The organism is Plantibacter lichenum, assembly GCF_050587525.1.
Lineage (GTDB): Bacteria > Actinomycetota > Actinomycetes > Actinomycetales > Microbacteriaceae > Plantibacter.
The window spans coordinates 169,667-226,766 of the sequence record NZ_JBOBFT010000005.1 but is presented as its reverse complement, the minus strand read 5'-3'; the positions used below and the strand labels follow the sequence as shown (position 1 = coordinate 226,766).

Annotated in this window: 47 protein-coding genes and 1 riboswitch (1 of these 48 only partly in view); of the genes, 28 read left to right on the top strand and 19 right to left on the bottom strand. The window is 69.0% G+C overall.

Features of this window, described 5'->3' with window-relative positions:
- Positions 1-1,503, bottom strand: the 5' portion of a protein-coding gene (rox, locus tag ACQ3HB_RS09200; RefSeq protein ID WP_430919776.1) for a rifampin monooxygenase. 6 nt of this gene lie to the left of the window's left edge; only the first 1,503 of its 1,509 coding nucleotides appear in the window; it begins with the start codon at positions 1,501-1,503; the stop codon falls past the left edge of the window.
- Between the two features lie 130 nt (positions 1,504-1,633).
- Between rox and ACQ3HB_RS09195 the strand changes: the two genes are divergently transcribed.
- On the top strand, positions 1,634-2,239 hold the full coding sequence (locus ACQ3HB_RS09195) for an amidase domain-containing protein (protein WP_430919685.1): 606 nt from the start codon (positions 1,634-1,636) through the stop codon (positions 2,237-2,239).
- Between the two features lie 27 nt (positions 2,240-2,266).
- On the opposite strand, the gene ACQ3HB_RS09190 is transcribed toward ACQ3HB_RS09195, so the two are convergent.
- The 6 genes from ACQ3HB_RS09190 to ACQ3HB_RS09165 form a co-directional block, all read right to left on the bottom strand.
- A complete protein-coding gene (locus ACQ3HB_RS09190) occupies positions 2,267-3,865 on the bottom strand; it encodes a putative Ig domain-containing protein (protein ID WP_430919683.1) in 1,599 nt (532 codons plus the stop codon).
- Positions 3,866-4,241: 376 nt separating this feature from the next.
- A complete protein-coding gene (locus tag ACQ3HB_RS09185) occupies positions 4,242-4,586 on the bottom strand; it encodes a hypothetical protein (RefSeq protein ID WP_430919681.1) in 345 nt (114 codons plus the stop codon).
- Positions 4,576-4,983: a hypothetical protein gene (locus ACQ3HB_RS09180; RefSeq protein ID WP_430919680.1), complete on the bottom strand. Its 408-nt coding sequence runs from the start codon at positions 4,981-4,983 to the stop codon at positions 4,576-4,578. The genes ACQ3HB_RS09185 and ACQ3HB_RS09180 overlap by 11 nt, the downstream gene beginning before the upstream one ends.
- Before the next feature lie 69 nt (positions 4,984-5,052).
- The gene (locus tag ACQ3HB_RS09175) at positions 5,053-5,454 is read right to left on the bottom strand and encodes a hypothetical protein (RefSeq protein ID WP_430919678.1); all 402 of its coding nucleotides are present in this window, start codon (positions 5,452-5,454) and stop codon (positions 5,053-5,055) included.
- A 4-nt stretch (positions 5,455-5,458) separates the two neighbouring features.
- The gene (locus ACQ3HB_RS09170; RefSeq protein WP_430919676.1) at positions 5,459-6,079 is read right to left on the bottom strand and encodes a hypothetical protein; all 621 of its coding nucleotides are present in this window, start codon (positions 6,077-6,079) and stop codon (positions 5,459-5,461) included.
- 259 nt (positions 6,080-6,338) lie between these two features.
- Positions 6,339-8,501, bottom strand: coding sequence for an HtaA domain-containing protein (locus ACQ3HB_RS09165; RefSeq protein ID WP_430919675.1), 2,163 nt, complete (start codon positions 8,499-8,501; stop codon positions 6,339-6,341).
- Positions 8,502-8,900: 399 nt separating this feature from the next.
- Between ACQ3HB_RS09165 and ACQ3HB_RS09160 the strand changes: the two genes are divergently transcribed.
- Positions 8,901-10,025 (top strand): N(5)-(carboxyethyl)ornithine synthase, encoded by a 1,125-nt coding sequence (locus tag ACQ3HB_RS09160; RefSeq protein WP_430919775.1) that lies wholly within the window; start codon positions 8,901-8,903, stop codon positions 10,023-10,025.
- An 89-nt stretch (positions 10,026-10,114) separates the two neighbouring features.
- On the opposite strand, the gene ACQ3HB_RS09155 is transcribed toward ACQ3HB_RS09160, so the two are convergent.
- Positions 10,115-10,453 (bottom strand): carboxymuconolactone decarboxylase family protein, encoded by a 339-nt coding sequence (locus tag ACQ3HB_RS09155; RefSeq protein WP_430919673.1) that lies wholly within the window; start codon positions 10,451-10,453, stop codon positions 10,115-10,117.
- A gap of 184 nt (positions 10,454-10,637) precedes the next feature.
- Positions 10,638-11,237, bottom strand: coding sequence for a flavin reductase family protein (locus ACQ3HB_RS09150; protein WP_430919774.1), 600 nt, complete (start codon positions 11,235-11,237; stop codon positions 10,638-10,640).
- A 332-nt stretch (positions 11,238-11,569) separates the two neighbouring features.
- Here ACQ3HB_RS09150 and ACQ3HB_RS09145 point away from each other — a divergent pair, with 332 nt between their 5' ends.
- The gene (locus ACQ3HB_RS09145; RefSeq protein WP_430919671.1) at positions 11,570-12,400 is read left to right on the top strand and encodes a sulfurtransferase; all 831 of its coding nucleotides are present in this window, start codon (positions 11,570-11,572) and stop codon (positions 12,398-12,400) included.
- A 126-nt stretch (positions 12,401-12,526) separates the two neighbouring features.
- Here the strand turns inward: ACQ3HB_RS09145 and hrpA are convergent, their stop codons facing one another.
- A complete protein-coding gene (hrpA, locus tag ACQ3HB_RS09140; RefSeq protein WP_430919669.1) occupies positions 12,527-16,408 on the bottom strand; it encodes an ATP-dependent RNA helicase HrpA in 3,882 nt (1,293 codons plus the stop codon).
- A gap of 90 nt (positions 16,409-16,498) precedes the next feature.
- On the opposite strand from hrpA, the gene ACQ3HB_RS09135 reads away from it, so the two are divergent.
- The 12 genes from ACQ3HB_RS09135 to ACQ3HB_RS09080 all read left to right on the top strand — a co-directional run bounded on the left by ACQ3HB_RS09135 (position 16,499) and on the right by ACQ3HB_RS09080 (position 29,408).
- Entirely contained in the window at positions 16,499-17,254 is a 756-nt protein-coding gene (locus ACQ3HB_RS09135) for a hypothetical protein (protein ID WP_430919667.1), read from the top strand.
- Positions 17,254-17,553 (top strand): transcriptional regulator, encoded by a 300-nt coding sequence (locus ACQ3HB_RS09130; RefSeq protein ID WP_430919665.1) that lies wholly within the window; start codon positions 17,254-17,256, stop codon positions 17,551-17,553. The genes ACQ3HB_RS09135 and ACQ3HB_RS09130 overlap by 1 nt, the downstream gene beginning before the upstream one ends.
- The gene (locus ACQ3HB_RS09125) at positions 17,550-18,494 is read left to right on the top strand and encodes an ABC transporter ATP-binding protein (RefSeq protein WP_430919663.1); all 945 of its coding nucleotides are present in this window, start codon (positions 17,550-17,552) and stop codon (positions 18,492-18,494) included. The genes ACQ3HB_RS09130 and ACQ3HB_RS09125 overlap by 4 nt, the downstream gene beginning before the upstream one ends.
- Positions 18,491-19,306 carry an ABC transporter permease gene (locus ACQ3HB_RS09120; protein ID WP_430919661.1) on the top strand — a complete coding sequence of 272 codons (816 nt, stop codon included), beginning with the start codon at positions 18,491-18,493 and terminating at the stop codon, positions 19,304-19,306. The genes ACQ3HB_RS09125 and ACQ3HB_RS09120 overlap by 4 nt, the downstream gene beginning before the upstream one ends.
- A gap of 398 nt (positions 19,307-19,704) precedes the next feature.
- Positions 19,705-21,324, top strand: a complete 1,620-nt coding sequence (locus tag ACQ3HB_RS09115) for an aromatic amino acid ammonia-lyase (RefSeq protein ID WP_430919659.1) — start codon at positions 19,705-19,707, stop codon at positions 21,322-21,324.
- Between the two features lie 562 nt (positions 21,325-21,886).
- Positions 21,887-22,711, top strand: a complete 825-nt coding sequence (locus ACQ3HB_RS09110; RefSeq protein WP_430919657.1) for an ABC transporter ATP-binding protein — start codon at positions 21,887-21,889, stop codon at positions 22,709-22,711.
- A complete protein-coding gene (locus ACQ3HB_RS09105) occupies positions 22,708-23,385 on the top strand; it encodes an ABC transporter permease (RefSeq protein ID WP_430919655.1) in 678 nt (225 codons plus the stop codon). The genes ACQ3HB_RS09110 and ACQ3HB_RS09105 overlap by 4 nt, the downstream gene beginning before the upstream one ends.
- On the top strand, positions 23,382-24,188 hold the full coding sequence (locus ACQ3HB_RS09100; protein ID WP_430919653.1) for an ABC transporter permease: 807 nt from the start codon (positions 23,382-23,384) through the stop codon (positions 24,186-24,188). The genes ACQ3HB_RS09105 and ACQ3HB_RS09100 overlap by 4 nt, the downstream gene beginning before the upstream one ends.
- Positions 24,189-24,309: 121 nt before the next feature.
- Complete coding sequence (locus ACQ3HB_RS09095) at positions 24,310-25,245, top strand: ABC transporter substrate-binding protein (RefSeq protein ID WP_430919651.1); 936 nt, start codon at positions 24,310-24,312, stop codon at positions 25,243-25,245.
- Between the two features lie 411 nt (positions 25,246-25,656).
- Positions 25,657-26,493, top strand: coding sequence for an aldo/keto reductase (locus tag ACQ3HB_RS09090; RefSeq protein WP_430919649.1), 837 nt, complete (start codon positions 25,657-25,659; stop codon positions 26,491-26,493).
- Positions 26,494-26,610: 117 nt separating this feature from the next.
- A complete protein-coding gene (locus ACQ3HB_RS09085; RefSeq protein WP_430919647.1) occupies positions 26,611-27,399 on the top strand; it encodes a DUF1684 domain-containing protein in 789 nt (262 codons plus the stop codon).
- A gap of 29 nt (positions 27,400-27,428) precedes the next feature.
- Positions 27,429-29,408, top strand: coding sequence for a thioredoxin domain-containing protein (locus ACQ3HB_RS09080; RefSeq protein ID WP_430919645.1), 1,980 nt, complete (start codon positions 27,429-27,431; stop codon positions 29,406-29,408).
- 175 nt (positions 29,409-29,583) lie between these two features.
- Here ACQ3HB_RS09080 and ACQ3HB_RS09075 read toward each other — a convergent pair whose 3' ends face one another.
- Positions 29,584-30,492, bottom strand: coding sequence for a sulfurtransferase (locus tag ACQ3HB_RS09075; RefSeq protein WP_430919644.1), 909 nt, complete (start codon positions 30,490-30,492; stop codon positions 29,584-29,586).
- Between the two features lie 224 nt (positions 30,493-30,716).
- On the opposite strand from ACQ3HB_RS09075, the gene ACQ3HB_RS09070 reads away from it, so the two are divergent.
- Together ACQ3HB_RS09070 and ACQ3HB_RS09065 are read left to right on the top strand one after the other, a co-directional pair.
- On the top strand, positions 30,717-31,766 hold the full coding sequence (locus tag ACQ3HB_RS09070) for an ATP-binding cassette domain-containing protein (RefSeq protein ID WP_430919642.1): 1,050 nt from the start codon (positions 30,717-30,719) through the stop codon (positions 31,764-31,766).
- Positions 31,763-32,611, top strand: a complete 849-nt coding sequence (locus tag ACQ3HB_RS09065; RefSeq protein ID WP_430919640.1) for an ABC transporter permease — start codon at positions 31,763-31,765, stop codon at positions 32,609-32,611. The genes ACQ3HB_RS09070 and ACQ3HB_RS09065 overlap by 4 nt, the downstream gene beginning before the upstream one ends.
- 27 nt (positions 32,612-32,638) lie before the next feature.
- On the opposite strand, the gene ACQ3HB_RS09060 is transcribed toward ACQ3HB_RS09065, so the two are convergent.
- The 3 genes from ACQ3HB_RS09060 to ACQ3HB_RS09050 form a co-directional block, all read right to left on the bottom strand.
- Positions 32,639-36,157 (bottom strand): AfsR/SARP family transcriptional regulator, encoded by a 3,519-nt coding sequence (locus ACQ3HB_RS09060; protein ID WP_430919639.1) that lies wholly within the window; start codon positions 36,155-36,157, stop codon positions 32,639-32,641.
- Positions 36,158-36,257: 100 nt separating this feature from the next.
- Positions 36,258-36,776: a CoA-binding protein gene (locus tag ACQ3HB_RS09055; RefSeq protein ID WP_430919773.1), complete on the bottom strand. Its 519-nt coding sequence runs from the start codon at positions 36,774-36,776 to the stop codon at positions 36,258-36,260.
- A gap of 131 nt (positions 36,777-36,907) precedes the next feature.
- Positions 36,908-38,197: an O-acetylhomoserine aminocarboxypropyltransferase/cysteine synthase family protein gene (locus tag ACQ3HB_RS09050; protein WP_430919637.1), complete on the bottom strand. Its 1,290-nt coding sequence runs from the start codon at positions 38,195-38,197 to the stop codon at positions 36,908-36,910.
- 193 nt (positions 38,198-38,390) lie between these two features.
- Positions 38,391-38,454: riboswitch (guanidine-III (ykkC-III) riboswitch) on the top strand.
- 17 nt (positions 38,455-38,471) lie between these two features.
- Between ACQ3HB_RS09050 and ACQ3HB_RS09045 the strand changes: the two genes are divergently transcribed.
- Positions 38,472-38,792 carry a DMT family transporter gene (locus ACQ3HB_RS09045; RefSeq protein WP_430919636.1) on the top strand — a complete coding sequence of 107 codons (321 nt, stop codon included), beginning with the start codon at positions 38,472-38,474 and terminating at the stop codon, positions 38,790-38,792.
- 158 nt (positions 38,793-38,950) lie between these two features.
- Here the strand turns inward: ACQ3HB_RS09045 and ACQ3HB_RS09040 are convergent, their stop codons facing one another.
- A complete protein-coding gene (locus tag ACQ3HB_RS09040) occupies positions 38,951-40,030 on the bottom strand; it encodes a YeiH family protein (protein ID WP_430919635.1) in 1,080 nt (359 codons plus the stop codon).
- Between the two features lie 13 nt (positions 40,031-40,043).
- Complete coding sequence (locus ACQ3HB_RS09035) at positions 40,044-41,630, bottom strand: dolichyl-phosphate-mannose--protein mannosyltransferase (protein ID WP_430919634.1); 1,587 nt, start codon at positions 41,628-41,630, stop codon at positions 40,044-40,046.
- A gap of 133 nt (positions 41,631-41,763) precedes the next feature.
- Here ACQ3HB_RS09035 and rsmI point away from each other — a divergent pair, with 133 nt between their 5' ends.
- The 7 genes from rsmI to ACQ3HB_RS09000 all read left to right on the top strand — a co-directional run bounded on the left by rsmI (position 41,764) and on the right by ACQ3HB_RS09000 (position 49,244).
- The gene (rsmI, locus tag ACQ3HB_RS09030; RefSeq protein ID WP_430919633.1) at positions 41,764-42,642 is read left to right on the top strand and encodes a 16S rRNA (cytidine(1402)-2'-O)-methyltransferase; all 879 of its coding nucleotides are present in this window, start codon (positions 41,764-41,766) and stop codon (positions 42,640-42,642) included.
- Between the two features lie 115 nt (positions 42,643-42,757).
- Positions 42,758-44,338, top strand: a complete 1,581-nt coding sequence (metG, locus tag ACQ3HB_RS09025) for a methionine--tRNA ligase (protein ID WP_430919632.1) — start codon at positions 42,758-42,760, stop codon at positions 44,336-44,338.
- 117 nt (positions 44,339-44,455) lie between these two features.
- Positions 44,456-45,388 (top strand): TatD family hydrolase, encoded by a 933-nt coding sequence (locus ACQ3HB_RS09020; protein ID WP_430919631.1) that lies wholly within the window; start codon positions 44,456-44,458, stop codon positions 45,386-45,388.
- 215 nt (positions 45,389-45,603) lie between these two features.
- Positions 45,604-46,449 carry a 16S rRNA (adenine(1518)-N(6)/adenine(1519)-N(6))-dimethyltransferase RsmA gene (gene rsmA / locus ACQ3HB_RS09015; RefSeq protein ID WP_430919630.1) on the top strand — a complete coding sequence of 282 codons (846 nt, stop codon included), beginning with the start codon at positions 45,604-45,606 and terminating at the stop codon, positions 46,447-46,449.
- Between the two features lie 93 nt (positions 46,450-46,542).
- On the top strand, positions 46,543-47,610 hold the full coding sequence (gene mgrA / locus ACQ3HB_RS09010) for an L-glyceraldehyde 3-phosphate reductase (protein ID WP_430919629.1): 1,068 nt from the start codon (positions 46,543-46,545) through the stop codon (positions 47,608-47,610).
- Between the two features lie 104 nt (positions 47,611-47,714).
- On the top strand, positions 47,715-48,266 hold the full coding sequence (locus ACQ3HB_RS09005; protein WP_430919628.1) for a hypothetical protein: 552 nt from the start codon (positions 47,715-47,717) through the stop codon (positions 48,264-48,266).
- Positions 48,267-48,308: 42 nt separating this feature from the next.
- Complete coding sequence (locus ACQ3HB_RS09000; protein WP_430919627.1) at positions 48,309-49,244, top strand: 4-(cytidine 5'-diphospho)-2-C-methyl-D-erythritol kinase; 936 nt, start codon at positions 48,309-48,311, stop codon at positions 49,242-49,244.
- A 150-nt stretch (positions 49,245-49,394) separates the two neighbouring features.
- On the opposite strand, the gene ACQ3HB_RS08995 is transcribed toward ACQ3HB_RS09000, so the two are convergent.
- The 3 genes from ACQ3HB_RS08995 to ACQ3HB_RS08985 are packed head-to-tail and all read right to left on the bottom strand — an operon-like array spanning position 49,395 to position 53,762.
- Positions 49,395-50,189 carry a ferritin family protein gene (locus ACQ3HB_RS08995; RefSeq protein WP_430919626.1) on the bottom strand — a complete coding sequence of 265 codons (795 nt, stop codon included), beginning with the start codon at positions 50,187-50,189 and terminating at the stop codon, positions 49,395-49,397.
- Positions 50,179-52,659 carry an SDR family oxidoreductase gene (locus ACQ3HB_RS08990; RefSeq protein WP_430919624.1) on the bottom strand — a complete coding sequence of 827 codons (2,481 nt, stop codon included), beginning with the start codon at positions 52,657-52,659 and terminating at the stop codon, positions 50,179-50,181. Before ACQ3HB_RS08990 ends, ACQ3HB_RS08995 begins: the two co-directional genes overlap by 11 nt.
- Positions 52,656-53,762: a hypothetical protein gene (locus ACQ3HB_RS08985; protein WP_430919623.1), complete on the bottom strand. Its 1,107-nt coding sequence runs from the start codon at positions 53,760-53,762 to the stop codon at positions 52,656-52,658. Before ACQ3HB_RS08985 ends, ACQ3HB_RS08990 begins: the two co-directional genes overlap by 4 nt.
- A 75-nt stretch (positions 53,763-53,837) precedes the next feature.
- On the opposite strand from ACQ3HB_RS08985, the gene ACQ3HB_RS08980 reads away from it, so the two are divergent.
- The 3 genes from ACQ3HB_RS08980 to ACQ3HB_RS08970 are packed head-to-tail and all read left to right on the top strand — an operon-like array spanning position 53,838 to position 57,063.
- The gene (locus ACQ3HB_RS08980; protein WP_430919622.1) at positions 53,838-54,641 is read left to right on the top strand and encodes an SDR family NAD(P)-dependent oxidoreductase; all 804 of its coding nucleotides are present in this window, start codon (positions 53,838-53,840) and stop codon (positions 54,639-54,641) included.
- The gene (locus ACQ3HB_RS08975) at positions 54,638-55,402 is read left to right on the top strand and encodes a lysophospholipid acyltransferase family protein (protein ID WP_430919621.1); all 765 of its coding nucleotides are present in this window, start codon (positions 54,638-54,640) and stop codon (positions 55,400-55,402) included. Before ACQ3HB_RS08980 ends, ACQ3HB_RS08975 begins: the two co-directional genes overlap by 4 nt.
- A complete protein-coding gene (locus tag ACQ3HB_RS08970; RefSeq protein ID WP_430919620.1) occupies positions 55,399-57,063 on the top strand; it encodes an FAD-binding oxidoreductase in 1,665 nt (554 codons plus the stop codon). Before ACQ3HB_RS08975 ends, ACQ3HB_RS08970 begins: the two co-directional genes overlap by 4 nt.
- Positions 57,064-57,100 lie beyond the last annotated feature (37 nt).

Genomic DNA, 57,100 nt, shown 5'->3' with positions numbered 1-57,100 from the left:
TTCTGCCGGGCGGTTCTCCTGCTGTCGTGTGGGGTCGACCTTCTGCGGACCGAGTGCAGGGCCGAACCACCTCCGCACCTGGCGGACCAGATCTGCCTGGTCGTCTCCGAGCCACGCGACGTGGCCGTCCGGGCGCAGCAGCACGGCCGGCGCGCCGATGTCATCGCTGAGGTCGCCGACGTCACTCGCGACATCGATCCGATCCTCCCAGCCGGCGACGGAGAGCGTGCCCGAGCGATCGAGGAGGAGTCCGCGACCGTGGTGGAGCAGCTCGTACAGCCTGCCGCGCGGGAGCGGGACGTCGCGCAGGCGTCGGCCGAGGAGTTCCGGAGCCTCACCGAGCCCGCCGCCCTTCCCGACGTCGTATCGGATGCCGATCGAGCTGATCCGTTCGGCGAGGAGCCGACTGACGTCCTCGAACGCCATGAGCTCGGCGAGGAGACGGCGGACGGCCTGCGGACCGGGTTCGGGGGAGAGCAGCACGCTCTGCGCTCGGGTGATGGTCAGGACGTCCTCGGCGACGGGGCGCCGCTCAGTCTCGTACGTGTCGAGGAGACCGTCCTGCGCCCACCCGTCCACCGCGGCGGCGAGCTTCCAGCCGAGGTTGAACGCGTCCTGGATCCCCAGGTTGAGGCCCTGCCCGCCGAGCGGCGGGTGGACGTGCGCGGCATCGCCTGCCAGGAAGACACGATCGACGCGATACCGCTCGGCGAGGCGCGTCGCATCGCTGAACCGCGACAGCCACTTCGCGGCGTGCGCACCGAAATCCGTGCCGGCGTAGGCGAGGAGCTGGGTCCGGAACTCGTCGATGGTCGGCTGAACCGAGCGGTCCTCCGTCACGCTCGCGGCCGGGACGACCGCGCGATACAGGCCGTCACCCGCCGGACCGATGCCGAAGCCTCGATGCGTCTGCCGCACGCGATCCGACACCGCCGCCACCTCCTCGGCGGGCATCGTGACGGCGACCTCGCCGAGCAGCCACTCCGTCTGGGCGGCCTCGCCGGGGAAACCGACGCCGAGCAACTTGCGGACCAGGCTGCGGCCGCCGTCGCAACCGACGAGCCATCGGGACCGCACCCGCGTGCCATCGGCGAGATCGACGTCGACTCCGTCCTCGTCCTGCATGAATCCCGTCACCTCGGCGCCGCGACGGATCTCTGCACCGAGTTCCTCGGCACGCTCGGTCAGGAGGCGGTCGGTGGTCGGCTGGGGGATGCCGAGGATGTAGGCGTGCGCGGAATCCAGGTGCACGGGCGCGGACGTCTCGATCCCGGCGAATCGGCCGACGCCGCCCGGATACCGCGTGCCGAGGGCGAGGAAGCGGTCGAGGACGCCGCGCTGATCCAGGATCTCGATGCTCCGCGGATGCAGCCCGAGGGAACGGACGGCCGTGCTCGGTTCCATGTCGCGTTCCAGGACGAGCACATCGACGCCGTGCAGTCGCAGCTCGCTCGCGAGCATCATCCCTGTCGGTCCTCCGCCGCACACGATCACGTCGAACATGTCCATGTTGACCCCAATCCGCGATTTCCGCCGCAGCCGGTCGTACTCTACTCCTCGCGGCGCCGGCGCCGGCGCCCTGCCCGCGCCGTCCGCATCGTTCGCCCAGGAGGGATCGCCTAGCGTTGATCGGATGACTTCCACCCGACGATTCCACCGAGCCCGCCTCGCCGCGGCGGCTGCGTTGCTTGCGGCCACGACGGTGATCGGGCTCGCGGGCTGTTCGCCCGAGCAACTCGAGCAGCGCTCGGACGACCCGTCGGTGCAGGCCCAGCTCGACTACGTGCACGCTCATTGGGACGACTACAACGACGAGGAGTACGGCAAGCTCCCCGACTCCGACTGCGTGAACTTCGCCAGTCAGTCCCTCATCGCCAGGGGGTGGCAGATGGACGACGACTGGTGGTTCGACCTCGACGAGGATGGCGATGCGGAGTACGGCGACCCGTGGGTGAGCTCGACGCTCTTCGGACGGTACCTCGACGAGCATCCGGCGCGCGCGACCGAAGTCGCGGCGAGTGATCTGACGACGCTCGAGCTGGGCGACATCGTGCAGTTCGACTGGGACGACTCCGGCGACCAGGACCACACGGGGATCGTCACGCGCATCCTCGGCGACGGCGCCGACCGTCAGGTGTACTTCGCAGGGCACACGCTCGACACGCACTTCCGCTCCGTCGATCACGCGATCACGAAGACCTACCCGGGCGCGCGGGTGACCTACTGGCACGTGGCCTGACGGTCGACCGTCAGGCCACGTGACCGTCTACTCGCCGGCGGTCCCGATGGTGCCCGCCTGATCGGTCGCGCCGGACGAAGCGGGGATGCGCCGAGCACGTGACCGGCGGATCGAAGCGAACACGACGGCCGCCGCACCGAGGAGCAGGACTGCGGTTGCGCCCAGGAAGATCGGCAAGCCGTCGACCCCCGTCGCCGAGAGCGATCCGTTGACAGCCTTCGCCGGCACGGTACCCGCGTCGCTCGGTGTTCCAGGGGTGATCGGTGCTGGGCCGGGGGTGGGGTGCGGATCGGGGACGACCGGTGCAGCGTTCACCGTCACGTCGTAGTTCACCTCTGCTGCGTGACCCGCATTCGCGACCGTGATCGTCACGGGACCGGCCGACTCCTCCGTCGGTGTGCCGGAGACCACGCCCGTGGTGGCGTCCAGCGCGAGTCCGGACGGGAGCGCGCCTCCCGTGACGGTGAACGTGACCGGGTGGAAGCTCTCGGCGGTGATCGCATGCGAGTAGGGCACATCGACGGTGCCAGAGGGAGGTGCGGCCGAGATGACCTTCGGCTGGTGGTAGCGCGTCACCACGGTGAGCGCCGTGCTGTACAGCTTCGTCGTGAACAACCGTTGCGTCGACGGGTCGATGGCCGTCTCGTACGGGCTCGCATCCAGCTCGACGCGGTCGACGGGCTCGAGGGTTGTGGCGTCGAGCACGATGAGCTCGTCCTTCGCGACACTGCGGTGCGGTGCGTAGAGCAGACCGTGCTCTTCGTCTACCGTCAGCATGGCGGGCCGGGTGTCGGAGAAGGCGGCGAGTTCTGCTCCCGACATCGGGTCGATCGCGATGATCCGCTTGTTCTGGTAGGAACCGATGTAGAGCGTGCCGGTGCTGGAGTCCATCGCGAGAGAACCCGGTTGATCGACGGCGATGGTGTCGATGATCGCGTCGGTCGAACCATCGATGACCGTGACGCGGTTCGTGGCGAGGTCGGCGACGTAGACGCGACGACGGGACTCGTCGACGGCGAGATCGGACCCGGCGAGACCGGTCGTCGGCTCTGCGCTCACGGGGATGTCGGCGAGCACGGCGTAGCTCGCGGTGTCGAGCACCGTCACGGAGACGGTGACGATCGAGCCGGAGTTCGTGGAGTGGTGGACGTAGGCGCGCCCGGCAGTGGAATCGACCTCGACGTCCTGCGGCGACCACCCGACCGGGATCGATCGCACTACCGTGTTGGTGGCACCGTCGATGACCTCGATCCGGTCGCCGTAGCTCGATGCGACCCAGATGAAGCCTGTCGTCTCATCCACGTCGAGCGCGACGGGATGCCGTGCCACGGGGACGTTCGCGACGGTGGCCAGCGAGGTCGTATCGATGGCGGTGACGGTGTCCGCCTCGGAATTCGCGACATACACGAGCCCGTTCGTCGGGTGCACCTCGACCCCGAGGGTCGACTTCCCGGACTCGGCGGTGCCGGTCTGCAGATGGCGCGGGGCGTTTGAGGCGGTGGTGGAGCCAGCGGCTGCCGGCCCGATGGCCAGTGCGGTGCAGAGGCTCATGACGGCGGCGGCGCTGAATGCTCCGGGTCTGCACGCTACGGGTGTGAAGACGGCGGCTCTGAGGGGGAGGGGCATACCAAACTTTCTCGTGATCATCGCATCGGCGTGTGCCGACGAATGGCGACGCGGGTGCCGCAGGACGACGTGGTTTCGTCTGCGCTAGGGACGCATGACGGGTCGATGCCTGCGGAACACCGGGGCCATATATGCCAATATCCCATGTTCGTCATGATTAAACAACACGTGAAGGGATGCGGCGCCGGGCGACGGATCACGCGGGGAGATGATCCGTCGTCCGGCGGCCGCCGGTCGGGTGAGGTGGCCGTGGATGACGACACGGGCACCGGCCGACCGTCCAGACGTCACGTCGGGCGCTGCATCGAGTGCTCGACGTGACGTGGTCGGGTGAGCGTGGTGGTTGGAGCGGCTGGGGTCCGGGAAGGGTCGGGGGTCACGAGGCGCCTCTCCGGTGGGGGCCGCCGTCGCACGGCCGAGTCCGGTGCTCGAGGTGGCGCAGCGCTATCGACAGGCAGATGAAGCCGACCGCGAGCGGCAGGCCGAAGATCGTCCAGGCGTTGCTGACGATGCTCAGCACCTCGAGTCCGACGTCGACGTCGACGATCGGCCGCAGCACGGTCAGGACCTGCCGGTCGAACAGTTGGTTCCCCGTGCCGACGACGGCGAGGATGATGCCCCAGACGAGGAGGCGGCGGGGGAGGACGCCGATGGTCGGCCTCCGCACGGGGTCATCTCCGATCCAGGGAGCGTCGTCGCGCCAGGGGGTGTCATCGAGCATCGTCATCCTCCATTGATCGGTTGGTCCGGGCGCTGTTCGGTTGGTTCGGGGCGCTGGGTGACCGTTCTGCGGCGACGAGGCGATCGGCGCACGCCTGCTTGATCTCCGGACCGAACGCGGAGAGGCGGGTGTCGAGGGTCGACGGGCCCGAGCCTGCTTCCGGGTTCGCGGCCGGGTCTGGTCCCGGAGTCGAATCCGAGTCGGCGACGAGGCGTCCGGCAATGCTGTCGACCAGCAGGGCGATGCCCGGGAGCGCCGCTTCTGCGTCATCGAGTGCCCCGCGCGACCCGGTCGGATCCGCAACCGACCGCCTGATGAGCTGACCCACGATCGTGGAGCACGCGCCGACACGTTCCTGCGCCGGAGCGAGCGGGTGCGGCCGGAGTCGGGGAGTCATCGTCGGCTCTGTGTTGACGCCGAGCCGCTCGGCGAGCGTGACCAGGCGCGCCGGCGCGCCGACGGCGAACTAGTTCGCCCCGACGATCACCTGGTTCGTGGGGGAGAAGGTCGGGAGCCACTCGGCGAGCACCTGGTCGACCGACGATGCCCGCTCGTACGCACGGAGGAGCAGGGCATCGTCCTCGGCGAAGAAGCAGTCGATCCCGCGCATCGCATCGAAGAAATCGAGGTCGTCGAGCAGGACCTCCGATCGGGCGCAGTCGAGCGCATCGTCGAGGCGGGCGACGTCGTCGAGATCGAGACGGGATGAAGGAGTGCTCCTGTCTGAGTCGTCGCCGCGCACGCCGGACGCGGCCGGTGGTTCGGGGCCCGTCCCGCCGCAGCCCGCGAGCGCGCTCGCCACGGGACCCATCACGATCGCCATGGCGAGTGCGGCGCGGAGGTGCAACGGCAACGGGAGGGCTGGCATCGGCTCACTGCCACCTGACCCCGGTCACGACGGCGTCCCACGTGAGCCCGCGCACCTTCGCGACCGTAGAGACCTTGCCGATCGTGACCTCCCCGCCGCCCTCCTTGCCGCACCCCAGCGGCACCCATTGCGGGGTCCAGGAGCCACCGATCAGCTTGTAGCCCCGACCGTGCACACACGAGCTGCCGCGGGTGCCGTCGACGTACCACTGGTACCCGTGCCAGGCGTCGTCGGTCGTTCCGACCAGCGAGCACCCGTCGACGGACTCGTGCCATTCGCCACCGAAGACCAGGCCCAAGCGGTACCAGTCGCATCCGTGCATGGCGGCGTCCTGAGCGATCGTCGTCGTGGGGCCGCCGATCCACGTGTTCCCCGCATCGCCCGTGTCGTCGAGGACGATCGCGGGGCCGGTGGGTGGTGCGACTGGGTCGATCTGGAACTCGGACAGGTCGATGGTCCACGGGGCCGAGGCGTCGGGCGCAGTGGCGTCGGGCGCAGCGGTGTCGGCCTGGAGTGTGGAGTCCGCGGCGAACGCGGTGTCGTCCGCGTACACGTTGCCGGTGAGGCCGGCGACCAGGCCGAGCGATGCAGCGCCGACAGCGAGATGGTGGATCCGCTTGCGCATGATGTCCCTCTTCTCTGTGCCCGCTGCGTGTGGTCCCGGTGTATCAGGGGCCGCCCGGACGATCTCCGGATGGCTCCGAGGGTACGCGGCTATGCCGTGAACATCAATGCTTCTGAACCACAGAATGCCAGAACTTCAGTCCGGCGCTCCTTCCTGAGTGCGCAGGTGCTCGAACGAACAACGGAGAACAGCCCCGCAGGAGGACCGATCCGGGAGGTGGTCCTGCTGCGAGGCTGTTCTCCTCGTTCGGTGTGCGTTACTACTCGCCGGCCGTCGCTGTCGGTGCCGCCGGTGTCGCCGTCGCCGTCCGAGCGGTCGCACGACGCCGGAGGAGGAACAGGCCGCCGAGCAGCAGGAGCGCGAGGCCCGCGACCCCGCCCGTCAGGGATGCGCCGGTGCTGACGAGGGCAGACGCGGGATCGGCGCTCGTCCCGGCGCCGTTGGCTGTGCCGTTGCTGTTGCCGCTGCCGTTGGAGGTGCCCGGAGTCCCGGGAGTACCCGGAGTCCCGGGCGTGCCCGGCGTCGTGCCGGGGTCGGTCGGCGACGTCGGGTCGGTCGGACCGGTCGGAGCGGTGGCGCGGGTGAACGTCAGCGAGACCGGGTTCGGATGCTTGTTCTTGTCGAGCGAGGCGCCCGTCGTGTACCACCAGCCGCGGATCTGCGGGTCGAGGTAGGTGAGGAAGGATGCCGGGTAGGAGCTCGCGGAGACCTCGCCGTCCTCATCGGTGAACGGCCTGCCCTCGAACTCGGGCTGCGCGGTGACCGAGACGTTTTCGCCGCTCACCTGGATCGCGCCGGCCGCGAAGGTCGCGACATCGACTCGCGTGAATCCGTTGCTCACATCGGTTTCGGAGACCTCCCACGCCACGTCGAAGCTGAGCGTTCCCGAGCCATCGGCCGCAGCCGTCAGGAGCGGATTGCCGAATGTCATCTTCACCTGCGGGGCCAGGACGGGGTAGGGGCGGAGTCGGAAGCCGTCGTTCCAGGTGAGCTGCGTCTCGCCCGTGGATGGAGACGACCAACCGGTGCCGCCCGTGAACGTGTAGCGGTCCTCATCGCCCTTCGTGACGGCGCCGTAGAGGTCTCCCGTCCATGCGCGGGCGTAGTCGGAGACCGACCAGGAGAGGGACTGCGCGGTCGTCGCGATCGCGTCGGCCGGCGCCGGGGCGAGCGTCGCTCCTGCGGGTCCTGGCCACACCTCGGACGTCGGCGGCTGCGGGTCAACCGTTCCCTGGCCGGGGGAGTACGGCAGCTCCGTGACGGCATCGGCGGATCCCGTGCGATCGATCACGCTCACGCGAGCGGTGTAGGGGTGGCTGATGAACACGCGATCGCCAGCGGCGTTCGCGGCGAGGCCCCAGATGTCGGCGTCTCCCGCACCGGTCCCGTTGGTCACGCCGAGCGCGGTGAAGTCGATGGTCTGCGCGACGGACCACGTCGCAGGGCTCACGACGCTGAGGGTGTTCGAGAATCCGTTGGACGCGTAGACCTCGTGCGTCGACGGGTTCACCGCGAGCTCGCGGGTCGTGTCGCCGAGGTCGATCGGCGCACCGCGGAAGCGCGCTGTCGTCGTGTCGATCGTGACGAGCTTCGTGTCCTCCCAGTCGTCGACGAACGAGGGGTCGACGCCGACGTAGAGATGACCGAGCTGCTCATCGATCGCGAGGGACTTCGGTCCGCCGCCGATCGGTTCGCCGTTCACCTGGAAGGTCGCGATCGGCGTCGAGACCGTGTTCATCCAGGTCTTCGTGACGGAACTGAACGCCGTGATGACGCCAGAGCGACCTTCGGAGATCCAGAGCAGGCGGTTCGCCGCGTCGTAGACCATGTCGGTGATGCGCGGGAAGCGCTGGGTACTGATCGCGACCTCCGCGCTCACTGTTCCGGCACGTGGATCGACCGTGATGATGCCGTCGTCCGACACGTAGAGATCGCCCGTGACCGTGTCGAGTTCCATGCCGCCCGGGAAGAGCGGGAGGCCGGGGACGACCTTCGTTACCGTGTTCGTGTCCGTGTCGATGACGGTGAGCGTTCCGGTCCGGTAGTGCAGCACGTAGAGCGCGTGGGCCGACGCGTCGACCACGAGGGTCTGCGGTTCCGCATCGGCGAGCTCGATGAACCGACCGGAGGGCTCGCCGGTCGTGCCGTCGAGCCAGGTGATTGCGCCGGGCGTGCCCGAACCGCGGTCGACGGGCACATACACGCGGTTGTCCGCGCGGTCGAAGGCGATGTCGCGTGCACCTTTCCCTGCCGAGACGGTGGAGGCGAGGCTGTGGTGGTCGGCTGCTGCCGCCGGTGCTGCTGCGGGGGCGGCGATGGCGGCGGGGGCGGACAGCAGGCCGGCACCGATCGCGACGGCTGCCGCGAGGGCGGCCGCCGCGGCTCTGGCCGACGTCCTGCTTCGTGTCGGAGACACGGTCATGGGTTCTCCTGATGGGGTCGTTCGGAAGCCGATGCAGCATGGGGCGCATCGTTTCGTGGCGCGCCGAAGAGCCGCGCGGGGCGGTCGGGTGCAGCCGGGTGACGGGTGGGCGGGATGTCGAGGAGCGCGCTGTCTGGCGCGCCCGTCGACGAGTTACAAAGGTTAGCCTACCCTAATTAACTGTATCGTCGCGGATGTGCGGAGACAGTGGGCGCCGAGGAGTGCCGTAGTCTCAGGCATGCGGAGCCGCCTTGGGCTCCCGAGGGGATCACTGCCATGGGCGACACATCCGACCATACGAACGCGCTCACCGAACACCGTGAGCATGAGCACTCCAACGAGTCACGCGAGAGCGCCTCACTGCGAGCCGCCGACACGCCACTCCTCCGACTCGGGGTCATGTCCACCTCCCGGAAGCCTGAAGAAAAGCGCCTCCCCATCCACCCCGGCCACCTCGAACGCATCGACGAGCACCTCCGCGAACGGATGATCCTCGAGCAGGGGTACGGCGAACGCTTCGGCTGGAGCGATGCGCAACTCGCACCGCTCGTCGGCGCGATCCTGCCCCGAGAAGAACTCATCGCGCTCGCCGATGTCGTCCTGCTGCCCAAACCGCAGCCGTCCGACCTCGCCGACCTCCGCGAAGGCCAGATCCTCTGGGGATGGCCGCACACGGTGCAGGACGGCGCGATCACGCAACTCGCGATCGACCGGAAGCTCACACTCATCGCCTTCGAAGCGATGAACCACTGGACGAGCGGCGGCGGCTTCGGGCTCCACGTCTTCCACAAGAACAACGAGCTCGCCGGGTACTGCTCCGTCCTCCACGCCCTGCAGCTCATGGGCACGAGCGGCGACTACGGTCGTCGGCTGAGCGCCGTCGTCATCGGCTTCGGAGCGACCGCGAGAGGCGCCGTCACAGCCCTCAACGCACATGGGGTCCACGATGTTCAGGTCCTCACGAACCGCGAGGTCGCGGCTGTCGGATCACCGATCCACTCGGTCCAGATCGTGCAGTTCGACCACGACGACACGGCGCCGTACCTCAGCAACGTGATCACCTACGAGGGTCGCGTCGCGCTCGCGCCGTTCCTCGCGAAGCACGACATCGTCGTCAACTGCACGCTGCAGGATCCCGATGCGCCCCTCACCTACCTGACCGAGGACGACCTCGGACCGTTCCGGCCGGGCAGCCTCATCGTCGACGTGTCGTGCGACGAGGGCATGGGATTCAGCTGGGCGAAGCCGACGTCGTTCAGCGACCCGACCTTCGACGTGGGGGACGGGATCACCTACTACGGGGTCGACCACAGCCCGTCGTACCTGTGGAACTCGGCGACGTGGGAGATCAGTGAAGCGCTCCTCCCGTTCATCGAGACGGTGCTCGGCGGACCGGAGGCGTGGGCGGACAACGAGACGATCACGCGGGCCATCGATGTCCGTGAGGGCGCCATCGTGAACCCCGGCGTCCTGTCGTTCCAGCACCGCGCCGCAGAGCCGCCCTACGAGATCCTCCCCGCCTGACCCTCTCTCCCGGCCCGCGAGGGTGGCACATGGCTCGTCGGACGGACCTCGGGCGAGCCAGATGTGACACCTCGCGGCCCGCGGGGGGGCTAGTGCTCGTGCGGCTCGCCGAACTTGAAGGCGAGTCGGCCGTGCGCGAATCCGCCGCCGGCCCGGATGGCGGTCGCGACCCAGGCGGCCTCCGCGAGTTCACCCTCGTTCGCACCGGCCACGACGGCCTTCTTGCTGTGGGCCTCGATGCAGTACACGCACTGCGTCGTGATGCCGACGGCGAGGGCGATGAGCTCACGGTACTTGAGCGGGATTTCACGACCCTCGGCTTGGAAGACGGCGGCGTCGAAGTCGCCGAACGCCTTCAGGATGTCCGGCGTCTGCTCCTTGTAGACCTTGGTGTACTGACGGTCGGACGGTTCGAAGTACTCGCTCATGTGGCTTTCCGGGTTGTGGCCCTTCGACAGGCTCAGGGACCGGGTGGGTGGTTCAGGGGCCGGATGGGTGGTTCAGGGGCCGGGTGGTGGTTCAGGGACCGGGTGGGTGGGTCACGGACCGGGGGCAGGGGCCGGTGGGCGGCGCCCCTCGACGGGCTCAGGGGCCGGTGGGTTGGACCGACGGTCAGTCGGCGATGCGCGAGTGCGCGTCGAGCCGGTGCCAGGTGCGGTTGTGGTAGACGAGCGGTGCCGGCTCCACCGCGGGAGCGCCGTCGAAGCTCGGCGCGAATGCGGGCGGCGTGACCTTCTGCGCCGGTCGTTCCTGGCCCTCAGGCAGGCTCGACTGGAGCGCGTGCACGGCGATGACGGTCGAGCTGCCGGCCTCCATGCGGTTCACGATGCGGCCACGGATCCACGTGCCGGCGCCGTGGAACACGGGCTCTCCCGTGACGAGGCGCGTCCAGATGCTCGTGTCGGCGAAACGGTCGATGCCGCTCGTGGCGCACAGCTGGGCGATGTGCAGCTGGTCGGCGCCGAGGAGATGCACGACGACCGTGTCCGAAGCCGTGATCGTGGGGGCGCTCGACGAGAGCGATGACACCGAGAAGACGAGGAGCGGCGGTTCCGCGCTCACCGAGAAGACGGACGTGGCGGTGAGGCCGACCGGGCCGGTGCCGTCGTCGGCCGTGATGACGGAGACGCCGGCCGGGTGCTGACGGAACGCGGCCTTGAACTCGTCCGCAGACAAGGAGTCGAACGCGTGACGGTCGCCGGCCTGGTCGATGCTCGACGGTGCTGCGTCTGCGTGCTGGTCGGCGGCTGCCGAACCCTGCTGGACTGTGCTCACGTGGTATTCCTTCTGCGCTGTCGGTGCGTTCCGGGGGAGCCGGTGACGGTGTGGCCGGGTGCTGCGTCGCCGCTTGCTGCGGGCCGGTGCATCTGCTGATGCGTGCAGCCGATCGTGCTGCTGCCGGTCCTACGTTTCGCCCTTCCGGCCCGTGCTGCAAGTTCGTTACCGCCTGTGACGCGGCTTCGGTCCGGTTCTCAGACCGATGGAGGCCCTCGGCGGTAGCTTGGTGAGGTCAGTCAGATCCCCGCTAGTCAGTAGGAGCACCCATGTCGATCCTCATCACCCCGGCCGAACTCCGTGCGGAGCTCGAAACCGAACGGCCGATCAGGATCCTCGACGTCCGGTGGCGGCTGGACCGCCCGGACGGGCGTCCCGCGTATCTCGAAGGGCACGTTCCCGGAGCGGTCTACGTCGACCTCGACACCGAACTCGCCGAGCACGGCGAGCCGGGAGACGGGCGTCACCCGTTGCCGTCGGTCGAGGTGCTGCAGGCCGCGGTGCGCCGTTGGGGCGTCGACGACGGTGACACGGTCGTCGTGTACGACGACCTCAAGAACCAGGCGTCAGCCCGCGCATGGTGGTTGCTCCGCTACGCCGGGCTCGCGGACGTGCGCCTGCTCGACGGCTCGCTGCGCGGCTGGACGAGCGCCGGATTCGAACTCGAGACGGGCGATGTCGTCCCAGAGCGGGGAACGGCGACGCTCGATTTCGGTCACCTGCCGCTCATCGGCATCGAGGAGGCGGCGACCTGGGCCGATGACGGCGTCCTCCTCGACGCGCGAGCGCCGGAGCGGTACCGCGGCGACGTCGAACCGATGGACCCGCGAGCCGGCCACATCCCGGGTGCGCTCAACGCGCCGTCCTCCGGCAACGTCGGGGCCGACGGCACGTTCCTCAGCCCGGAGGAGCTGCGCGAGCGCTTCGCCGCGGTCGGGGTGACCGACGGCGTGGCCGTCGCGACGTACTGCGGATCGGGTGTCACGGCGGCGAACAACGCCGTCGCGCTGACGCTCGCGGGCTTCGAGCCAGTGCTGTACGCGGGTTCCTGGAGCCAGTGGTCGAACCATTCGGAGCGCCCCGTCGCAACCGGCGCATGAGCATCGCCGTGTTCACAACTCAGGAGGCCTCCGGCGTGTCGAGCGCCCGGACCGGCGTGTCGGCGCCGACACGCCGCATCGCTCCTGAGTTGTGAACACGGACGGAAGACGAGGCGGGCGGGTCGATCAGCCGGCGAGCACCTTCTGGATGCGCTGCAGCGACACCGATTCGGCCGTGCCGAGCTGCTGGGCGAAGAGGCTGATGCGCAATTCCTCGAGCATCCAGCGCGCTTTCACGAGATGCTCCGGAGCATATGCCGCGAGTGGAATGGTTCCACCGGCGGCTTCGTAGCGGGCGATCGCCGTCTGCGCCTCCGTGAGCCACACGCGGTCACGGTTGGGGTTGTCCGGCAGCCGTTCGGCGCGGTACGTGATGCCGGCGAGGTAGCGCGGCAGGTGATCGAGTCTGGCGATCCCGGTCCGGGAGACGAAGCCGGTGAAGATGAGCCCGTCGAGCTGGGCGCGCATGTCGGTCAGCGCGCCGAGCAGGGTCATGCTCGTCGCGGCCTTCATCGCCTTCTCGGCTTCGCGTGCGGCGGTGAGCACGCGGGCGACGACGGCGACCGTCTGGAACATGCGATCCATGACGGATGCCGAGACGCGGTCGCGCAGCGTTTCGAACTGCAGTTTCGAGAACACGGCGCCGTCCGGCACGACGCGGAAGAGGACATCGTCGATGCACGCCGCCAGACAGTCCTCGAAGAGCGCGGCCGTCGAGCGGTACGGGCTCGTGGCGAGGGAGAGCTTCTCGGTTCCCTTGAGGTGCTGCTGCACGTACGCGGTGGGCGACGGGATCGCGAGGAGGAGCAGTCTGCGCACGCCGCCCGGCATCGCACGGGCCTGATCCGCCTCCGTGCTCATGATGCGGATCGAGACGCTCGCGCCGTCGTCGACGAGCGCCGGGTAGCCGCGGATGACGCCTTCCGGCTGACGGATGTCGACGAACCTCGGCAGATCGTCGAAGTCCCACCGGGTGAAGCCGGAGCGCTCCAGGGCGTTCGGGACGCGCTCGGCCGCCTTCGCGACGCTCGCTCTGGTTCGTTGCTTGAGCTGCTGCTGCAGGGCGACGAGGTCCTTGCCGGTCGCGAGCGTGCGCCCGCGCTCGTCGACGACCCGGAAGGTCACCTTGAGGTGCTCCGGAACCCGCTCGAACTCGAAGTCGGCGGCGGAGATGTCCATGTAGGACAGGCGTTTGATGGCGTTCGCGAGGCGGGTCGCGAACGAGTCCTCCGTCGCGGGCTGTGCGGCGGACACCGTCGGCACGTTCGCGGGGAGTTCGGCGATGAGCTTCGCGGCCCAGTTCGCGGCGGGCACGATGTTACGGCGCAGCGCTTTCGGCAGCGCTTTGATCATGGCCGTGATGAGGTCGAGGCGGAGGCCTGGCACCTGCCAGTCGAAGCCGGCCGGGGAGATGCGGTCGAGGAGTGCGAGTGGGACGGTCGCGGTCACGCCGTCGTCGGCCGAGCCCGGTTCGAAGCGGTAGCTGAGCTTCAGGCGCTGGTCCGCCTGCACCCATTCGGCGGGGAAGAGGGACTCGTCGACGTCGGGAGCATCCTCGGGAAGGAGGTCCTCCTGACGCATCGTGAGCAGTTCGGCGTTCTCGGCTCTGGCCTTCCGCCACCAGCTCTCGAAGCCGCGCGTCGTGCTGACGTCGGCGGGGATGCGGCGGTCGTAGAACTCGAACACGGCTTCGTCGTCGAAGAGGATGTCGCGGCGGCGGGTGCGCTCCTCGAGCTCGCTCAGTTCCTTGCGGAGGCGGCGATTGGCGCGGTCGAAGGCGAACGCCTTGTCGCGGCCGATGTCGTGCGTCCACTCGCCTTCGACGAGCCCGTGGCGGATGAAGAGTTCGCGGGCGTGCTCGGCGTTGACGCGCGCGTACTGGACGCGGCGCCGGGGGATGATCGGCACGCCGTACAGCGTGACCTTCTCGTACGCGATCGCGGAGCCCTGCTTCTTCTCCCAGTGCGGTTCGCCGTAGGAGCGTTTGCAGAGGTCGCCCGCGATCGGTTCGGCCCAGGCGGGGTCGATGACGGCGTTCGTGCGCGCGAACAGGCGGCTCGTCTCCACGAGTTCCGCTGACATCAGTGCGTTCGGTTGCTTCTTCGCGAGTGCTGAGCCCGGGAAGATCACGAAGCGCGTCTGCCTGGCGCCGATGTAGTCGCCCTTCTTGCCGGCGGGCGTCGTCGGGCGCCCCTTCACCGGCTGCGGGATCGTCTGGTCCTTCAATCCGATGTGGGACAGGAGCCCGGCGAGCATCGACTTGTGGATGCCGTCCGGGTCGATCTTGGGGTCGTCGATCGAGAGGCCGAGCGGTTTCGCGAGCTGGCGGAGCTGCCGGTACACGTCGTGCCACTCGCGGACGCGGAGGTAGTTGAGGAACTCCGCCTTGCAGAGTCGACGGAACGCACTCGACGACAGCTCGTCCTGCTTCTCCTCGAGGTAGTTCCAGAGGTTCAGGAGCCCGAGGAAATCGCTTGTGGGATCGACGAAGCGCTTGTGCAGCTCGTCGGCCTTCTGCCGGTGTTCGAGCGGACGTTCGCGCGGGTCCTGGATGGTGAGGGCGGCGACGATCGCGAGCACCTCACGGGAGACGCCGTTCCGCTTCGATTCGACGACCATGCGTGCGAATCGCGGGTCGATGGGAAGGCGTGCGAGATCGCGGCCGACGCGCGTGAGGCGCGGACCGGCATCGCGGGGCGCCCCGTCGGCGAGTTTCCGCACCTCGATGGCGCCGAGCTCCGACAGCAGGTCGACGCCGTCCTTGATGCCGCGCGCGTCCGGCGGTTGCAGGAAGGGGAACGCGCCGATGTCGCCGAGGCCGAGCGAGATCATCTGCAGGATCACGGCGGCGAGGTTCGTGCGGAGGATCTCCGGTTCGGTGAACTCGGGGCGCTTCTGGAAGTCCTCCTCCGAGTAGAGGCGGATCGCGATGCCGTCGCTCGTGCGGCCGGATCGGCCGGAGCGCTGGTTGGCGGAGGCCTGGGAGATCGCTTCGATGGGGAGGCGCTGCACTTTGGAGCGGACGCTGTACCGGGAGATGCGCGCGGTTCCGGCGTCGATGACGTACTTGATGCCCGGAACCGTGAGCGAGGTCTCGGCGACGTTCGTGGCGAGGACGATGCGGCGGCGGAGCCCCGCGACGGTCGACGGTTGGAACACGCGATGCTGGTCCGCGGACGACAGACGACCGTAGAGGGGGAGGACTTCGGTCCCGGGCAGGTTGCGGCCCCGGATCGCCTCTGCAGCGTCGCGGATCTCGGTCTCGCCGGAGAGGAAGACGAGCACGTCGCCCATCGATTCTCGGGCGAGTTCGTCGAGGGCGCTGTTGATGCCCTCGAGGTAGTCGCGGTCGACGCTCTTGGCGCTCGCTTCGGCAGGGTCGCCGCTCGACTGGTCGTCGTCGGCTTCCGGCTCTTCGGCGACGAGCGGCCGGTAGCGGATCTCGACGGGATAGGTACGGCCGGAGACCTCGACGATCGGCGCGCCCTCGAAGTGCTTCGAGAAGCTCTCGGGGTCGATCGTCGCCGAGGTGATGATGACCTTGAGATCCGGTCGCTTCGGCAGGAGCTGCTTGAGGTAGCCGAGGAGGAAGTCGATGTTGAGGCTGCGCTCGTGCGCCTCGTCGATGATGATCGTGTCGTACTTGCGCAGCATCCGATCACGGTGGATCTCGTTGAGCAGGATGCCGTCGGTCATCAGCTTGATCTTGGTGGCTGCGGACGCCTGGTCCGTGAACCGCACCTGGTAGCCGACGACGCCGCCGAGTTCCTGGCCGAGCTCTTCGGAGATGCGCTCGGCGATCGTGCGCGCGGCGAGACGCCGTGGCTGCGTGTGACCGATCGATTCTCGGCCGAGTTCGAGGCAGATCTTCGGCAGCTGCGTCGTCTTTCCGGAGCCTGTGGACCCCGCGACGATGATGACCTGGTTCTCGCTGATGGCGCGCGCGATGTCGTCCCGCATTCGGCTGACGGGCAGCTCGGGCGGGTAGGAGATCGTGAAGTCAGACATCAGCCCTCCATCGTACGACGCCGGGGCGGGCTCAGCGCACGAGGGGAAGTGCCCGTTGACTCGCAAACAACTTTGCGTTACAAAGTAGACATGAACAACACCCCAGCAGGCGCGGAACCGTTCGGACCGCTCGACCCGCGCGAGCCAGGCGACCCGCGCGACCAGGCCGATGCTGCCGAATCGATCGATCCGGCCGCGATGCTCGCGCTCTCCGAACGGCAGGCCCGCCGCGTCGACGACCTGTTCTTCCGTCCCACCGTGACGATCGTCTTCATCTGGGGCGTCGCGTGGTTCGTCGGCTTCCTCGTCCTCTGGTCCGCGTCCTCCGGGAATCCCTGGTTCCAGACGCCGGTCGTTCCGGCCGGGATCGTGTTCGCGGCGCTCATGATCGGCGGCGTCGTGTCCTCAGCGATCATCGGATCCAGGACCGGCCACGGCATCCAGGGACCGCAGCAGGTGCAGGGCGCGATGTACGGCTTCGGCTGGGCCATCGGATCGACCGCCGCGGCCGTGTTCGGGGGAGCGATGTTCGCCAACGGCATGTCCGGCGAACTCGCGGCGATCTTCTACCCGGCCGTCTACAGCCTCGTCGTCGGCCTCCTGTACCTCGCCGGCGGGGCGATCTGGCAGGACCGCACGATGTACGCGGTCGGCGTCTGGATCGTCGTCGTCGGGGTCGTCGCGCCGTACTTCGGCCAACCCCTGAACGAACTCGTGATGGCCCTCGCGGGCGGCGGCGGATTCCTCGTCTACGGAGTGATCCTGGTCCTTGCCCGCAAGCGCCGGGTGCCGGGAACGGTGCGCGGCTCCGGCTCCGGCCACCGCCCTCGTCAGGCGAGGGCCTGATGGACGAACTCGACCCCGTCATCCACGCCCAGGCGCGGCTCCGCATCATGTCGAGCCTCGCTGCGCTCGACGCGGACAGCAGCATCTCCTTCCCACGATTGCAGGAGGTCCTCGACATGACCGCCGGCAACCTGTCCACCCACCTCCGCAAGCTGGAGGACGCCGAGTACGTCACCGTGACGAAGACGCACAAAGGCCGGACGCCCATCACCTATCTCGAACTGAGCCGATCCGGTCGGCGCGCGTTCGAGGACTACATGGACCGCCTGCGGGCGCTCCTCGGAGGAGTCTCCTCATGACCGTTCTCGCCACCCTCGACCACGTCACCCGTCGCTACGGTCCGTTGACCGCCGTCGACGACGTCTCGCTCGACATCCACGACGGCACCATCCTCGGCCTCCTCGGCCCGAACGGCGCCGGGAAATCGACCATCATCTCCCTTCTGCAGGGGCTGCGACGTCCGACATCGGGCACCGTCCGGCTGTTCGGCGGCAACCCGTCCGATGCCGTCACGAGGCAGCGGCTCGGCAGCACGCCGCAGGAGACTGCGCTCCCGGAACCGTTGCGGGTGGGGGAGGTCATCGACTTCGTCGGCGGCCACTTCGCCGACCGCGTCCCGACCGCGGAACTCGCCGGTTCGTTCGGCCTCGACACGATGCTGCGGCGGCAGACGGGCTCGCTCTCGGGCGGCCAGAAGCGCCGACTCGCGGTCGCCCTCGCCTTCGTGGGGCGGCCGAAGCTCGTCCTCCTCGACGAGCCGACGACGGGCCTCGACGTCGACGCCCGCCGCACCCTGTGGGACGCGTTGCGCGTCCAGCACGAGGCCGGAGCGACCGTCGTCATCACGAGCCACTACCTCGAGGAGATCGAGGCGCTCGCGGAACGCGTGGTCGTCGTCGGCTCCGGGCGGGTGCTCGCGGACGATTCGCTGCAGGGCGTCCTCTCCCGCGTCGGAATGCACTGGGTCCGGCTGGAAGCGAGCGACGCCGACGCCGATGCGATCGCGCGGCTCGACGAGGTCGTCCGCCACGAGCGGCAGGACGCCCGACACGTCTTCCATGTGCACGACTCGGACCAGTTCATCCGCGCACTCGTCGGGTCCGGGATCTCGTTCCGCGACCTCACGGTCCGCGGCGCGACGCTCGAAGAGGCGTTCCTGTCGTTGACGGACCAGACGACGACCATCGATGCGGCGCAGACCACGGACGAGGTACCGACCACGATGGAGACGGCACGATGACCACGCACCAGCTCGGCACGCACGGCACGCACGCGGCGGCCGGGGGCACGACGAAGCGACCGTCGATCCTCCGACTCGCCCGGCTCCACGCGAAGTACTCGCTCATCGAGACGTTCCGCATCCCGATCGCCGTCATCGGCTCGCTCGTCTTCCCCGCGCTCGCACTCCTGTTCTTCGTCGTCCCGCAGCGGGCCGTGGCAGACGACCCGCTGTTCGCCACGCAGGCGGTCATCTCGCTGAGCGTCTTCGCGATCCTCGCCAACTCCCTCTTCAGCTTCGGCCTGACGATCGCCGAGAACCGCGAGAAGCCGTGGGACCCGTACCTGCGCACGCTGCCGGCCCCCGGCATCGCACGAGTCCTCGCCCAGGTGTCGTCGACCGGCCTCATGGGCTTCGTCTCGATCCTGCCCGTCATCATCGTCGGCGGCGTCGCGACGGCTGCGACGGCATCGCCCCTGCACATCCTCGCCGGACTCGGCGCGCTCGCCGTGAGCGCGCTCCCGTTCATGTTCATCGGAATCTGCATCGGGTACGCGATGCCGGCGAAAGCGGCGATCGCGGTCGTCCAGGTGGTCATGTTCGGGCTCGCCTTCGGCGGCGGGCTGTTCCTGCCGCCTCAGCTGTTCGCGCCCTGGCTCGACGTCTTCTCCCGGTTCCTGCCATCGCGCCAGGCCCGTGAATTCGTGGTCTGGGCCGTGCAGGGCGGCGAGCTGCCCTGGTGGTCCTGGGTCGGCATCGTCGTCTGGACCGTCGTGATGCTCGCGCTCGCACTGGTGCTCTTCCGCCGCGACGAGGGCCGCCGCTACCGGTAGGCGTGCATTCTGTCCACGCCGGTGCCGGAGCCTCTCCGTCCCAGCCCCTGAGCCTGTCCGTCCCGGTCCCTGAGCCTCTCCGTCCCGGTGCCTGAGCCTGTCGAAGGGCGTCCACCCGTCCACAGGCTCTGGGACCGGTCCTGCGTTCGGGGACCGGTGCCCGCCGCCGGCCGCCGGCCTCCGACGTCACACGGCGAAACGTGACGTGCTCTCGATCGAGCGCGGTCGTACGCTGACGGGACGCCGTCGCCGGACGGCCGCAGACGGCAGGAGAACGCAGTGTCCAGCATCGATGACGGGAGCACGACCGACCGGGCGATCCACTCGCCCGAGCGGAAGGCGGCGCCCTGGTGCACTCGGGCGTTCCGCGCTGCCGAGCCCCGCCTCGGAGGGATCTGATGGCCGCTCCCGTCGTCTTCGGGACCGGCCGCATCACCGTCTCCGACCTCGTCGGCATCGCACGTGACCGGCGGACGGTCGTGCTCGACGTCGTCGCACTCGAACGCATCGGCGCTGCGCGAGCCATCGTCGAACGGCACCTCGTCGCCGGCGTCCCGGTGTCCGGGCTCAATCGCGAGTTCGGCGCGCCGCGCGACACGCATCTGACGACCGAGGACGTCGCGGCGTTCCAGACGCGCATCATCCGCGACCACCTCGGCGGCGTCGGTGTGCCCATGCCCGTCGAATCCGTGCGGGCGATGATCGCAGCGCGGCTCGCGGGCTGGAGTCGCGGCGGCGCCGGCATCCGCGTCGAGACGGCCGTCTTCTACGCAGAACTGCTCAATCGACACGTCGTCCCGGTCGTCCCGACCACCGGATCGGTGGGGGACGGCGATCTGACGCAGCTCGCAGCCGTCGCGGCGGTCGCGATCGGCGAGGGTCACGCGTTCGTCGACGGCGAGATCGTTCCCGGTTCCGAAGCGCTCAGCCGGGCGGGCCTCGTCCCGCTGCAGCCGCAGGCGCACGAAGGCCTGACGCTCGTCGGCCACAACTCGTACTCCCTCGGCGTCGGCGCGCTCGCCCTCAACGATCTGGACCTCCTCGCGCGAGCCGCCGATGCCGCCGCCGCGCTGTCCTTCCAGGCACTCGCCGCGCTCGGAGCGGGCGGCAACCCCGGCCCGTTCTCCGCGGCCCTGCTCGCCAACAGCCCGTCCGACGGCGCCAAGGCGAGCGGCGAACGCATCCGCGCTCTGCTCGACGGAGGCGTGTCGCGCCCGGAGGTCACGGTGCAGGACCCGCTCGCGTTCCGAACCGCTCCGCAGGTCAACGGATCGTTCGTCGACGTCCTCGCCCAGGCGATGAGTCTCATCGAGGACACCCTCGCCGTCGCGAGCGAGAACCCGCTCGTCGATGCGGAGACGGCCTCCATCTACTCGGGCGGCCTCTTCCACATCGTCCCCGTCGCGACGGCCCTCGACTCGGTGCGCGCCGTCATCGCGCAGGTCGCCACGTCGAGCGAACGTCGTCTGGCCGCCGTATCCGACGCGAACGCCGTACGCCGGAGGAACGGGACCACGCGCGTTCCCTCACTGCTCTGGTACGCGTCGACCGACCTCGTCGCGGAACTGCGTGTGCTCGCGACACCCGTCTCCACGGGAGGGGCGGCGCTGTCGGGCGGCACCGAGAACGTGGCGACCTTCGCCGCGACCGCGCTCCGGCTCCTCTGGCGCGCCGCCGCCCTGCTCGGCGACGTCATCGCCATCGAGGCGCTCGTCGCGGTCGACGCACTCGGGGTGCTCGACGAAGAGGACGTGGATCTGGATGGGGCTGTCGGTGCGGCCGGTGCTGCCGGTGCTGCCGGTGAGGGCGCCGGTGATGTTTCGGAACCGCGCGATGACAGCGCCCCCGTCGGTGGACAGGATCACGGCTCGTCGACGGCGCCTGGCTCGGGCGCCGGCGGCCGGAAGCAGCTCGGCCCGCTGTCACAGCCGCTGCGAGCGCGTCTCGAGGTCGTCATCGACTCCGGCGAACGTGGCCAGGAGTTCGTCGACGCCGCCCGCGCCGCCCTCGAGGCGTAGGCCGCGAGCGGATCGCGCCCGGCACCCCGTACCTCTCCAGCGGGCCCACACCGTCCTGTCTGTTCACAACTCAGGAGCGCCTCGGCGCGTCACGCGTCCGGCACCCGTGGAATGCCGCGACACGCCGGAACGCTCCTGAGTTGTGAACGCACTCGGTTGAGTTCGGCCGGGTTCGGTGGTGATTGGCGAGCCCGGGCGCTCGTGCTGTTCGCCGTGAGCGAACGCGCGATTCGCCGTCGCCGAGCGGCCGATGCGGATGCCGCCGCGGAGCGGAATCCTGCGCGGATCGGCGCTTTCTAGCCGGATCGACGGGCATCCTAGGCCGCTCGCCCACGTCGCCGCCCCGGAAACGCCGGGAATTCTCTACCACCACATCTGGTTCCCTAGCCGGGTATTGCGTTCTGTGTCGAGGGGGGTGACGGATGTCGGTGGGCTGCGGTAGCGTCGGAAAACCGATGACGAGACGTTCAACGAGCCGCAATCGCGGACCCGTTGCGATCGGACCGCAGCTGCGGACCGGACGGACCAGACGTTTTCGCAAGAGAAGAGGCTTCGGTCAGGCATGATCTCCTTCGAACACGTCAGCAAGCGGTTCGACGACGGCACCCTCGCCGTCGACGACTTCTCACTGCAGATCCCGTCCCGCTCCACGACCGTCTTCGTCGGTTCGTCCGGCTGCGGCAAGACCACCCTGCTCCGGATGATCAACCGCATGGTCGATCCGACGGACGGCCGCATCGTCATCGACGATGAGGACGTCGCAGCGCTCGAGCCCGTGAAGCTGCGTCGCCGCATCGGCTACGTCATGCAGAACTCCGGGCTCCTCCCGCACCGGACGGTCATCGACAACGTCGCGACCGTGCCGATGCTCACGGGCGTCAAGAAGCAGCAGGCCAGAGCGGACGCGCTGACCCTGCTCGACACGGTCGGCCTCGACCGCTCGCTCGCGAACCGCTACCCGAGCCAGCTCTCGGGCGGGCAGCAGCAGCGCGTCGGTGTGGCCCGCGGTCTCGCCGTCGACCCCAACATCCTCCTGATGGACGAACCGTTCGGCGCCGTCGACCCACTCGTGCGTGCGGAACTGCAGCGCGAGCTTATCCGGCTGCAGCACACGATCGCGAAGACGATCGTGTTCGTGACCCACGACATCGACGAAGCCTTCCTCCTCGGCGACCAGGTCGTCATCCTGCAGAAGGGCGGCCACATCGCCCAGGTGGGCAGCCCGGCCGAGATCGTGGCGAACCCCGTCAACGACTTCGTCGCCCAATTCATCGGCGCCGATCGCGGTCAGCGCACGCTCCACGTGGAGCGGGTCGACGGACGCGATGTCGTCGTCGACGAAGGAGGCCGCCCGGCCGGCGTCCTGTCGCCAGAGGACCGCCCATGAGCTGGGTCATCAGCAACTGGTCGATGATCTGGGACCTCACGCTCACGCACGTGAGTCTCAGCATCCCGCCCATCGTGCTCGGTTTCATCATCTCCCTGCCGCTCGGGTGGCTCGCGCACCGCTACAAGCTCACCCGCGGCGCACTGCTGACGATCAGCGGCATCCTCTACGCGATCCCGTCGCTGCCGCTCTTCGTCATCATGCCGTCCATCATCGGCACGCAGATCCTCGATCCTGCGAACGTCGTGGTCGCCCTCACGATCTACGCCATCGCGCTCCTCGTGCGGACGATCGCGGATGCGCTCGACGCGGTCGACGCCGGCACCCGCCAGTCCGCGCAGGCGGTCGGCTTCTCGGCCTGGCAGCGGTTCTGGCGGGTGGAGTTCCCGCTGGCAGGTCCGCTCATGCTCGCCGGTGTGCGCGTCGTCTCGGCGAGCACGATCAGCCTCCTGAGCGTCGGCGCCCTCGTCGGCGTCACGAACCTCGGCTACCTCTTCACCGACGGCTACGCCCGCCAGTTCCCTACGGAGATCATCACCGGCATCGTCGGCACGGTCCTCATCGCGGTCGTGTTCGATGTCATCCTCGTGGTCCTCGGCAGGCTGCTCATGCCGTGGACGCGCATCTCGTCCAAGCGGGCCATCCGCCGCCGACGTGAGGCGGCGATGGCATGAACAACTTCATCGGCGCATTCCTCTGGATCTTCGACCCCGCTCACTGGAGCGGCGCGAACGGCATCCCCGTACGTGTGGCGGAACACCTCGGTGTCACCGCGCTCACGGTCGTCATCGCGTGCGTCATCGCCATTCCGCTCGGCCTCCTCATCGGGCACACCGGCAAGGGCCGAGAGGTCGCCGTATCCATCACTGGCGCCCTCCGCGCACTGCCGACCCTCGGTCTGCTCTCGCTCCTCGCCCTCGTCACGCTCGGGTGGGGATTCGCGTCGACGAGCCTCGTGCCAGCCATCACCGCCCTCGTCGTCCTCGCCATCCCACCGGTCCTCGCCGGTGCGTACGGGGGAGTGGAGGCGATCGACAAGCAGACCGTCGATGCCGCGAGAGCGGTCGGCATGAACGAGTGGCAGATCCTCGGCAAGGTCGAGATCCCGCTCGCGCTGCCCCTCATCATCGGCGGGATCCGTTCCGCCGTACTGCAGACGATCGCGACGGCGACGGTCGCCGCGTTCCTCATCAACGGTCCGGGCCTCGGGCGCTACATCCTCGACGGCCTCCCCGTCCGCGACTACGCCAAGATGCTCGCCGGCTCCATCCTCATCGTGGCGCTCGCGCTCATCCTCGAGGGCGTGTTCGCGCTCATCCAGCGCGCGGTCATCCCGCGGGGCGTCGCCGCGACCCACACGACCATCGATGAGACGAGGTCGAAGCACAACTCCGCCGGAGAGGCGAAAGCCGCTTCGGACCAGGCCGCCGCGGAGGCAGCGGTCATGGTCGAGATCACAGCAAGCCGAACGGACTAGCGCTCCGAACTGCCGGGGGCGCCTCGCCCGCATGAGCTGACAAGCCCGGCGAGTCCACCCCAGCACGACCCACAGACTCAACACCGCACCAGCACCACAGCCCAAGAGAAAAGGACACACCATGTTCACTGCATCACGAGGACGCCGGCTCGCCGCCGGTCTGGCCGCAACCGCGGCCGTTGCGCTCGCCCTGAGCGCCTGCTCGTCGAGCGACCCCACCGGTGGCTCCACGAGCGCGTCCGACACCATCACTGTCGGCTCGGCCGCCTTCCCCGAGTCCGAGATCATCGCCCAGATCTACATCCAGGCGCTGGAAGCGAACGACGTCAAGGTCAAGTCGAGCCTCAACATCGGTGCACGCGACGTCTACATCGCGGCACTGAAGGACGGCTCGATCGACCTCATCCCCGAGTACAGCGGCAACCTGCTGCAGTTCCTCGACGCTTCGTCCACCGCGAAGTCGAGCGATGAAGTCCTGAAGGCGCTGCCCGACGCCCTGCCGAAGGGCTTCTCCGTCCTCGACCAGTCCAAGGCGGAGGACAAGGACTCCTACAACGTCACGAAGGAGTTCAGCGAGAAGAACAAGGTCACGAGCCTTGAAGACCTTGCTGCGCTGAACATCCCGCTCGCGATCGGCGGCCAGCCGGAACTCGCCGAGCGTCCGTACGGACCCAAGGGCCTCACCGAGGTCTACGGCGTTCCGGCCGACAAGCTGAGCTTCGTCCCGATCAGCGATGGCGGCGGCGCACAGACCACCGCAGCGCTCCTCGACGGCACCGTCCAGCTCGCCGACATCTTCTCGACGACCCCGTCGATCAAGGACAACGGCTTCGTCACGCTGAAGGACCCGAAGAACCTGATCCTCCCGCAGAACATCCTGCCGCTCATCAACACCGACAAGGCTTCCGACAAGGTCAAGGAGGTCCTCAACAAGGTCTCCGGCGCCCTGACGACGGAAGACCTCATCGGTCTGAACGCACGGAACCAGGGCGACGAGAAGGCCGCCCCGGCGACCCTCGCGGCGGACTGGCTCAAGGAGAAGAACCTCTTCAAGTAAGCGGTCCTGTCCCTCGGGGACGCTGAAGGCCCGATTCGACTCGTTCGAATCGGGCCTTCGCACTGTCTTGCGAGTCATAACTCCTTCGATCTCGACATCGTGCGGGATCCGAACCGCGGAATCCGGGCTTTCTGGAGGTTTGCTGAACCAGATTCGAAGGAGTTGTGCTCGTCGGAGTCAGGTCTCTGCGTCAGGTGAGCGGCGGTGAGCATAACTCCTTCGATCCGAGCCGTGTCGGATCGGTGATCCGCGGAATTCCGGGAAATCGGGGGACGGCGATGTCGAAATCGAAGGAGTTGTGCGTGACGGGAGCGGTTCGACGGGGTCGGGGTGGGCAGATGAACGGAAGCTGTGTGTTCGCAGATGACGAAACCGAGTGCCTCTGGGATGCGTTTTCCGTAGCGTAGGAGCATGACGACTCCACAGGTCCCCACTCTCGCTCTCAACTCCGGCCACACGATCCCGCAGCTCGGCTTCGGCGTCTTCCTCGTGGACCCGGAGGCGACCGAGCGCATCGTCTCGGACGCACTCGAACTCGGTTACCGCCACATCGACACCGCCGCGATCTACGGCAACGAGGAAGGCGTCGGACGCGCGATCGCGAAATCCGGCATCCCGCGCGACGAGCTCTTCATCACGACCAAGCTGTGGAACGGCGACCAGGGCACCGAGTCCGCGCACGCCGCCATCGACACGAGTCTCGAGAAGCTCGGCCTCGACTCCGTCGACCTCTACCTCATCCACTGGCCCGTTCCCGGCCAGGACAGGTTCCTCGAGAGCTGGCTCGCGCTGGAACAGATCGCCGCGGCCGGCAAGGCGCGCTCCATCGGCGTCTCGAACTTCCTCGTCGAGCACCTCGAACGCATCATCGCCGGCAGCGACACGGTCCCCGCGGTCAACCAGATCGAACTGCACCCCGCATACCAGCAGCGCGACGTCACCGAGTTCGGCCGTGCGAACGGCATCCTCACGGAAGCCTGGGGCCCGCTCGGACAGGGCAAGTACCCACTCCTCGAGGAATCCGTGATCACGGCAGCTGCCGAGGCCCACGGCAAGTCGCCAGCCCAGGTGGTCCTGCGCTGGCACCTGCAGAACGGCACGATCGTCTTCCCCAAGTCGAACAGTCGCGAGCGCATCGCGGAGAACATCGACGTCTTCGACTTCGAGCTGAGCGATGCCGAGGTCGCCGCGATCACGGCGCTCGAGCGCGGCGGTCGCGTCGGGGGTCACCCGCTCGACGTGAAGTAGTCGGGGACGGCTGCGTCGCTCCGATCCGGACGACGCGCCGCACACCCGATTCACAGTCATCGGCCGGTATCACGGGGAATGCCCCGGGTACCGGCCGATGTTGATAGCGTCGTGAGTGTGACGTCGAACGCAGAGAACCCAGCAGATTTCCGGCAGGCCTGGACCACCTGGCACGAGGCCAGACTCCGGGTCGTGGGTGCGCCCCACGGCCTCGCATCGCTCGCCTACACGCACTGGCTCACGCCGGACGCTGAGGCCTACGAGGGGGCGCCCGGCATCTGGCGCGCCGATGACACGGGCATCGTGGGCGAGAACCTCGCGGGCGACGGCCTCACGACGCTCGACGGCGCCGAGATCCTGAGCGATCGCGTCGAACTCGTGCACGGCGACGAGCTGCGCTTCGGCGACATCCTCCTCCGCGGCATGGAACGCGACGGCGCCTTCGCGCTCCGTGTGCTCGACCCTTCGGCGCCCGGCCGCACGACCTTCCACGGCATCAGCGCATACGAGCCGGATCCGGCCTGGGTGCGTCAGGCGCGCTTCGTCCCGTCCGGCGGCGGAACGGTCGAGACGACGTCGATCGACGGCCACGTCTCCACTGACATCCCCGTCGGCACTGTGCAGCTCGACCTCGACGGTGAAGCGGTCGCGTTCGACGTGACGGGAGGCCCGAGCGGTCTCTGGGCGGTCCTGGCGGACGGCACGAGCGGCACGGAATCGTATCGATTCCGCTTCATCAGCCTTCCCGCTCCCGCAGCGGATGGATCGGTCGTCGTCGACTTCAACCGCCTCTACCTGCCGCCGTGCGCGTTCAGCGACCACTACGTGTGCCCGCTGCCCGCCGCCAACAACCGGCTCAGCACGCCCATCACGGCCGGCGAGCGGTTCCCCGTCCTGAACGCGTAACGGCGGGGCCGACGGACCGAGGAGCGACGATGGGCGAACGACTCCGCGATGCGGTGAGTCCGTACCTGCGAGCGCACGCGGACAACCCCGTCGATTGGTACCCGTGGGGCGAGGCCGCGTTCGCCGAGGCAGCTCGTCGCGGTGTCCCCGTGCTCGTGTCGATCGGCTACTCGACGTGCCACTGGTGCCACGTCATGTCGCGTGAATCGTTCTCCGATCCGGCGATCGCTGCGATCCTCGACGACGGATTCGTCGCGGTGAAGGTCGATCGTGAGGAGCACCCGGAGGTCGACGCGAGCTACCTGGCGGCCGCGAGCGCGTTCACGGGCAACCTCGGCTGGCCGCTCAACGTCTTCACGACGCCGGACGGCAAGCCGTTCTACGCCGGCACCTACTCGCCGCCCGTCCCGCTGCAGGGGCATCCGTCGTTCCGCCAGGTGCTCGCTGCGGTGACCGAGGCGTGGACCGATCGGCGCGACGACGTCCTGGAGAGCGCCGCGGGGCTCGCCTCGGCACTCGCGAGTGCGACGGGGACCTCCGCGGGCAAGCTGCCCGATCGGGCGGCGCTCGATGCAGCCGTCGCTTCCCTCGAACGGCTCGAGGATCCCACGTATGGCGGATTCGGGACCGCGCCGAAGTTCCCGATCGCACCGGTTCTCGGGTTCCTGGTGACGCCCCTTCCGGAGCCGAGTGCAGAGCAGGCGGGACCACCACGAGGCGCGTCTCCGGCCGAATCGCTCGCCTTGCGGACGCTCCGCACGATGGGTGCGTCGGCGCTGCGGGATCCCGTCGAGGGCGGCTTCTTCCGCTACAGCGTGCAGCAGGACTGGTCGGAGCCGCACTACGAGCGGATGCTGTACGACAACGCGCTGCTCCTCGACGCCTACACGCGTGCGTGGACGATCCACCCGCAGTCCTGGGCATCACTCGTCGCTGAGGGGGTCGCCGACTTCCTGACGGTCGTCCTGCAGCAGCCGAGCGGTGGTTTCGCCTCCGCGCAGGACTCGGAGAGCACGATCGACGGTGAACGCTCAGAGGGCGGCTACTACCGGCTCGACCGCTTCGAGCGCGCACGGCAGACGCCTCCCGCTACGGACCGCAAGGTGCTGACGGGGTGGAACGGGCTCGCGATCGAAGCGCTCGCGCGGGCGGGCTTCGTCTTCGACCGTCCCGAATGGATCGAGGCGGCGAGGTGGGCGGCCGACGCGATCGTCGGCACACACCTGCTCGCGGACGGCACGCTCATCCGGGCATCGCTCGAGGAACGTCTGTCGGACGCATCCGCCGCTCTCGAGGACTATGGGATGCTCGCGAGCGGACTCCTGGAACTCGCGTCCGTGACGGGGGAGCCGGAGTACGCGCGGGTCGGACGGCGACTCGTCGACGAGTGCATGGTGGGTGGCGGCACCGCTGGTGGAGCTGCCGGTGATGCGGGAGATGCGAATGCCGATGGTGCTGCCGGTGCTGCCGACGCTGCCGGTGCTGCCGACGCCGGGCCGCGGTTCGCGCTGCCGGGCGGCGGTGACCGCGTGCTCGCGGCGCAGGGCCTCCGCATCGACGTCGACCCGTCCGAGGGGGCCTACCCGTCCGGACCGACCTCGCTCGCGACGGCCGCGCATCGCCTGTTCCTCCTGACGGGCGATCGGCGATACCACGATGCCGCGTCGGTCGTCGTCGCCGCGGTCGCCGATCGCGCGCTCGCCCAGCCCACCGCTTTCGGGGCGACGCTCGCCCTCGCCGCGCGACTCGTGGCCGAGCCGACCCAGCTCGTCGTGGTGACGCCGGACGCCGAGCCGACGCTCGCCGTCCGCGCTCTCGTCGACGCCGTGCGGACCCGTCGTGACGACGTCGTCGCCGTCGTCACGGAGGCGCAGGCTGCCGCGTGGGCCGAGGCCGGCTTCGAGCTCTTGGCCGGTCGGACGAGTCGCGATGGTCTCGCAACGGCGTACGTGTGCCGTGACTTCGTCTGTCGGCTCCCCACCACCGAGGTGGCCGCCCTCGCGGGGTGAGCCGAGCCGACCTCTCCAGGAGCACCACCGGTCGGCACTGTTCACAACTCAGGAGCACCTCGGCGTGTCGTTTGCGACACGCCGGGAAACCGCGCCGACACGCCGCATCGCTCCTGAGTTGTGAACAGGGACCTGGACGGGAACTCCGGGACCTGATCTTCAGGAGCGCAGGAGCTCAGGCGCCCGTGACGAGGGGCGCGTCGGCGTCGGCGGACCACTCGGCGAGGGACCCGTCGTACACGGCGACGTCGGTCACGCCGAGTCGGGTGAGCGCGAGCGCATCGGCCGCGGAAGTCACGCCGCCCGCGCAATAGGCGACGATCCTCGTGCCGGGCGCTGCCGACGCGAGCGCCGGCGCGAAGCGTTCGCGGAGCTCCGCGAGCGGCACCGAGCTGTTCGTGGCGCGGTCGACGAGCCTGCCGGCAGGCACGTTGAAGCTCCCCGGGATGTGCCCCGGCCTCGCCCTGCCGCCCGTCTCGCCGCTGAACTCGCGCGGCGGGACGCCGCAGACGAGCACGGCGCGCTCCTCGCCACGCAGCACGGCTTCGACGAACGCCTTGTCCACCCAGTGACGGGTGTCCTCCCGCGCCGTGAACGATCCGTCGATCGGTTCGACGTGTCCGTCATCGATCGGCCTCCCCTCTGCGCGCCACCGCACGAAGCCACCGTCGAGCACGGCGACGCGCGCGTGGCCAAAGCTGCGGAACAACCACCACAGGCGGCTGGCGAACTGGCCGTACGCGGTGTCGTAGACGACGATCGTGCAGTCATCGCCCACCCCTGCGGCTCGCGCGGCCTCCGTGAACGTCTCGAGGGACGGACGGGTGAACGGGTACGCGGCGCCCTGCTCGGAGAACGACTCGACGAGGTCGCCGAACACGGCGCCGGGGATGTGCCCGTCGAAGAGGTACTGGTCGTAGCCGCTCAGATAGGTGGTCTTCCCGCTGGCGGTCGAACTGTCTGCGCCGAGCACGATGACCGATGCGTCGAGGACGACGAGCCGTTCGCTGCCGAGGTGATCGGCGAGCCACTGGGTGGACACGACGGCGTCCACGAGGGCTGGGGCTGATCGGTCCGGCGTCATGGCCCCACGCTAGGTGACCGTCCTCAGCGCGGCCACCACTCGAGCAACACGGGGTAACGAGGGACCCAACCGTCCAGCGCGCAGTTCTCGTGGGTCTTCGCTCGACGCACCCCCGAGAACTGCGCAGTGAATCACGTGTGAGTCCATGTCAGCGCCGCGTGAGCGCCGTGTGAGCGACCGGACCGATGCTGGTGGCAACAACTTCCCAAGGAAAGGCATCCGCAATGAGCAACAGCTCCGATTGGGCCGTCGAGGCCCATGGACTCGTCAAGACCTTCGGTGACAACCGGGCGGTCGACGGCGTCGACCTCTCCGTCCGCACCGGCACCGTCTACGGTGTGCTCGGCCCGAACGGCGCCGGCAAGACCACCACCATCAGCATGCTCGCCACGCTCCTGAAACCCGACGCCGGAACGGCGACGATCTTCGGCCACGACGTGCAGCGCGAATCGCAGGTCGTCCGCCAGCTGATCGGCGTGACCGCGCAGTTCGCCTCCGTCGACGAGAACCTCTCGGCCACCGAGAACCTCATCATCTTCTCCCGTCTCCTCGGTCTCGGCCGGGCGGAGGCGAAGCGCAAGAGCGCGGAACTCCTCGAGGAGTTCGGGCTGACCGATGCGGCGAAGCGCCCGCTGAAGAAGTTCTCCGGCGGCATGCGTCGTCGTCTGGACCTCGCGGCGAGCCTCATCGCCCAGCCGCCGCTCATCTTCCTCGACGAGCCCACCACGGGTCTCGACCCGCGCACCCGCGCCCAGATGTGGGACACGATCCGTCGTCTCGTCGCGACCGGTTCGACCGTCCTCCTCACGACGCAGTACCTCGACGAGGCCGACCAGCTGGCCGATCGCATCGCCGTCATCGACCGCGGCCAGGTCGTCGCGGAAGGCACCTCGGATGAGCTCAAGGCCTCGGTGGGGGAGTCCTCCCTCCAGCTGCGGCTCGCCGACCCTGCAGACCTCGAGGACGCACGCCGCGTGATCTCGAACGTCCTCCACGTCGACACGATCGTCTCGCCTGAGGCGACCCGGATCACGGCTCCCATGCGGAACCCCGATGCGGTCACCGACCTCTTCATCACGCTGCGCGAGGCCGGCATCCGGCTGAGCGAGATGTCGGTGCAGAAGCCGACGCTCGACGAGGTCTTCCTCACCCTCACCGGTCACGGCGTGGAAGCGGAGGGCGACGGAGCCGATGGTTCCGAGCCGGCCGATCCCACGGCCGGTTCCATCGCGACCGGTTCAAACCCCACCACCCCGGAAAGGATCCGCGCATGAGCGCCGTCACCCAAGCGCCATCTGGCGCCCGCACACCCACGAGCATCACCCCGGCTTCGGAGCGCAACCTCCGCAACCACGTCAGTATCGGCCAGAGCATCAGCAACTCGCTCACGATGGCGTATCGCGGGCTCCTCAAGATCAAGCGCACGCCGGAGCAGCTCATCGACGTGACCGTCCAACCGATCCTCTTCACCGTGATGTTCACGTACATCTTCGGCGGGGCGATCGCAGGCGACATCGCGAATTACCTCCCCATCATCATCCCCGGCATCCTCGTGCAGACGGTCATCACCACCTCCGTCGTGACGGGCGTGCAGCTCCGTGAGGACATGGACAAGGGTGTGTTCGACCGGTTCAAGTCCTTGCCGATCGCACGCATCGCGCCACTCGCCGGCGCGCTCCTCGCGGACACCGTCCGGTACACGATCGCGACGACCCTCACCTTCGTGGTGGGGTACATCATGGGGTACCGTCCGGCGGGCGGTTTCGGCTTCGTGGTCTTGGCGGGGCTCCTCGTGATCGTGTCCTCGTGGGCGATCAGTTGGATCTTCGCGTTCTTCGGCGTCGTCGCTCGGAGTGCGAGCTCCGTGCAGGGGATCTCGTTCATCATCCTGTTCCCGTTGACGTTCCTCTCGAACGCGTTCGTGCCGACGAAGACGATGCCGGACTGGCTGCGTGCGTTCGCCGACGTCAACCCGGTCTCGCACCTCGTGACCGCCGTCCGCGACCTCGCGAACAACGGAACCTTCGGTGCAGACGCGTGGCTCGCGCTCCTCGGAGCCGCGGTCATCGTGATCGTCTTCGCTCCGCTCACCGTGCGTGCGTACATGCGCCGCGCGTAGGCCGGCACAGGTCCTCCGCGAGGAGGGCTACCGCGCCGCCAGGATCCGACTGCCCAGCAGTTCGATCGTCCTGGCGGCGCCGTCGTCTCCGCTCAGGGCCGTCGCAGCGGCACGTGCGGCTGCGACGGCGGGAGCGCCCAGCAGTTCGTGAGCCGCGGCCCACTGCGGTTCGCGGAGGAGCGCCGGCGAGTCCTGCCGGGAGTTCAGTCGTTCAGCGAGCGACATGAGCTCCAGGCCGATGGCGGCGACATCGGCGTCGTCGGATCGGATGGCCCACACGCCGATACCGAGGGCTGCCGAGCCGAGCACCGGCTTGTCGATGAACGCCGAGTTGACCCGCGAGGTGGCGACGACGCGGACGCGCAATCGATGAGCACGGTCCGTGGTCGCCGCCCACGGTCCGGTCCGATCAGTCACCTCCGCGACGATCGCGGCGCCCGCGACCATGAGCAGCCAGGGCGAGTTCCGATCCGAGGTCCGCCCGAACGCCTCGACGGCCTGGTCGTACAGCTCGCGGCCGCGCACGAGATCGCCCTGGGCGCGCGCCACTTCGGCGAGACCCGCGAATCCGATCGAGCGTCGTTCCCTCACGGGGGAGAAGTCCGAGTTCGGGCGGTCCTCGCGGAGGAATCGACCGAACACCTCTGAGGCAGCTTCGTACTCGCCGTTCGAAACGTTGCTGAGCGCGACGACCCATTCGAGTTGGCGGAGGTCCTCGTCGGCGTCGAGGAGCCGCAGCCGCGCATCGGCTCGTTCGACCCAAACGAGTGCTTTGTCCGGTTGCGCGTTCTGGCTGTTCAGTTGGGCGAGCATGTGCGACGCCATCGCCGACGCCCAGACGTCGCCGACGCTCTCGGACAACTCCCACGCGCGCTCGGCGGTCGCCGCGGAGCGTTCCGGGTCGCCGTCGTTCTCGGCGAACTGCGAGATGAGGAGGTTCGCGATGCCGGCGATGCGGGGATCGTCCGAGGCGACGTAGCCCTGCAGCAGTTCGCGGCCGCGGTCGGGTCGTCCCGCCGCGAGGAGCAGGGTGATGAGGGCTTGGATCCGGGCGTCCGAGGTCGGATGATCGCGATTCAGGAACCGCAGCGCGCCGAGTGCGCGGGCGGACGTCCGCCGCCTCGTGAAGAGGAAGGTCGTGGCGATCATTGCGAGGCAGACGGAGTAGGCGTCGACGTCCTCGGCCTTCGGGATCCGACCGCGGACGACGTCGAGCACGGCCTCGCCGAAGGTCAGGACCTCCGAGTGCGCGCTGCGGACGGACCAGGCGTAGCTGAGGAGCGCGAAGACGGGAGCGACGATGTCCGGTCGTCGTTCCTCGATGCCCCAGCGCAGGATGCTCACGAGGTTGTCCTGCTCCGAGCGGGTCTCACTGAGTGCGGCGATCTGTTCCGGTCCCTGGCTCGCGGGGAGCTGACGGGTCGAGAACGCGACCGCCCATTGGGCGAACCGTTCCTGGACGAGCTCGTCCTCACCCGCGGCGGACAGCGCCATGCCGCCGAACTCGCGGACTGTTTCGAGCATCCGGAACCGGACGAGGCCCGTGCGGGCATCCTCCCGGGCGATCACGAGGGATTGGCCGACGAGTGCGTCGAGGGCGTCGGCGACGTCGGTCGCGTCGGCACCGTCTCCGTCGTCGTGACTCACGCCGTTCACGACGGCGTCGGCCGCCTCCAGCCCGAAGCCGTCCGGGAAGCGCGAGGCGCGGCGCAGGACGATGCGCTCCTGCTCGCCGAGGAGGTTCCAGCTCCAGTCGATGACGGCGAGCAGGGTGCGATGCCGTTCCGGCGCGGTGCGCTCGCCGCGGGAGAGCAGCACGAAGCGGTTGCCGAGGCGCCGTTCGATCTCCTCCACCGACATCGTCCGGATGCGCGCTGCGGCGAGTTCGATCGCGAGGGGGAGCCCGTCGAGCCGGTCGCAGAGGCGGCTGACGGTGTCGAGCGGGATGGTCGCGCCCGGGCGCGCGGCCCGTGCGCGCTCGAGGAAGAGCCGCACGGCCGGTCCGACGGTCGTGAGCTCGTCCGTGCCGGTCGATCGGCCCGTCGTGCGGGAGGGGCCCGTCGAGCCCGCGCCGACTCCGGACGAGAGAGAGTCGAGCTGATAGACGTACTCGGCCGCGATCGTGAGCGGGGCACGGCTCGTCGTGAGCACCCGGACGTCGCTCGTCCAGTCGAGGACGTCCGCGATCCATCGGGCGGCGGCGTCGACGAGGTGTTCGCAGTTGTCGACGATGAGGAGGGTCGGACGTTCCGAGAGCGCCGTGAGGACGCGCGTGCGGAGGTCCGGGACGTCGGTGGCGGCGTTGAGCGCGTCGCCGATGCGGCGGGCCGAGACCTCGCGGATGCCGAGTGTCGTGGCGACGGCGAGCAGGAGGTCATCGGCGTTTCGGACGCTCGCGAGCCCGACGAAGACGACCGCGGGGGTGTGCTCGGCGGCTCGGCGGCCGATCTCCTGCGCCACACGCGTCTTGCCGAGGCCGCCGGGGCCGAGGATCGTGGTGACGCGGGCTTCGGCGATGAGGGATTCGATCGCCACGAGGTCGTCGTCGCGGCCGATCAGCTCGTTCGGCGGCGTACGGAGGCCGATGCGGACGCCTGGACGGGAGAGCGTCGTCGCGGGTTCCGGCGCTGCTCCGGCCCCGGCGGGTCCCGCGGCGGGTCCCGCGGCCGACGACGGAGCCGCCGCCGCACGCGTCGATCCGCCGGCGTCGGTGCTTGCGTCGCGCAGAAGCGCGGTGTGCGCGGCGACGAGTCCGCCGGACGGGTCGGCGCCCAGTTCGTCCCGCAGACGTGCACGGTAGGCGGCGAAGAGCTGCATCGCCTCGGTCCGGCGGCCGGACTGCGCGTAGGCGTTGAAGAGCATGAGGTGCACGGCGTCGTCGAGCGGAGTCTCGCCTGCGAGCAGTTCGAGTTCGGAGACGACGGCGGCGCCCTCACCGAGATCGAGGCGGCTCTGGACGACGATCCGGGTGAGATCGCGATGGAGCGATGCCGCACGATTCGCGAGGTGGCGGCCCAGCTCGGAGTCGACGGCGGCGCCGGGATCGCCGCGCCAGAGCTGCAGCGCCGTCGTCGCCTCGTCTGCTGCGCTGCGTGGATCACCGGTGCGGAGGGCGGTCGCCGCGTGCTCGGCGAGAGCCGTCGCGACGCCGAGATCGGTCTCGTGCGCACCGATCGCCAGCGCGTATCCGGACGACGTCGAAGCGAGGAGCCCGGGTTCGAGCGCGCCCCGAACGCGCGAGACGAGCGTCTGCAGCGCAGCGCGGGCACCGCTCGGCGGCTCGTCCTCCCACAGCTCCTCGATGAGCTGTCCCGTGGAGCGACCGTGGCCTCCGGCGAGGGCGAGCGCCGTGATGAGCGACTGCGCGAGGCGTCCGGTCGGTTCGATCGAGATGCCGTCCCTGCCCGCGACGAGCACCGGACCGAGCAGCGCGACACGCATCGATCGCTCGGCGTCGCGGCCGTGCACCGACCCGTCGTGCTGCGCCGCAGCGCCGCGCACGGTGCCGTGCGCCGTGTCGTGCTGCGGGGGAAAGGTGGTGACCACCCACCGAGTGTAACGAGCGGTCCCGACCGTGTGCGTCGTCTCCCGGGAGTACGAACGGTGCGCTCGTACTCCCCGGAGTGCGATCTCCCCGGAGTGCGATCTAGCGGAGGGTCTTCCGCGCCGTGATCTGTCCGGTGTCGAAGCCGAGCAGGTGCAGGCCGCCGTGGAAGCGGGCGTGCTCGATCTTGATGCAGCGGTCCATCACGACGGTGAGGCCCTTGGACTCGCCGTACTCCGCTGCTTCCTGGTTCCAGATGCCGAGCTGCACCCACACGGTCGGTGCGCCGATGGCGACGACCTCGTCGATGACGGCGGGGATGTCGCTCGCGCGGCGGAACACGTCGACGATGTCGGGCACCTCCGGCAGCGAGGCCAGGTCGGGATACGCGGGCTGGCCGAGGATCTCCGTGGCGTTCGGGTTCACGAAGTACACGCGGTAGTCGCTCGACTGCTGCAGGTACGTTCCCACGAAGTAGCTCGACCTGGCGGGATTCGGTGAGGCGCCGACGATCGCGATCGACTTCGCCTCGCGCAGGAGCTTCAGGCGCGCCTTCGCGTCCGGGCCCACCCAGGTACGCTGAGAACGGAGGAGCTTCGCGAGCGGCGAGTCGGCCGGCATCGCGCACGTGAGACCGTTCGTCAGCTGGACCGTCTCGGTTCCGGTCACCGTGCCGGCCTCGGTCACCGTGCCGGCCTCGGTCACCGTGCCTGCCCCGGTCGCTGAGCCTGTCGAAGTGGTGGACATGCCGTTTACTCCTTCACCGCGAGGCTCAGCGCCTGGTCGAGGTCGTAGATGATGTCGTCAGGGTCCTCGATGCCGACGCTCAGCCGGACGATGCCGGGGAGCACCCCACCGGCGATGAGCTGTTCGTCGGTCAGCTGCGCGTGCGTCGTCGACGCCGGGTGGATGATGAGCGTCTTCGCGTCGCCGATGTTCGCGAGGTGGCTCGCGAGGTCGACGGACTCGATGAGCTTCTGGCCGACCTGACGGCCGCCCTTGACCTCGAAGCTGAAGACCGAGCCGGGGCCCTTCGGCAGGTACTTGTTGGCACGGTCGTGGTGCGGGTGCTCGGGGAGACCGGCCCAGTTGACGGCGGCGATGCGCGGGTCGGCGTCGAGCCATTCGGCGACGGCGCGCGCGTTGTCGACGTGCGCCTGCAATCGGAAGGGGAGCGTCTCGACGCCCTGCGCGAGCAGGAAGGCGGAGTGCGGGGCGAGGGCTGGGCCGATGTCGCGGAGCTGTTCCGCGCGCAGCCGCGTGAGGAACGCGTACTCGCCGAAGTTGCCGGACCACTCGAGTCCGCCGTAGCTCGGGACCGGCTGGCCGAACAGCGGGAACTTGTCGCTGTGCCAGTCGAAGCGGCCGCTCTCCACGACGACGCCGCCGAGGGTCGTGCCGTGCCCGCCGAGGAACTTCGTGGCCGAGTGGGTCACGATGTCCGCGCCCCATTCGATCGGCCGGTTGAGGTACGGGGTCGCGATCGTCGAGTCGATGATGAGCGGGATGCCGTGCGCGTGGGCGACGTCGGCGAGGCCCTCGATGTCCGCGATCTCGCCGGAGGGGTTCGCGATCGTCTCCGCGAAGACGAGCTTCGTGTTCTCCTGGATCGCTGCCGCATAGTCCGCGGCATCGGAGGACTGGACGAACGTCGTCTCGATGCCGAAGCGACGGAGCGTGACGTCGAGCTGGGTGATCGATCCGCCGTAGAGGTTCGCGGAGGCGACGATGTGGTCGCCCTGACCGGCGAGCGATGCGAAGGTGATGTACTGCGCGGCCAGGCCCGACGCGGTCGCGACGGCGCCGAGGCCGCCCTCGAGGCTCGCGACGCGTTCCTCGAAGCTCGCGACCGTCGGGTTGGAGAGGCGGGAGTAGATGTTGCCGTACTTCTGCAGGGCGAAGCGGGCCGCGGCATCGGCGGTGTCGTCGAACACGAACGCGCTCGACTGGTAGATGGGGAGGGCGCGTGCGCCCGTCACCTGGTCGGGGATGTTGCCCGCGTGGATCGCACGCGTGCGGAAGCCATACTCACGATCTGCCATGTCGATCACGCTACCGGAGCCACCGGGGCGTGCTCGCCCGACGCCGCAACAATCGGACGTATTCGCCGCAGCGGGTGGTCCTGCTGCTAGGGGCGACACGTCGACGGGCTCAGTGACCGGATCGATCCGGTCTCCGCGCCTGTCGAAGGGGACGTTGCACTGGCCTTGCACAGGCTCGCTTGCTACGGTGGGGACCACGGCCCCGACGGGGTCGCCGGACGAGGGCGCAGTACCCGGAACGCGACAAGACTGACCACGCAGGAGTGTGTTCGTCATGGCATGGATCGTTCTCATCGTCTCAGGAGTCCTCGAGGCCGTTTGGGCCACAGCGCTCGGCAAGTCCGAGGGGCTGTCGAAGCTCTGGCCGTCGGTCGTCTTCTTCGTCGCCCTCGCGCTCAGCATGGCCGGCCTCGCCTACGCGATGCGCGACATCTCCACCGGGACCGCCTATGCCGTGTGGGTGGGCATCGGCGCGTCGCTCACGGTGGTGTACGCGATGACCTTCGGCGGGGAGCCGTTCACGATCGTGAAGATGCTCCTCATCCTGGGGCTCGTCGGCTGCGTCATCGGCCTCAAGGTCGTTTCGTCCCACTAGCGCTTCGACAAGCTCAGCGACCGGGCACCGGTCCCTGAGCCTGTCGATGGGTGGCGTCGGCCGGTTGGCACTTCGACAAGCTCAGTGACCGGGTGCGGCTCAGCGACCGGTGTGGCTCTGGGACCGGAGCCCGGTCCCTGAGCCTGTCGAAGGGCGGCTCAGGACAGGTGCACGGCCACGAGCGACAGCAGTGCGATGACGACCCACGACACGAGGCCGACCACGAGCGCCCGCCACCCGGTCGTCACGAGCGTCTTCACCCGGATGGCCGCACCGAGGGCGAAGAGCGCCATCGCGAGGAACGCCGTCTGCACGGTGTCCGCCGCCTCGAGGAGTCCCTCGGGCAGTGGCACGAACGTCCGGATGAGCACGGCGGCGATGAACCCGGCGACGAACAGCGGCACGATGGGCGGCCTCGGCGACGCATCGACGGCGAGCGAGCCGACAGCCCCGCCATCACCAGACGACGCGGACGACGACGCCGCAGCCGCCGCAGCGGCTTCGGACGCCGCGACGTCCAGCCGCCGACGCTCGATGGTCGCCGCGACGGCGACCATGGGCGCGAGCATCAACACACGCGTGAGCTTCACGACCACCGCGACGGCCAGTGCAGAGGTCCCGGCGATCTGGGCCGTCGCGACGACCTGACCGACGTCGTGCACGCTCGCACCGACCCAGTGCCCGAACTCGTCGTCGGTCAGTCCGAGCGGGCCGCGGAGGGCCGGGAGGATGAAGATCGCGAGGGTTCCGCACAGCGTCACGAGAGCGACGGGCGTCGCCTGATCCTCGTCCTTCGCCCGCACGACACCGCTCATCGCCCCGATCGCCGAAGCGCCGCAGATCGAGAAACCGGTCGCGATGAGGAGCGGCTGCGGCCCGGTGAGGCCGATCCGCTGACCGAACCAGAGGGTGACGAAGAACGTGATGACGACGATCGCGACGGTCGTGCCGAGCGTCACCCACCCGAGCCCCGCGATGTCGACGAGGCTGAGCTTCAGACCGAGGAGCACGATTCCGAGGCGCATGAAGCGCTTCGACGAGATCCCGAGGCCCGGCTTCAGGGCTCCGCCCGCGAGGGACTGGAACGCGGGGATCTGGCCGACGATCATGCCGAGCAGGACGCTCGCGGTGAGAAGCGGGACGGCGGGGACGAGTGTGTGGACGCCCCAGGCGAGGAGCGCGGCGACGGCGGCGGCCCCGACGCCGGGCAGCGTGCGCCGGAGACCGACCGCGTTCACCGGCTCGCCCCGCTCACACCCATGACGGGAGCCACGCGTGGATGTACCAGAACCAGTAGGGAACCGTCGTCGCGGTCCAGAGCGGGTACCAGAAGACGCTCAGGACCGTGGCGATGACGAGGTACACGCCGACGACCCCGACCCCCGCGACGCGCCGCTCCTCCAGATCGTTCCGGGACCCCAGGATCTTCCCGAGCGCGTAGGCGAGGCCGAGGATCAGGAAGGGCTCGAAGGAGATCGTGTAGAACTGGAACACTGTGCGGTTCAGGTAGAGCATCCACGGCAGGTAGCCGGCGGCGACGCCGAGCACGATGATCCCGACCTGCCATTCGCGGTACCGCACGAGCCTGTAGATCAGGTAGCCGAGGGCGATCGCCGCGCCCCACCAGATGAGCGGATTGCCGATCGAGGTGATCGCGGACGCGCAGTTGTCCCACACACATCCGGCAGTGCCCGTCTTCGGCGACTCGTAGTACATGCTCGTCGGCCGGATCATGAACAACCACGTGAGCGGGTTCGCCTGGTACGGGTGCGGCGTGTGGAGGCCGACGTGGAAGCCGTACGCGCTCTGGTGGTAATGGATGAGGCTCTGTGCCCAATGCGGGACCCAGGAGAAGGCGCCGGTCCATGCGTTGCCCTGGTTCGCCCACTGCCGGTCGTAGCCGCCGGCCGTGACGATCCAGCCGGTCCAGCTCGCGAGGTAGACGACGAACGCGGGCGGGACGAGGGTCAGGAACGACGCCGGGCCCTGCTTGAGGATCGCCGCGCTCGCCCACAGGCTGAGGCCGAGTCGGCGACGCAGGAGGAGGTCGGTGAGGACGACGTAGACGCCGAACGCCGCGAGGAAGTACAGGCCGTTCCATTTGACGGCGGTCGCCGCTCCGAACGCGATGCCCGCGGCGAGCAGCCAGGGCCGCCACCAGAGCACGGGACCCCAGTCCGGATCTCGACCGGCCGCCCTCGCCGCGGCGAGTTTGGCCGCGAGTCTCGACGCATGCCAGGAGCGGTCCAGCAGGATCGCCCCGAAGCCGAGCAGGACGAAGAACATGAGGAAGTTGTCGAGGAGCGAGACGCGCGACATCACGATGGCGTGGCCGTCGATCGCGAAGAGGAATCCGGCGATGACCGCGAGGGCGGTCGAGGCGAAGAGGCGCTTGGCGATGAGGACGATCAGGAGGACGGCGAGGGTTCCCGCGAGCGCGGTCGCGACTCGCCAGCCGACGCTGTTGTCGACGCCGAACGCGGCGATTCCGAGGGCGATCAGCCATTTTCCGAGCGGTGGATGGACGACGTATGAGGCCGTCGTCGAGAACCCGCCGGCGTCGCCGTTCGCGAACAGCTTGTCGGCGTCGTCCGGCCACGTGCTCTCGTAGCCGTTGTTCCAGAGCGACCACGCGTCTTTCACGTAGAAGGTCTCATCGAAGATCAGGGAGTGCGGATGACCCAGATTCCAGAAGCGGAGGATGCCTGCGAGCAGCGTGACCGCGATGGGGCCTCCCCACGTCCACAGGGTGCGCCTGCGTCCGATGCTGAGGAACCGTTCCCACCGGCGGTCGAGACGGGAGCCCGTCACAGGGGCTTCGAGGAGATCGTCCGACACGGACCCATGCTAGTCATCAGGACTGGGGATGCCGCATCGGACGCGGCTGCACCTCCCGAGCTGAACCCGGTGGGGCGCGCTCACGCCGGACTCCGTGGATGGCCGACGGGACCCCGGGTGTCAGACTGGTTCCATGATCATCCTCGCGGCGACCCCGATCGGCAACCTCGGCGACGCCTCGCCCCGACTCCGGGAGGCCCTCGAAACCGCCGAGGTCGTCGCAGCAGAGGACACACGGACGGCCGTGCACCTGTTGCGCGCACTCGGCATCGAGCACCGTCCGCGGCTCATCGCCCTCCACGACCACAACGAACGGGAGCGCGCCGCGGAGGTCGTGGCGATCGCAGCGGACACCGACGTCCTCGTCCTGAGCGACGCCGGCATGCCCACCGTCTCCGACCCCGGCTTCCACCTCGTGGAGGCGGCCGCCGCTGCCGGAGTGCGGGTGACCGCGCTGCCCGGCCCATCCGCCGTCGTGACCGCGCTCGCCGTCTCCGGCCTCGCATCGGACCGCTTCACCTTCGAGGGATTCCTGCCGCGGAAGCCCGGGGATCGCCGCACCGCGCTCCGGGCGCTCGCCGACGAACCGCGCACGATGGTGTTCTTCGAGTCGCCCAACCGCCTCGCGGCATCGCTCCAGGACATCGCCACCGCCCTCGGCGACGACCGCAGGGTCGCGGTGTGCCGCGAACTCACGAAGTTCTTCGAAGAGGTCAAGCGGGGGACCGCCGCCGAACTCGTCGAGTGGGCCACCGCAGGCGTGAAGGGTGAGATCTGCATCGTCATCGCCGGAGCCGCGCCCCGCACGGCCGATCCGGAGACCGCCGTCGAGCAGGTCCTCTCGCTCGTCGCCGACGGCGTGCGCCTGAAGGACGCTTCAGCGGAGGTCGCCGATGCCACGGGGCTCAGCAAGCGGGACCTCTACCAGGCCGCGCTCGCCGCGAAACCGGCCGCACCCGGCAAGCACTCCGGCCCGGCGCCGGTCCCCCCGGAGATGCCTCCGCGGCGCTGAGCGACCCGCATCGGAGCCGCGGGATCGGCTGTGGACCCGTCGGTTCGACGTCGTCGGCGCCCGCAAGCAGGTAACACGCACGAGAGCCGCCCGGCGGCGTTCTAGGATTGACCCCATGGCCGACGGCACCTCGTTCTACATCACCACGCCCATCTTCTACGTGAATGACGCTCCCCACATCGGGCACGCGTACACGGAGGTGGCCGCGGACGTCCTCGCGCGCTGGCACCGCCAGGCGGGCGACCCGACCTGGTTCCTCACGGGAACCGACGAGCACGGACAGAAGATCCTGCGCACCGCGACGGCCAACGGCGTCACGCCGAAGGCTTGGGCCGACAAGCTCGTGACCGAGTCCTGGTACCCGTTGCTCGACACCATCGACATCTCCAACGACGACTTCATCCGCACCACGGAGGAGCGCCACGAGAAGAACGTGCAGCTGTTCCTGCAGCGTCTCTACGACGCCGGGTTCATCTACACGGGCGAGTTCGAGGGCTACTACTGCGTCGGCTGCGAGGAGTACAAGCAGGAGAGCGACCTCGTGCAGGGCGCGGGTGAATACGCCGGGCAGCTCGTGTGCGCCATCCACTCGAAGCCCGTCGAACTCCTCAAGGAGTCGAACTACTTCTTCCGCATGAGCGACTTCGCGGAACGCCTCCTCGCGCTCTACGAGGAGCGCCCCGACTTCGTGCAGCCGGAATCCGCGCGCAACGAGGTCATCCAGTTCGTGCGCCAGGGCCTCAAGGACCTGTCGATCTCCCGCTCCACGTTCGACTGGGGCATCAAGGTGCCGTGGGACGACACGCACGTCGTCTACGTGTGGTTCGACGCGCTGCTCAACTACATCACCGCGGCCGGGTACGGCTCGGACGACGAGGCGTTCGCGAAGCGCTGGCCGGCCACCCAGATCGTCGGCAAGGACATCCTCCGCTTCCACGCCGTGATCTGGCCCGCGATGCTGATGGCCGCCGGCCTCGAGGTCCCGAAGCGCGTCTTCGGCCACGGCTGGCTGCTCGTCGGCGGCGAGAAGATGTCGAAGTCGAAGCTCACCGGCATCGCGCCGAACGAGATCACCGACACCTTCGGATCCGACGCGTTCCGCTACTACTTCATGCGCGCCATCGCCTTCGGGCAGGACGGCTCGTTCAGCTGGGAGGACCTCTCCGCGCGCTACCAGGCCGAGCTCGCCAACGGCTTCGGCAACCTCGCCTCACGAGTCGTCGCGATGATCACCCGCTACTTCGAAGGCGTCGTGCCGCCCGCCGGCCCGTCCCTCGAAGCGGACATCGCGATCCAGAAGACCGTCGCGAAGGCGGCCGCCGACGCCGACGCCGCGATCGAACGACTCGCCATCCAGGACGCGCTCACCGCGATCTGGCGCATCGTCGACGAGCTGAACGGGTACATCACCGTGCAGGAGCCGTGGGTGCTCGCGAAGGACGAAGCGCAGCGCGAACGACTCGGAACGGTCCTGTACACCGCGGCGGACGGCCTCCGCTCGCTCGCCGTGCTCCTCAGCCCGTTCATGCCCAAGGCGACCGAGACGCTGTGGATCGCGCTCGGCGGCCCCGACGCGCTCGGCCCGCTCGCCGCGCAGTCGGTGCGGAACGCCGGCGAGTGGGGCCAGCTCCCCGCCGGCACGACCGTCAACGGTCTCGAAGCGCTCTTCCCGCGCATCGAGTCGACGAACGACTGAGGTCGAACGGGTAGGGTCCAAGGACAGCCCGAATGCCGGACCCGGCCATCGGGCCCAGCGCTCGGAGCGGTCGACGACCAACCACGGGACGACGAACCCACGACGGAGAGGCGAACGGTGAGCGACGAGGTGCACGTACGGAAGCGCGAGGCCGGCGATCGAACCGACCGGAGCTATCCGGCGCCGCCCCAACCGCTCGACGTCCCCGTCTACGACAACCACACGCACCTCGAATACGCCGACGGCGACTCGCCCATCGGCTACCTCGAACACCTCGACCGTGCGTCGAGCGTCGGCGTGCGGGGCGTCGTCCAGGTCGGCACGGACGTCGAGACGTCGCGGTGGTCCGCCGAGATGGCGGCGAAGGAACCGCGGATGCTCGCGGCCGTCGCCATCCACCCGAACGACACCCCCGAGCTCGATCGCTCGGGGACCCTCGACGACTCGCTCGCCGAGATCGCCGAACTGGCCACTCGCCCACGCGTCCGCGCGGTGGGGGAGACGGGACTCGACTTCTTCCGCACCGACGAGACCGGGCGAGACGCGCAGTTCCGGGCGTTCGAGGCGCACATCGCCATCGCGAAGGAGAACGGGCTCGCGCTGCAGATCCACGACCGCGACGCCCATCGCGAGGTCGTCGAGACGCTGCTGCGCGTCGGAGCCCCCGAGCGCACCGTGTTCCACTGCTTCTCCGGTGACCGAGAGCTCGCCGAGCTGTGCGCGGAGCACGGCTGGTACATGTCCTTCGCCGGAACGGTCACCTTCAAGAACGCGGCACCGCTCCGCGACGCGCTCGAAGCGGTGCCGCGTCAGCTGCTCCTCGTCGAGACGGACGCGCCGTACCTGACGCCGACGCCGAACCGCGGCCGGCCGAACGCGCCCTACCTCCTGCCGTACACGGTGCGCGGGATGGCGGAGCACCTCGGAACCGACGCGGGGATCCTCTCCGCGCTCATCGCGTCCAACACGGAGCTCGTGTACGGCTCGTGGGACGACGAACCGCCGCTCGCCGACCCCGGCAGCGAGGCCGCACCGGTCGAGGCCTCCTGAGGCGGCCTGGTCCCTGAGCGGTCCCGGTCCCTGAGCTTGTCGAAGGGCCAGTCCGACCGCACGCCACTTCGACAGGCTCAGTGACCGGGGTGACAGGCTCAGTGACCGGGGTGACAGGCTCAGTGACCGGTGCGACAGGCTCAGCGACCGGGGTGACAGGCTCAGTGACCGGGCGACCGGCGGATGAGCCGAGCGCGACAGGGGATACTTGAGGGATGACCGCTTCCGTCGCCCTGCTCGGCCCCGCCGAGATCAGAGATCTCGCCGCCATCCTCGACGTGACCCCCACGAAGAAGCTCGGCCAGAACTTCGTCATCGACGCCAACACGGTCCGTCGCATCGTGAACGTCGCCAAAGTGGCCCCGGGCGACGTCGTCGTCGAGGTCGGACCGGGCCTCGGATCGCTCACCCTCGGCCTCCTCGAAGCCGATGCGAGCGTCATCGCGGTCGAGATCGACGGACGCCTCGCGAAACAGCTCCCGCTCACGGTCGCCGAGATGGCGCCGGGCATGATCGACCGGCTCGCCGTCGTCCACGAGGACGCCCTCAAGATCGAGGATCTCCCGGGTCAGCCGAACCGACTCGTCGCGAACCTCCCGTACAACGTCTCCGTGCCGGTCCTCCTGCACTTCCTGGAGCACTTCGACTCGCTCGTCGCCGGCGTCGTCATGGTGCAGGCGGAGGTCGGCTACCGACTCGCGGCCACGCCGGGCGGCAAGGTCTACGGCGCCCCGAGCGTGAAAGCCGCCTGGTACGGCCAGTGGCGCATCGCCGGCCAGGTCAGCCGACAGGTGTTCTGGCCCATCCCGAACGTCGACTCCGTCCTCGTCGGTTTCGAACGCCGCACCGACGTCATCGGCACGGAGGAGGAGCGCCTCGCGACCTTCGCGCTCGTCGACGCCGCGTTCCAGCAGCGTCGCAAGATGCTCCGTCAGGCGCTCGGCGGCGTCCTCGGCAGCTCGCAGGCCGCGATCGAGCAAATGGAGCGGGCCGGCATCAAGCCGACCGCACGCGGCGAGGAGCTCACCGTGCACGACTTCCTCGCCATCGTCCGCGCTTAACGTCCCCGGTCCCCGAGCCTGTCGAAGGTTCCACCGGGTCCCTGAGCAGTCGGACCCGTCGACTGCTGCCGATCAGCGCGATATTGTAAAGACATGACCAACGACCCTCGCTTCAGTGCGAACGTCCCCGACATCCATCGCCCCTACGCTGCTGCACCGTCGCGCTACGAGAACACCACCTACCGCCAGGTCGGCACCTCCGGCCTGTACCTGCCGCCCATCTCGCTCGGCCTCTGGTACAACTTCGGCGACAACCGTCCGTTCGACAGCCAGCGTGCGCTCCTCCGCCATGCCTTCGACAGCGGCATCACCCACTTCGACCTCGCCAACAACTACGGCCCTCCCTACGGCTCGGCCGAGACCAACTTCGGTCGGATGATGCGTGAGGACTTCGGCGCGTACCGCAACGAGCTCATCATCTCCTCGAAGGCCGGCTACGACTTCTGGCCAGGCCCGTACGGCGACTTCGGATCGCGCAAGTACCTCACGGCGAGCCTCGACGAGTCCCTCGCGCGCATGAGCATCGACTACGTCGACATCTTCTACTCGCACCGCGTCGACGACGTCACGCCCATCGAGGAGACCATCGGCGCCCTCGATTCGATCGTGCGCCAGGGCAAGGCGCTGTACGTCGGCATCTCGTCGTACTCGGCCGAGCGCACCGCGCGTGCACACGAGGTCGCCCGCGAACTCGGCACGCCGCTCGTCATCCACCAGCCCTCCTACTCGATCCTCAATCGCTGGATCGAAGACGGCCTGACCGACGTCCTCGGCCAGACCGGCATAGGATCGATCGCCTTCGTGCCGCTCGCGCAAGGCCTCCTGACGGACAAGTACCTGGGCGACGGCGTCGCGGACCGCGCGACCCCGCGCACGCACCTCCCCGGCAAGCAGCTGACCGAGGAAGCGATCAACCGTCTCCGCTCGCTCAACGAGATCGCCAAGGAGCGCGGTCAGACGCTCGCGCAGATGTCGATCGCCTGGGTCCTCAACAACCCGCGCGTCACGTCCGCCCTCATCGGCGCATCGCGTCCCGAGCAGATCGACGAGAACATCGCCGCGCTCGACGGGCCGGCGTTCACGACCGAGGAGCTCGAGGAGATCGACCGCCTCTCCGAGGGCGCCGACGTCAACATCTGGGCTGACTCCTCCAACAAGTAATCAGCGCGACTGCATCACCGCCGGCCCGTGCTCGACACCTCGAGTGCGGGCCGGCGTAGCATGTGCCGCAGGAGCAGCCGTTCCCGCGGCATCGAGGAGGAATCATGACCGAGCAGTCCGGCGTGAGCCGCGCACCTCGCGGGCGCATGAGCGACGACGCCGTCCGGGAGGCGACCGGCAGGGACTGGTCGGAGTGGTTCGCGATCCTCGAAGCCGCGGGGGCGCGTGCGATGCCACATCCCGACATCGCCGGTTGGCTCTCTGCCGAGCAGGGCGTGCCCGGCTGGTGGACGCAGGGCATCACGGTCGCCTACGAGCAGGAGATCGGCCGACGACTGCCCGGCCAGCGGGCGGACGGCACATTCACGACGACCGCGACGAAACGGGTCGGTGGGGATCAGCGGGAGGCATTCGATGCCGCCGTCGCCGCGGCCGGCGCTGAACTCGGGGCAGAACCGGACCGGACGAACACCGAGACGACGTTCTGGTCGGCCACCTGGAAGCAGGCGGACGGCACCGCAGTCGGGGTGCGCGTCAACGCCGAGCCGGACGGACGTGCACTCGTGGCCTTCGAATGGCGGAAACTCGAGGCCGTCGAGCTCGTCGAAGCCGCCAAGGACCGCCTGCGGGAGATCCTGGACCGTATCACGCTCTGAGCGCGGTCCGAGCGGGGTGTGAGCCTCGTATAAGTTGGAACCATGACCAGCCAGGCCATCTCCGACCACGTGCACGTTCGAGCGCCCGGGAAGATCAACGTCTTCCTCAAGGTGGGCGAAGTGATGGACGACGGCTACCACGACGTCGCGACCGCGTACCAGGCGATCTCGCTGTACGAGGACGTGCACGCGTACCCGGCCGATGACTTCAGTGTCTCGTTCACGGGATCGGTCGACGTGTCCGGGGTGCCCACCGACACCACGAACCTCGCGATCCGCGCTGCGAAGGCCCTGGCACGCCGCACCGGTTATACGGGCGGCGTGCGGCTCGAGATCGAGAAGCACGTGCCCGTCGCCGGTGGCATGGGCGGCGGTTCGGCCGATGCTGCGGCGACGCTCCTCGCGTGCGATGCCCTGTGGGGCACGGAGCGCTCGCGTGACGACCTCCTCGCGCTCGGCGCCCGCCTCGGTGCAGACGTCCCGTTCGCGCTCCTCGGCGGAACCGCGGTCGGCACCGGTCGAGGCGATCAGCTGAGCGCGGCGCTCGCGAAGGGGCGCTTCGAGTGGGTGCTCGCCCTCGCCGACTTCGGGATGTCGACGCCCGCGGTGTACAGCGAGCTCGACGCGCATCGCACGCGCCACATCCTCGACATCTCACCGATCGGTGCTCAGCCGACCGTGGACGCCACGGTGCTCCAGGCGCTGCGCGCGGGGGATGCGCAACTGCTCGCGGACGTGATGTTCAACGATCTGCAGGCGCCAGCTCTGCACCTGCGTCCTGAGCTCACGCGTGTCCTCGAGACCGGTGAGGTGGAGGGTGCGCTCGCCGGCCTCGTGTCCGGTTCCGGTCCGACGATCGCGTTCCTCGCGGCGGACACTGATCACGCGCTGGATCTGCAGATCGCGCTCAACGCCTCGGGCGTCCAGGCGATCCGTGCGCACGGTCCTGTGCACGGTGCGCGCATCATCACGCCCTAGCCTGCGCCGCTGGCTTCTCCCCGCTCCAACCAACCACCCCGTGGTTTTCACAATTCAGGATGATCTGCACAATTCAGGACGATCGCGCTCGGCGCGCCGGTCATCAGTCCTGAATTGTGCCAAACCTCCTGAATTGTGAAAGCAGGAGGGTCAGGCGGCGATGCCCCGGGCGGCGAGGGCCTTCTCGATGATCGTGAGGCCCTGCATGCCGGGGAGCTTCGCGATGTGTCCGTCGATGCGACGCACTTCCGCGAGCCCGTCGGCGCCGCTGAAGAGGTGCGACATCACGTGCGTCACCTCCTCCTCCGGCATCACGCCGGAGCCGACGGGGCCCCAGAACGACTTGAGTGCGAACCGCGTCAGCCGCCTCGCGCCCTTCGAAGCATCGAGACGCGTCCGCGCCTGGCTCGCATAGAACGCCACGTGCCTGGTCTCCTGCTTCGCGATGCGGCGGAGGAGTGTGGCGAGGACGGGGTGCTGCTCCATCTCCGCGAGCCGCGTGTATGCCGCCGTCGCCGACCACTCGTTGGCGGCGCCCCAGCTCATGTGCACGGCGATGAAGTCGTTGCCGACGAGGTTGCCGAGGACCGACTGCTTGATGGGGTCCAGGTGGTCCTTCCAGCCGAGCTTCAGGCGCGTCGCCTTCAGCTGGTCGAAGTCGACCGTGATGTCGTGGGCTGCGAGGACGGCGGCGAGTGCTTCCCCGTGCCAGAACTCCTCGCGGTTCCACATCGTCATGAACGCCGTGACGTCGCGGTCCTCGTGCGACGGCGTCATGAGCATGTCGCGCAGGTAGCAGACCGTGTGGTACTCGATATCGCACATGTACCGCAGGCTCCGGAGGGTCGACTCCGGCAACGGGTTGGTGCGGAACTCCTCGAAGTCGAGGTCCTCCCAGTGGACCTGGACGGATGTCTCGGTGTACCGGTCGATGTCAAACGCCATGCGCGGTGGGGCGGTCGGAGACGTCGTCCCCGTTCGCCCGCTCTCCTCTCGTCGGAGTGTTGATGTCGGTGGTGCCGTCGGTGCCGTCGGTGCTGCTCGTGCCGCTCCTGCTGCTGGTGGTGCTGGTGTTGCTCGTGGTGCTGGTGGTCCGGCCCGAGGGCGCAGTGGTCACCGATCCTGGTTCGGAGCGGTCGGCCCTTCCGGATCGGTGCCACTCGCGAATCGTCCACCGATTGGCTCCAGCGAGCTGGTACAACCGGTGGTCCGGGTTCACGGCGACCGGGTTCCCGAGGAGCCTGAGCCACGCGTGGTCCGCATGGGAGTCACCGTACCCGTAGGAGTGCGCGAGGTCCATGCCGTGCTGTTCGGCGTACTGGGCCAGCCAGGCGCCGCGGGCCTCGTCGACGAGCGGCGGCGCGGCGAGGAATCCCGTGAGTCGGCCGTTCTGCTCGTGCATGGAGCCGGCGACGACCTCGTCGAAGTAGGGTTCGAGCGGCGCCGCCATGAGGTCGATGGTCCCGGTCACGAGGATCGTCCGATGCCCTGCGGCCCGGTGAGCCGTGATCTGTTCGAGCGCTTCCGGCAGGAGCCGATCGCGGACGGCCTGCCCGAATCCGTCGGCGACGATCTCTCGCAGCCGGTCGACGTCGACGCCTTCGTAGCGCCGCATGAACGTGCGGATGAATTCGCCGCGGTCCCGCAACTCCGCGCCGATGTAGCTCGGCAGGGACACGGCGAGGGAACCGAGTTCGAATGGGAGTCGGCTCCGCGACGTCGCCGCGAGACGCAGCCACAGGTACTGCTCGATGAGGTTCCATTCGAGCACGGTGCCTTCGAGGTCGAAGACGGCGAGGACGTCGGATCGGACCGGAAGGATCTTCTGCTGCGATCCGCTCGGCCGTTGCCGGTTCGCGAAGGCGCGCGTGAGCGTCGTGATCGCGGGGAAGTGGATGCGCTGCAGGTAGTCGTCCCAGTCGATCGTCCCCACGTCGAAGCCGCGTTCAGCCTGACGGTGGGTGGGGAGCGATGCATGCAGCGCCCGGGTGTGCGCGTCGTCGAAGACGATCTCGCTCTGCACGTACGCGCGGTAGAGGCCGGTGAACTCGCGGAGCGACCCGAGGTCGCTGCTCGCCTTCCTGATGCGGTCCTGCCAGGCGCGCGTGCGGCTGCCGGAGGGGAGCTTCGAGACCACGCGGCCCGCCACGGCCGTCGCCGCCTGCCGGCGCTTGATCGACCGTTCGATCGCCCGTCCGCCGGGGAAGTTCCAGGTCGGCACGGCGATGTCGCCCGCTTCCGCCGGGATGGGCGACTCGGTGAAGTAACTGTGCACGTTGCTGTACATCCGGTGGAACGGCAGCGGGTTGCTGGCGCCGGAGGACACGTGGAAGTAGCGCGGCGCGGACGGTTCCGGCGGCGTCTCGGCCGCTGCGAGCACGGCGTTGACGACGAAATCGACGGGGATGACGTCGAGCACGCTGTCGGGAAGCCCCGGGAATTCGGGGAGCTGGCCGCGTCCGTAGGCGAGGATGAGCGGATCGGCGACTTTGAAGCCGTCGATCCAGCCGGGGAACGGATGGACGAGCGCGCTCTCGATGATGGACGGCCGGATGAACGACAGCCGGTGTCCGGTCCCGGCCCACTGCTCCTCGGCCACCCGCTCGGCGAGGGCTTTGGTGAGCGTGTAGACGTCGGTCCAACCGAGGCTCTCCGCGCGCGTGCGGCCGTGGTCGACGAGGCGTGCGGTGACCCATTCGCTGCGGGCGGCCTCCGTCGCCGTCGAGACGGCCTGCGGTCCCGCCTTGCCGTGTTCGCGCCGTGCGGCGGTCATGAGTTTTCGGAGCACGTCGGGGCGACGGGACGATTCCTCGACGCGGGTGCGAGCGCTCCTGGCGGCTTCCGACTCCACGCGCCAGTCGGCCGTGTGGTCGAGGCTGCGCTCCGGTTGGATTCCCTTGCGCATGCCGCCGACGTACGCCGTCGAGACGTGCACGACGTGCGGGGTGGAGGCGCTGCGGGCGAGCGCGTCGTACAGGACCCTCGCGCCGCCGACGTTCGTGGCGAATGCTTCGTCGATCGGCGGGTCGAAGGACACGGTCGACGCGCTGTGGATGACGATGTCGAGGTCATCGGGGAGGCGGTCGATGTGATCGAGTCCGCCTTCGACGACGAGTACGCGTTCCTCGATCGCCTTCGCGGCCGCGGCTTCGCCGACCCGTTCGCGCCACGAGCGGAAGACCGGCTTGCGGAAGAGGGTGGCGAGGCGGTCTCGTCCGGCGACGTTGCCCTTGGGGCGCACGAGCAGACTGACGCGGGTCGTGGGGTGGTCGGAGAGGATGCGTTCGAGGATCGCCTGTCCGAGGAAGCCCGTGCCGCCCGTGATGAGGACGTGGGCCCCGTCGAGCGGCGACGCGGTGCGGGTGGCGGTGGACGCCTCGGACGTGGGGGAACGGGAGTCGTTCGCGGTCGTCATCGTTGCTCCTGCTCTGGTTCGTGCGCTTCGACAGGCTCAGCGACCGGGGAGGTTGGCTCAGCGACCGGGGAGGTGGGCTCAGCGACCGGGGAGGTTGGCTCAGCGACCGGGGAGGTGGGCTCAGCGACCGGGGAGGTGGGCTCAGCGACCGGGCGCCGGACCACACGGTGCGGATCGGCTTTCCGTGCGAGCCTGGCTGCGAGGTGCAGCCCGCCCTGGCCCGGGATCCGATCGATGCGGTCGTCGATCGCCGCGACGGTCGGATCGCTCCACGGCGCGCCGCCCGCGAAGAGCTGCCCGGCGAAGAAGGACGTCTCGGCCGTGCCAGCGGCAGCGGATCCCGTCGGCCAGGCCGCATTCCGGATGTTGCGTCTCGTGATGGATCTCGCCCTGGGGGAGTGCGCGAGCCGGTCGTTCGCCTGCGCCCCGAAGAAGTCGAGGTGCCGACCCTTCGTCTCGAGGATGCCGGCGACGTGCTCGGCGAGGACGGGGTGCGTGTCGTGGACGAGGAGCGCGCGGTACGCGGACTGGGTGAAGACCTCGTCGACCGTGCCGATCGTCATGTGCCACGCGATGACGTCCTCGCCGATGGCGTTGGCGACGAACGCCTGGCCGATGGGGGAGACCCGCTCCCGCAGACGACGCCAGGTGTGGGAGATGCCACGTTGGGCGGCCGTCTCGCCGACCGCCTGCCCGTCCGCCGCGAGGATCGTGTCGATCGTGTCGGCGATCCAGTACTTCTCGTACGCCCACGTCACGAGGAACGCGGTGACCCTGGCGTCCTTGTGCGTGGGGGTGACGAGCACGCCCCGGAGGTACTGCATCGTGGCGCGTTCGATGTCCGCGAGGTAGCGGAGCAGCCGCACGGAGTCGTCCGCGAGTGGCCTCCTGTCGAACGCCCCGGCATCGATCAGACTGCGCCGACTGCCGACGGCGGTGCGCGCGTAGCCGCGGACGTCGAAGTCGTGAGCGGGTCGCGGCGGGCGGGCTGAAGCGGCAGCGCCGGCCGGTGCCCGCATTCCCCCGGAATCCCGCGCCTGCCCGTCGACTGGTCCCGTGTTCGGATCGTTCGATCCCGTGTTCGGTACTTCGCGTTCCACCATCGCGCCTTCCCAATTCGTGACGATATCGCCACTCTAGCTTGCAACGATACGCAACGCGTAGCGTATTCTGACTCCATGGCAACAGCTCTCATCACGGGCGGGACCTCCGGCATCGGCGCCGCTTTCGCACGAGCGCTCGCCGGACGGGGCTACGACCTCGTGCTCGTCGCGCGGGACGTGGACCGTCTGGAGCAGTCGGCGGCTGAGCTGCGCAAGACCGGCCGCTCCGTCGAGATACTTGGAGCCGACCTCGCCGATCGCGAGCAGGTGGCGACCGTGGCCGATCGTCTGTCCGACGCGGGCCGTCCCATCGACGTGCTCGTGAACAACGCGGGCTTCGGCATGCACGCCCGTCTCCTCGACGAGGACACGAGCGAGTTCGACCGGGCCTTCGAGGTGATGGGGCGTGCCGTCTACGTGCTCTCGGGGGCGGCGGCGCGAACGATGCGGGAGCGTGGCCGCGGCACGATCATCAACGTCTCGAGCACCGCCGGCTTCATCACGATGGGCATGTACTCGGCCCTCAAAGCCTTCGTCACGACCTACAGCGAGGGCCTCTCGGTCGAACTCGCGGGCACCGGCGTCCGCGTCACCGCCGTCTGCCCGGGGTGGGTGCACACCGAATTCCACGAACGCGCGGGCATCAGCACCTCCTCGATCCCCTCGGCCCTCTGGATCGACGCGGACCGACTGGCGCAGGACGGCCTACGCGACGCGGGTCGAGGCGTCGTCGTCTCGATCCCCAGCCACCGCTTCCAGACGCTCATCTGGCTCGCCCGTCATGCGCCGCGCTCGCTCATCCGCGAGGTGTCAGGCCGTCTGTCCTCGAGTCGTCGGAAGCCTGTGGCATCAGCGACCGGAGCGGGGCGGATCGGATGACGACCGAGGCCAGATTCACGTCGACCGCGCACGCGTGCGCACGGTTCGTCGCGCAGCGGCTCCTGCTGAAACCGCTCGTCTGGTCGCTCACCCGCGTCACCGTCCACGGCCGCGATCATCTGCAAGCGGTGGAGGGGACCTTCATCGTCGTCGCAAATCACAGCTCGCACCTCGACGCGCCGCTCGTCGTCGGAGCCCTCCCGCGGCGCCTGTCCAGGTATCTCGCGGCAGGGGTCGCCGCCGACTACTTCTTCGACGTCCCCTGGCGGCGCTGGTTCGCGGCCCTCTTCTTCAACGCCTACCCCGTGGACCGCAGCGGTGACCGGCGACGATCCGGCATGTCGAAGGAACTCCTCACGAGCGGCGTCCCGCTCCTCCTCTTCCCCGAGGGCGGTCGGTCGAGCACCGGCCGGCTCGGCACGTTCAAACCGGGGGCCGCAGCGCTCGCCTCCTCGCAGCAGATCCCGTGCGTTCCCGTCGTCGTCGTCGGCTCACACGAGGCGATGCCGAAGGGCCGCAACTGGCCGATCCCCGGGCGCCCGCGCGTCGACGTCGTCTTCGGCGAACCGATGCGTCCCCGACCGGGGGAGACCCCCGTCCAACTGACCGAGCGGATCGTGGCGCAGGTCATCGCACTCCGCGCATCGATCGAGCCGAAGCCGCCCGTCATGTGGGATGCTCGGTCCCAGCGGGCGCAGACGACCGAGGACCATCCGCAGCAGGACGATCTGCGCGGCACCCGACGAGAGGAAACCGGATGAGCACAGTGCAGCACATGAAGTGGTGGGGCTGGGGAGTCGAGGGCGTGGCGTTCACGTACGGCAACAAGCCGGACTTCGCCCCCTTCGTCAAGAAGGCCGTCGGACTCGATCTGAGCGTCGCTCCCGAGTCACCCATCAGCTTCGATGAGCTCACCGTGCCGCCTTCGCGAGCCACTCCGGAGTTCCTCGCGGAGTTCTCCACGCTCATCGGGCAGGGCCACGTGTCCACCGACGATCACGACCGCGTCGTCCACACGTACGGCAAGAGCATCCGCGACCTGCTCCGCATCCGCGCGAACCACCTTCCACGCACCCCGGACGTCGTCCTGTACCCGGCCGATGAGCACGAGGTGCAGCTCATCGTCGACGCCGCCGTCGCCGCGAACGCCGTCATCATCCCCTTCGGCGGTGGCACGAACATCTCCGGCAGCCTCGAACCGCAGCCGCAGGAGGAACGGACGATCATCTCCCTCGACACGGGCCGGCTCGCGCGCGTGCTCGACATCGATGAGGAGTCAGGGCTGGCTCGCATCCAGGCCGGTGCACAGGGTCCCGACATCGAGAAGCAGCTCGCGGAGCGCGGCTGGACGATGGGGCACTTCCCGGACAGCTTCACGCACTCGACCCTCGGCGGTTGGGTGGCGACGCGGTCCTCCGGCATGCAGTCCGACAAGTACGGTGACATCGCCGACATCGTCCGTGGGCTGCGTCTCGTGCGCCCGGGCGGCATCGTCGACCTCCGCCCCGTGCCGAGCGCTTCGACCGGTCCGAGCGTCCGCGAGATGATCGTCGGCAGTGAGGGACGGCTCGGCGTCATCACCGAGGTCGTGGTGCAGGTGCACCGCGTGCCCGCCGTCCGTGAGGTCCTCGGATACTTCTTCCCCACGTGGAAGGCCGGGATGGCGGCGATGCGGGAGATCGCCGAGAGTGATGCCAGCCCGTCGATCACCCGCATCTCCGACGCCCGCGAGAGCGGTTTCTCCTTCGCGACGCGCAAGGCGAGCACCGGCATCACCGCGGCCGGGACGAATGCGCTCATGCGTGTGCTGACGGCGCGGGGCTGGAACCTCGACGAGCTGTGCCTGTCGTTCATCGGCTACGAGGGCTCCGCATCGCACGTGCGGTACGAGAAGCACCTCGTCGGTTCGATCATCCGCAAGCACGGCGGCATCGGCGTCGGCAAGGGTCCGGGCGCCCTGTACGACCAGAAGAAGTTCGACACGCCCTACATCCGCGACTTCCTGCTGGATCGGGGTGCTGCCGCGGACGTCTCGGAGACGGCCGCACCGTGGTCGCGGCTCCAGGAGGTCTACGACGAGACGATCGCCGCGGCGAACCGCGTGTACGACGAGCTCGGCGTGCACGGCTGGATCATGTGCCATCTCTCGCACTCGTACCACTCGGGCGCGTGCCTGTACTTCACGTTCGCGTTCGTGACCGGCGACGACCCGCTGGGCGAGTACCAGCAGGTGAAGTCGGCCGTGCAGCAGGCGTTCATCGACCACGGTGCGACGCTCTCGCACCACCACGCCGTGGGCGTCGAGCACGCGCCGTGGATGGAACAGGACCTGTCCGAGGAGGGTGTCGCGCTCATGCGCGGCCTCTTCACGAGCGCCGATCCTGGCGAGCACTTCAACCCGGGGAAGATCCTCGCGCGCTGAGGCACTTCGACAGGCTCAGTGACCGGGCACCGGTCCC

Bases quoted from the DNA above. Each gene is read 5' to 3' on its own strand.
- ACQ3HB_RS09130 (WP_430919665.1), top strand. From the start codon at position 17,254: ATGGACGAACTCGACCCCGTCATCCACGCCCAGGCGCGGCTCCGCATC.
- ACQ3HB_RS09055 (WP_430919773.1), bottom strand. From the start codon at position 36,776: ATGCCGGCCGACTCGCCGCTCGCGAAGCTCCTCCGTTCTCAGCGTACC.
- ACQ3HB_RS09095 (WP_430919651.1), top strand. From the start codon at position 24,310: ATGTTCACTGCATCACGAGGACGCCGGCTCGCCGCCGGTCTGGCCGCA.
- ACQ3HB_RS08980 (WP_430919622.1), top strand. From the start codon at position 53,838: ATGGCAACAGCTCTCATCACGGGCGGGACCTCCGGCATCGGCGCCGCT.
- ACQ3HB_RS09195 (WP_430919685.1), top strand. From the start codon at position 1,634: ATGACTTCCACCCGACGATTCCACCGAGCCCGCCTCGCCGCGGCGGCT.
- ACQ3HB_RS09145 (WP_430919671.1), top strand. From the start codon at position 11,570: ATGTCGATCCTCATCACCCCGGCCGAACTCCGTGCGGAGCTCGAAACC.
- ACQ3HB_RS09075 (WP_430919644.1), bottom strand. From the start codon at position 30,492: ATGACGCCGGACCGATCAGCCCCAGCCCTCGTGGACGCCGTCGTGTCC.
- ACQ3HB_RS08990 (WP_430919624.1), bottom strand. From the start codon at position 52,659: ATGACGACCGCGAACGACTCCCGTTCCCCCACGTCCGAGGCGTCCACC.
- ACQ3HB_RS09000 (WP_430919627.1), top strand. From the start codon at position 48,309: ATGACCAGCCAGGCCATCTCCGACCACGTGCACGTTCGAGCGCCCGGG.
- rsmA (WP_430919630.1), top strand. From the start codon at position 45,604: ATGACCGCTTCCGTCGCCCTGCTCGGCCCCGCCGAGATCAGAGATCTC.
- ACQ3HB_RS09125 (WP_430919663.1), top strand. From the start codon at position 17,550: ATGACCGTTCTCGCCACCCTCGACCACGTCACCCGTCGCTACGGTCCG.
- rsmI (WP_430919633.1), top strand. From the start codon at position 41,764: ATGATCATCCTCGCGGCGACCCCGATCGGCAACCTCGGCGACGCCTCG.
- ACQ3HB_RS08995 (WP_430919626.1), bottom strand. From the start codon at position 50,189: ATGGCGTTTGACATCGACCGGTACACCGAGACATCCGTCCAGGTCCAC.
- ACQ3HB_RS09135 (WP_430919667.1), top strand. From the start codon at position 16,499: ATGAACAACACCCCAGCAGGCGCGGAACCGTTCGGACCGCTCGACCCG.
- ACQ3HB_RS08975 (WP_430919621.1), top strand. From the start codon at position 54,638: ATGACGACCGAGGCCAGATTCACGTCGACCGCGCACGCGTGCGCACGG.
- ACQ3HB_RS08985 (WP_430919623.1), bottom strand. From the start codon at position 53,762: ATGGTGGAACGCGAAGTACCGAACACGGGATCGAACGATCCGAACACG.
- ACQ3HB_RS09170 (WP_430919676.1), bottom strand. From the start codon at position 6,079: ATGCGCAAGCGGATCCACCATCTCGCTGTCGGCGCTGCATCGCTCGGC.
- ACQ3HB_RS09155 (WP_430919673.1), bottom strand. From the start codon at position 10,453: ATGAGCGAGTACTTCGAACCGTCCGACCGTCAGTACACCAAGGTCTAC.
- ACQ3HB_RS09180 (WP_430919680.1), bottom strand. From the start codon at position 4,983: ATGACTCCCCGACTCCGGCCGCACCCGCTCGCTCCGGCGCAGGAACGT.
- ACQ3HB_RS09090 (WP_430919649.1), top strand. From the start codon at position 25,657: ATGACGACTCCACAGGTCCCCACTCTCGCTCTCAACTCCGGCCACACG.
- ACQ3HB_RS09115 (WP_430919659.1), top strand. From the start codon at position 19,705: ATGGCCGCTCCCGTCGTCTTCGGGACCGGCCGCATCACCGTCTCCGAC.
- ACQ3HB_RS09110 (WP_430919657.1), top strand. From the start codon at position 21,887: ATGATCTCCTTCGAACACGTCAGCAAGCGGTTCGACGACGGCACCCTC.
- ACQ3HB_RS09045 (WP_430919636.1), top strand. From the start codon at position 38,472: ATGGCATGGATCGTTCTCATCGTCTCAGGAGTCCTCGAGGCCGTTTGG.
- ACQ3HB_RS09165 (WP_430919675.1), bottom strand. From the start codon at position 8,501: ATGACCGTGTCTCCGACACGAAGCAGGACGTCGGCCAGAGCCGCGGCG.
- metG (WP_430919632.1), top strand. From the start codon at position 42,758: ATGGCCGACGGCACCTCGTTCTACATCACCACGCCCATCTTCTACGTG.
- ACQ3HB_RS09175 (WP_430919678.1), bottom strand. From the start codon at position 5,454: ATGCCAGCCCTCCCGTTGCCGTTGCACCTCCGCGCCGCACTCGCCATG.
- ACQ3HB_RS08970 (WP_430919620.1), top strand. From the start codon at position 55,399: ATGAGCACAGTGCAGCACATGAAGTGGTGGGGCTGGGGAGTCGAGGGC.
- ACQ3HB_RS09105 (WP_430919655.1), top strand. From the start codon at position 22,708: ATGAGCTGGGTCATCAGCAACTGGTCGATGATCTGGGACCTCACGCTC.
- mgrA (WP_430919629.1), top strand. From the start codon at position 46,543: ATGACCAACGACCCTCGCTTCAGTGCGAACGTCCCCGACATCCATCGC.
- ACQ3HB_RS09080 (WP_430919645.1), top strand. From the start codon at position 27,429: ATGGGCGAACGACTCCGCGATGCGGTGAGTCCGTACCTGCGAGCGCAC.
- ACQ3HB_RS09070 (WP_430919642.1), top strand. From the start codon at position 30,717: ATGAGCAACAGCTCCGATTGGGCCGTCGAGGCCCATGGACTCGTCAAG.
- ACQ3HB_RS09190 (WP_430919683.1), bottom strand. From the start codon at position 3,865: ATGCCCCTCCCCCTCAGAGCCGCCGTCTTCACACCCGTAGCGTGCAGA.
- ACQ3HB_RS09100 (WP_430919653.1), top strand. From the start codon at position 23,382: ATGAACAACTTCATCGGCGCATTCCTCTGGATCTTCGACCCCGCTCAC.
- ACQ3HB_RS09050 (WP_430919637.1), bottom strand. From the start codon at position 38,197: ATGGCAGATCGTGAGTATGGCTTCCGCACGCGTGCGATCCACGCGGGC.
- ACQ3HB_RS09160 (WP_430919775.1), top strand. From the start codon at position 8,901: ATGTCCACCTCCCGGAAGCCTGAAGAAAAGCGCCTCCCCATCCACCCC.
- ACQ3HB_RS09120 (WP_430919661.1), top strand. From the start codon at position 18,491: ATGACCACGCACCAGCTCGGCACGCACGGCACGCACGCGGCGGCCGGG.
- hrpA (WP_430919669.1), bottom strand. From the start codon at position 16,408: ATGTCTGACTTCACGATCTCCTACCCGCCCGAGCTGCCCGTCAGCCGA.
- ACQ3HB_RS09065 (WP_430919640.1), top strand. From the start codon at position 31,763: ATGAGCGCCGTCACCCAAGCGCCATCTGGCGCCCGCACACCCACGAGC.
- ACQ3HB_RS09005 (WP_430919628.1), top strand. From the start codon at position 47,715: ATGACCGAGCAGTCCGGCGTGAGCCGCGCACCTCGCGGGCGCATGAGC.
- ACQ3HB_RS09185 (WP_430919681.1), bottom strand. From the start codon at position 4,586: ATGCTCGATGACACCCCCTGGCGCGACGACGCTCCCTGGATCGGAGAT.